At 62.0% G+C, this 54,616-nt stretch carries 59 protein-coding genes (1 of these 59 running past the window's edge); 39 read left to right on the top strand and 20 right to left on the bottom strand.

Features of this window, described 5'->3' with window-relative positions; genetic code table 11:
• Positions 1–4: 4 nt before the first annotated feature.
• The 7 genes from ASC97_RS32075 to rsmI all read right to left on the bottom strand — a co-directional run bounded on the left by ASC97_RS32075 (position 5) and on the right by rsmI (position 6,174).
• On the bottom strand, positions 5–508 hold the full coding sequence (locus ASC97_RS32075; RefSeq protein ID WP_057472371.1) for a cupin domain-containing protein: 504 nt from the start codon (positions 506–508) through the stop codon (positions 5–7).
• Between the two features lie 101 nt (positions 509–609).
• Positions 610–1,713 (bottom strand): sn-glycerol-3-phosphate import ATP-binding protein UgpC, encoded by a 1,104-nt coding sequence (locus tag ASC97_RS32080; RefSeq protein WP_057472372.1) that lies wholly within the window; start codon positions 1,711–1,713, stop codon positions 610–612.
• Positions 1,714–1,724: 11 nt separating this feature from the next.
• Positions 1,725–2,567, bottom strand: coding sequence for a sn-glycerol-3-phosphate ABC transporter permease UgpE (gene ugpE, locus ASC97_RS32085; protein ID WP_057472373.1), 843 nt, complete (start codon positions 2,565–2,567; stop codon positions 1,725–1,727).
• Between the two features lie 10 nt (positions 2,568–2,577).
• Positions 2,578–3,459, bottom strand: a complete 882-nt coding sequence (locus ASC97_RS32090) for an ABC transporter permease subunit (RefSeq protein WP_057472374.1) — start codon at positions 3,457–3,459, stop codon at positions 2,578–2,580.
• 72 nt (positions 3,460–3,531) lie between these two features.
• Positions 3,532–4,830 carry an extracellular solute-binding protein gene (locus tag ASC97_RS32095; RefSeq protein ID WP_057472375.1) on the bottom strand — a complete coding sequence of 433 codons (1,299 nt, stop codon included), beginning with the start codon at positions 4,828–4,830 and terminating at the stop codon, positions 3,532–3,534.
• 125 nt (positions 4,831–4,955) lie between these two features.
• Positions 4,956–5,324, bottom strand: a complete 369-nt coding sequence (locus ASC97_RS32100) for a YraN family protein (RefSeq protein WP_057472376.1) — start codon at positions 5,322–5,324, stop codon at positions 4,956–4,958.
• Positions 5,317–6,174 carry a 16S rRNA (cytidine(1402)-2'-O)-methyltransferase gene (gene rsmI / locus ASC97_RS32105; protein WP_057472441.1) on the bottom strand — a complete coding sequence of 286 codons (858 nt, stop codon included), beginning with the start codon at positions 6,172–6,174 and terminating at the stop codon, positions 5,317–5,319. The genes ASC97_RS32100 and rsmI overlap by 8 nt, the downstream gene beginning before the upstream one ends.
• A gap of 310 nt (positions 6,175–6,484) precedes the next feature.
• On the opposite strand from rsmI, the gene dnaN reads away from it, so the two are divergent.
• From dnaN to ASC97_RS32135, 6 genes are all read left to right on the top strand, one after another.
• Positions 6,485–7,603, top strand: a complete 1,119-nt coding sequence (gene dnaN / locus ASC97_RS32110; protein ID WP_057472377.1) for a DNA polymerase III subunit beta — start codon at positions 6,485–6,487, stop codon at positions 7,601–7,603.
• Positions 7,604–7,713: 110 nt separating this feature from the next.
• Positions 7,714–8,307 carry a phospholipid N-methyltransferase PmtA gene (gene pmtA / locus ASC97_RS32115; RefSeq protein ID WP_057472378.1) on the top strand — a complete coding sequence of 198 codons (594 nt, stop codon included), beginning with the start codon at positions 7,714–7,716 and terminating at the stop codon, positions 8,305–8,307.
• Between the two features lie 2 nt (positions 8,308–8,309).
• A complete protein-coding gene (locus tag ASC97_RS32120) occupies positions 8,310–8,897 on the top strand; it encodes a histidine phosphatase family protein (RefSeq protein WP_057472379.1) in 588 nt (195 codons plus the stop codon).
• Between the two features lies 1 nt (position 8,898).
• Positions 8,899–9,594: an orotidine-5'-phosphate decarboxylase gene (pyrF, locus tag ASC97_RS32125; protein WP_057472380.1), complete on the top strand. Its 696-nt coding sequence runs from the start codon at positions 8,899–8,901 to the stop codon at positions 9,592–9,594.
• 27 nt (positions 9,595–9,621) lie between these two features.
• Positions 9,622–9,909: a DUF1330 domain-containing protein gene (locus tag ASC97_RS32130; RefSeq protein WP_057472381.1), complete on the top strand. Its 288-nt coding sequence runs from the start codon at positions 9,622–9,624 to the stop codon at positions 9,907–9,909.
• Positions 9,910–10,020: 111 nt separating this feature from the next.
• The gene (locus ASC97_RS32135) at positions 10,021–11,001 is read left to right on the top strand and encodes a complex I NDUFA9 subunit family protein (protein WP_057472382.1); all 981 of its coding nucleotides are present in this window, start codon (positions 10,021–10,023) and stop codon (positions 10,999–11,001) included.
• A gap of 491 nt (positions 11,002–11,492) precedes the next feature.
• Here the strand turns inward: ASC97_RS32135 and ASC97_RS32140 are convergent, their stop codons facing one another.
• Entirely contained in the window at positions 11,493–12,290 is a 798-nt protein-coding gene (locus ASC97_RS32140) for an undecaprenyl-diphosphate phosphatase (protein WP_057472383.1), read from the bottom strand.
• A 213-nt stretch (positions 12,291–12,503) separates the two neighbouring features.
• On the opposite strand from ASC97_RS32140, the gene ASC97_RS32145 reads away from it, so the two are divergent.
• From ASC97_RS32145 to ASC97_RS32195, 11 genes are all read left to right on the top strand, one after another.
• Positions 12,504–13,196 carry a glutathione S-transferase family protein gene (locus tag ASC97_RS32145; RefSeq protein WP_057472384.1) on the top strand — a complete coding sequence of 231 codons (693 nt, stop codon included), beginning with the start codon at positions 12,504–12,506 and terminating at the stop codon, positions 13,194–13,196.
• A 12-nt stretch (positions 13,197–13,208) separates the two neighbouring features.
• A complete protein-coding gene (gene queG, locus ASC97_RS32150) occupies positions 13,209–14,366 on the top strand; it encodes a tRNA epoxyqueuosine(34) reductase QueG (protein WP_057472385.1) in 1,158 nt (385 codons plus the stop codon).
• Positions 14,366–15,238 (top strand): SDR family oxidoreductase, encoded by an 873-nt coding sequence (locus ASC97_RS32155; RefSeq protein ID WP_057472386.1) that lies wholly within the window; start codon positions 14,366–14,368, stop codon positions 15,236–15,238. The genes queG and ASC97_RS32155 overlap by 1 nt, the downstream gene beginning before the upstream one ends.
• Before the next feature lie 521 nt (positions 15,239–15,759).
• On the top strand, positions 15,760–16,122 hold the full coding sequence (locus tag ASC97_RS32160; protein ID WP_057472387.1) for a septal ring lytic transglycosylase RlpA family protein: 363 nt from the start codon (positions 15,760–15,762) through the stop codon (positions 16,120–16,122).
• 170 nt (positions 16,123–16,292) lie between these two features.
• Positions 16,293–17,582 carry an RsmB/NOP family class I SAM-dependent RNA methyltransferase gene (locus ASC97_RS32165; protein WP_057472388.1) on the top strand — a complete coding sequence of 430 codons (1,290 nt, stop codon included), beginning with the start codon at positions 16,293–16,295 and terminating at the stop codon, positions 17,580–17,582.
• A gap of 100 nt (positions 17,583–17,682) precedes the next feature.
• Positions 17,683–18,894 (top strand): MFS transporter, encoded by a 1,212-nt coding sequence (locus ASC97_RS32170; RefSeq protein ID WP_057472389.1) that lies wholly within the window; start codon positions 17,683–17,685, stop codon positions 18,892–18,894.
• The gene (locus tag ASC97_RS32175; protein WP_244481630.1) at positions 18,887–19,867 is read left to right on the top strand and encodes a GlxA family transcriptional regulator; all 981 of its coding nucleotides are present in this window, start codon (positions 18,887–18,889) and stop codon (positions 19,865–19,867) included. Before ASC97_RS32170 ends, ASC97_RS32175 begins: the two co-directional genes overlap by 8 nt.
• 162 nt (positions 19,868–20,029) lie before the next feature.
• Positions 20,030–21,310: an imelysin family protein gene (locus ASC97_RS32180; protein WP_057472390.1), complete on the top strand. Its 1,281-nt coding sequence runs from the start codon at positions 20,030–20,032 to the stop codon at positions 21,308–21,310.
• A gap of 214 nt (positions 21,311–21,524) precedes the next feature.
• A complete protein-coding gene (locus ASC97_RS32185; RefSeq protein ID WP_244481633.1) occupies positions 21,525–22,961 on the top strand; it encodes a di-heme oxidoreductase family protein in 1,437 nt (478 codons plus the stop codon).
• Positions 22,961–24,055 carry an imelysin family protein gene (locus ASC97_RS32190; RefSeq protein WP_057472391.1) on the top strand — a complete coding sequence of 365 codons (1,095 nt, stop codon included), beginning with the start codon at positions 22,961–22,963 and terminating at the stop codon, positions 24,053–24,055. Before ASC97_RS32185 ends, ASC97_RS32190 begins: the two co-directional genes overlap by 1 nt.
• A 4-nt stretch (positions 24,056–24,059) precedes the next feature.
• On the top strand, positions 24,060–25,160 hold the full coding sequence (locus tag ASC97_RS32195; protein WP_057472392.1) for a DUF1513 domain-containing protein: 1,101 nt from the start codon (positions 24,060–24,062) through the stop codon (positions 25,158–25,160).
• Here ASC97_RS32195 and ASC97_RS32200 read toward each other — a convergent pair.
• Positions 25,146–26,237, bottom strand: a complete 1,092-nt coding sequence (locus ASC97_RS32200; RefSeq protein WP_057472393.1) for a DUF2252 family protein — start codon at positions 26,235–26,237, stop codon at positions 25,146–25,148. The two genes, ASC97_RS32195 and ASC97_RS32200, sit on opposite strands and share 15 nt — an antisense overlap.
• A 134-nt stretch (positions 26,238–26,371) precedes the next feature.
• On the opposite strand from ASC97_RS32200, the gene ASC97_RS32205 reads away from it, so the two are divergent.
• The gene (locus tag ASC97_RS32205; protein WP_057472394.1) at positions 26,372–26,824 is read left to right on the top strand and encodes a TspO/MBR family protein; all 453 of its coding nucleotides are present in this window, start codon (positions 26,372–26,374) and stop codon (positions 26,822–26,824) included.
• Positions 26,825–26,860: 36 nt separating this feature from the next.
• Here ASC97_RS32205 and ASC97_RS32210 read toward each other — a convergent pair whose 3' ends face one another.
• Positions 26,861–27,946: a glycoside hydrolase family 25 protein gene (locus tag ASC97_RS32210; RefSeq protein ID WP_057472395.1), complete on the bottom strand. Its 1,086-nt coding sequence runs from the start codon at positions 27,944–27,946 to the stop codon at positions 26,861–26,863.
• Between the two features lie 213 nt (positions 27,947–28,159).
• Here ASC97_RS32210 and ASC97_RS32215 point away from each other — a divergent pair, with 213 nt between their 5' ends.
• The 5 genes from ASC97_RS32215 to ASC97_RS32235 all read left to right on the top strand — a co-directional run bounded on the left by ASC97_RS32215 (position 28,160) and on the right by ASC97_RS32235 (position 31,718).
• Entirely contained in the window at positions 28,160–28,609 is a 450-nt protein-coding gene (locus tag ASC97_RS32215; protein ID WP_057472396.1) for a PaaI family thioesterase, read from the top strand.
• Positions 28,606–29,244 (top strand): 5'-methylthioadenosine/S-adenosylhomocysteine nucleosidase, encoded by a 639-nt coding sequence (locus ASC97_RS32220; RefSeq protein ID WP_057472397.1) that lies wholly within the window; start codon positions 28,606–28,608, stop codon positions 29,242–29,244. The genes ASC97_RS32215 and ASC97_RS32220 overlap by 4 nt, the downstream gene beginning before the upstream one ends.
• Positions 29,245–29,337: 93 nt before the next feature.
• On the top strand, positions 29,338–30,900 hold the full coding sequence (guaA, locus tag ASC97_RS32225; protein ID WP_057472398.1) for a glutamine-hydrolyzing GMP synthase: 1,563 nt from the start codon (positions 29,338–29,340) through the stop codon (positions 30,898–30,900).
• A 166-nt stretch (positions 30,901–31,066) separates the two neighbouring features.
• Positions 31,067–31,342, top strand: coding sequence for an AbrB/MazE/SpoVT family DNA-binding domain-containing protein (locus ASC97_RS32230; RefSeq protein ID WP_057472444.1), 276 nt, complete (start codon positions 31,067–31,069; stop codon positions 31,340–31,342).
• Positions 31,329–31,718: a type II toxin-antitoxin system VapC family toxin gene (locus tag ASC97_RS32235; protein ID WP_057472445.1), complete on the top strand. Its 390-nt coding sequence runs from the start codon at positions 31,329–31,331 to the stop codon at positions 31,716–31,718. The genes ASC97_RS32230 and ASC97_RS32235 overlap by 14 nt, the downstream gene beginning before the upstream one ends.
• A gap of 10 nt (positions 31,719–31,728) precedes the next feature.
• Here ASC97_RS32235 and ASC97_RS32240 read toward each other — a convergent pair whose 3' ends face one another.
• Both ASC97_RS32240 and ASC97_RS32245 read right to left on the bottom strand, forming a co-directional pair.
• Complete coding sequence (locus ASC97_RS32240; RefSeq protein ID WP_057472446.1) at positions 31,729–32,292, bottom strand: methylated-DNA--[protein]-cysteine S-methyltransferase; 564 nt, start codon at positions 32,290–32,292, stop codon at positions 31,729–31,731.
• Between the two features lie 92 nt (positions 32,293–32,384).
• Positions 32,385–33,614 carry a glycosyltransferase gene (locus ASC97_RS32245; RefSeq protein ID WP_057472399.1) on the bottom strand — a complete coding sequence of 410 codons (1,230 nt, stop codon included), beginning with the start codon at positions 33,612–33,614 and terminating at the stop codon, positions 32,385–32,387.
• A 132-nt stretch (positions 33,615–33,746) separates the two neighbouring features.
• Here ASC97_RS32245 and ASC97_RS32250 point away from each other — a divergent pair, with 132 nt between their 5' ends.
• The 5 genes from ASC97_RS32250 to ASC97_RS32270 all read left to right on the top strand — a co-directional run bounded on the left by ASC97_RS32250 (position 33,747) and on the right by ASC97_RS32270 (position 37,734).
• Entirely contained in the window at positions 33,747–34,364 is a 618-nt protein-coding gene (locus ASC97_RS32250; RefSeq protein ID WP_057472447.1) for a 2'-5' RNA ligase family protein, read from the top strand.
• Positions 34,365–34,431: 67 nt separating this feature from the next.
• Positions 34,432–35,490 (top strand): M14 family zinc carboxypeptidase, encoded by a 1,059-nt coding sequence (locus ASC97_RS32255; protein WP_057472400.1) that lies wholly within the window; start codon positions 34,432–34,434, stop codon positions 35,488–35,490.
• Positions 35,491–35,841: an ArsC family reductase gene (locus tag ASC97_RS32260; protein WP_057472401.1), complete on the top strand. Its 351-nt coding sequence runs from the start codon at positions 35,491–35,493 to the stop codon at positions 35,839–35,841.
• Between the two features lie 6 nt (positions 35,842–35,847).
• Positions 35,848–36,321: a Cys-tRNA(Pro) deacylase gene (gene ybaK, locus ASC97_RS32265; RefSeq protein ID WP_057472402.1), complete on the top strand. Its 474-nt coding sequence runs from the start codon at positions 35,848–35,850 to the stop codon at positions 36,319–36,321.
• 159 nt (positions 36,322–36,480) lie between these two features.
• Complete coding sequence (locus ASC97_RS32270; RefSeq protein ID WP_057472403.1) at positions 36,481–37,734, top strand: aminopeptidase; 1,254 nt, start codon at positions 36,481–36,483, stop codon at positions 37,732–37,734.
• On the opposite strand, the gene ASC97_RS32275 is transcribed toward ASC97_RS32270, so the two are convergent.
• Positions 37,682–38,593: an EamA family transporter gene (locus ASC97_RS32275; protein WP_057472404.1), complete on the bottom strand. Its 912-nt coding sequence runs from the start codon at positions 38,591–38,593 to the stop codon at positions 37,682–37,684. The two genes, ASC97_RS32270 and ASC97_RS32275, sit on opposite strands and share 53 nt — an antisense overlap.
• A 97-nt stretch (positions 38,594–38,690) precedes the next feature.
• Here ASC97_RS32275 and ASC97_RS32280 point away from each other — a divergent pair, with 97 nt between their 5' ends.
• Positions 38,691–39,173 carry a MarR family winged helix-turn-helix transcriptional regulator gene (locus ASC97_RS32280; RefSeq protein ID WP_057472405.1) on the top strand — a complete coding sequence of 161 codons (483 nt, stop codon included), beginning with the start codon at positions 38,691–38,693 and terminating at the stop codon, positions 39,171–39,173.
• Here ASC97_RS32280 and ASC97_RS32285 read toward each other — a convergent pair whose 3' ends face one another.
• Together ASC97_RS32285 and xseA are read right to left on the bottom strand one after the other, a co-directional pair.
• Positions 39,174–39,764, bottom strand: coding sequence for an NAD(P)H-dependent oxidoreductase (locus tag ASC97_RS32285; RefSeq protein ID WP_057472406.1), 591 nt, complete (start codon positions 39,762–39,764; stop codon positions 39,174–39,176).
• Between the two features lie 11 nt (positions 39,765–39,775).
• Positions 39,776–41,365 carry an exodeoxyribonuclease VII large subunit gene (gene xseA / locus ASC97_RS32290; protein ID WP_057472407.1) on the bottom strand — a complete coding sequence of 530 codons (1,590 nt, stop codon included), beginning with the start codon at positions 41,363–41,365 and terminating at the stop codon, positions 39,776–39,778.
• Positions 41,366–41,540: 175 nt separating this feature from the next.
• Between xseA and ASC97_RS32295 the strand changes: the two genes are divergently transcribed.
• Positions 41,541–41,783, top strand: a complete 243-nt coding sequence (locus ASC97_RS32295; protein ID WP_057472408.1) for a hypothetical protein — start codon at positions 41,541–41,543, stop codon at positions 41,781–41,783.
• A gap of 68 nt (positions 41,784–41,851) precedes the next feature.
• Here ASC97_RS32295 and ASC97_RS32300 read toward each other — a convergent pair whose 3' ends face one another.
• On the bottom strand, positions 41,852–43,696 hold the full coding sequence (locus tag ASC97_RS32300; RefSeq protein WP_057472409.1) for a hypothetical protein: 1,845 nt from the start codon (positions 43,694–43,696) through the stop codon (positions 41,852–41,854).
• Positions 43,697–43,852: 156 nt separating this feature from the next.
• Between ASC97_RS32300 and ASC97_RS32305 the strand changes: the two genes are divergently transcribed.
• The 4 genes from ASC97_RS32305 to ASC97_RS32320 are packed head-to-tail and all read left to right on the top strand — an operon-like array spanning position 43,853 to position 46,343.
• Entirely contained in the window at positions 43,853–44,854 is a 1,002-nt protein-coding gene (locus ASC97_RS32305) for a glycosyltransferase (protein ID WP_057472448.1), read from the top strand.
• Between the two features lie 28 nt (positions 44,855–44,882).
• The gene (locus ASC97_RS32310) at positions 44,883–45,584 is read left to right on the top strand and encodes a class I SAM-dependent methyltransferase (protein ID WP_057472410.1); all 702 of its coding nucleotides are present in this window, start codon (positions 44,883–44,885) and stop codon (positions 45,582–45,584) included.
• Positions 45,581–45,958, top strand: a complete 378-nt coding sequence (locus tag ASC97_RS32315; protein WP_244481631.1) for a transporter — start codon at positions 45,581–45,583, stop codon at positions 45,956–45,958. The genes ASC97_RS32310 and ASC97_RS32315 overlap by 4 nt, the downstream gene beginning before the upstream one ends.
• Positions 45,951–46,343 carry a hypothetical protein gene (locus tag ASC97_RS32320; RefSeq protein ID WP_057472411.1) on the top strand — a complete coding sequence of 131 codons (393 nt, stop codon included), beginning with the start codon at positions 45,951–45,953 and terminating at the stop codon, positions 46,341–46,343. The genes ASC97_RS32315 and ASC97_RS32320 overlap by 8 nt, the downstream gene beginning before the upstream one ends.
• On the opposite strand, the gene ASC97_RS32325 is transcribed toward ASC97_RS32320, so the two are convergent.
• Positions 46,344–47,330, bottom strand: coding sequence for a Gfo/Idh/MocA family protein (locus ASC97_RS32325; protein WP_057472412.1), 987 nt, complete (start codon positions 47,328–47,330; stop codon positions 46,344–46,346).
• A gap of 180 nt (positions 47,331–47,510) precedes the next feature.
• Here ASC97_RS32325 and ASC97_RS32330 point away from each other — a divergent pair, with 180 nt between their 5' ends.
• A complete protein-coding gene (locus ASC97_RS32330; protein WP_057472413.1) occupies positions 47,511–48,458 on the top strand; it encodes an aldo/keto reductase in 948 nt (315 codons plus the stop codon).
• Positions 48,459–48,471: 13 nt separating this feature from the next.
• Complete coding sequence (locus ASC97_RS32335; protein WP_057472414.1) at positions 48,472–48,915, top strand: GNAT family N-acetyltransferase; 444 nt, start codon at positions 48,472–48,474, stop codon at positions 48,913–48,915.
• Here ASC97_RS32335 and ASC97_RS32340 read toward each other — a convergent pair.
• Positions 48,905–49,522 carry a hypothetical protein gene (locus ASC97_RS32340; protein WP_057472415.1) on the bottom strand — a complete coding sequence of 206 codons (618 nt, stop codon included), beginning with the start codon at positions 49,520–49,522 and terminating at the stop codon, positions 48,905–48,907. The genes ASC97_RS32335 and ASC97_RS32340 overlap by 11 nt on opposite strands.
• A 140-nt stretch (positions 49,523–49,662) precedes the next feature.
• Here ASC97_RS32340 and ASC97_RS32345 point away from each other — a divergent pair, with 140 nt between their 5' ends.
• The gene (locus ASC97_RS32345) at positions 49,663–50,157 is read left to right on the top strand and encodes a YciE/YciF ferroxidase family protein (protein ID WP_057472416.1); all 495 of its coding nucleotides are present in this window, start codon (positions 49,663–49,665) and stop codon (positions 50,155–50,157) included.
• A gap of 43 nt (positions 50,158–50,200) precedes the next feature.
• Here the strand turns inward: ASC97_RS32345 and ASC97_RS32350 are convergent, their stop codons facing one another.
• Entirely contained in the window at positions 50,201–51,091 is an 891-nt protein-coding gene (locus ASC97_RS32350; protein ID WP_057472417.1) for a LysR family transcriptional regulator, read from the bottom strand.
• A 111-nt stretch (positions 51,092–51,202) separates the two neighbouring features.
• On the opposite strand from ASC97_RS32350, the gene ASC97_RS32355 reads away from it, so the two are divergent.
• Positions 51,203–52,198 (top strand): aldo/keto reductase, encoded by a 996-nt coding sequence (locus ASC97_RS32355; RefSeq protein WP_057472418.1) that lies wholly within the window; start codon positions 51,203–51,205, stop codon positions 52,196–52,198.
• A 109-nt stretch (positions 52,199–52,307) separates the two neighbouring features.
• Positions 52,308–52,667, top strand: a complete 360-nt coding sequence (locus ASC97_RS32360) for a nuclear transport factor 2 family protein (protein WP_057472419.1) — start codon at positions 52,308–52,310, stop codon at positions 52,665–52,667.
• Positions 52,668–52,860: 193 nt separating this feature from the next.
• Here ASC97_RS32360 and pheT read toward each other — a convergent pair whose 3' ends face one another.
• Positions 52,861–54,616 carry the 3' portion of a phenylalanine--tRNA ligase subunit beta gene (gene pheT / locus ASC97_RS32365; protein ID WP_057472420.1) on the bottom strand. 668 nt of this gene lie beyond the right edge of the window, so only the last 1,756 of its 2,424 coding nucleotides appear in the window; its start codon lies off the right edge, out of view — the gene reads right to left on this strand; the stop codon is at positions 52,861–52,863.

The raw sequence follows: 54,616 nt of genomic DNA on the forward strand, positions 1-54,616 counted from the left end.
TTCTTCAGGCCGCCAGGCCCTGCTGGCCGCCGCTGCGAAGAAGGTTTCGCAGGCGGTAGGCCAATGCGACGGGCTTCGGAAACGGCTTGCGCAAAAAGGCGACCTTGCGGACATAATTGTCCACCCGCCAGCTTGCCCAGGTGCCACCCGCGAAGAAGGCGACATCGCCGGCCCGCAGCATGCGTTCCGTGCCGTCTTCTGCGGTGATGTGGACCTCGCCTTCAAGGATCATCACGGTTTCATCCCACCCGAAAAACCAGCGGAATTCACCGGCGGTGCAATCCCATAGTGCGGTCAACGCCGCATCGTCATGCCCGCGCGAGTGTTCTGCGGTGCGCGCCTGCGGATCGCCGCTGACGATCCAGTCCGGGTTGATCGGCGTCGACTTCATCGGAAGGTGATCACTCGAATGCGCAACGAACGACTTGCCGCGCGGCGGCGCGACCACGTAAGGCGCGGAACGCGCAGCCATCGCTATCGCGCTTGCAAGCATCAGCTTCAAAGCCATGAGAACCCCCTGCTCTCTCTACCCCTATTGCGCCGGAATAGCAGAGAGTCGTAACGGAGCGGTTCAAACGTTTGCTAGAAGTTTAACGACCGGGTCCGCGCTTACCGCACCGTCTCATGCACGAGGGCGGGAGCACTCCGATTTCCCGTGACACCACCGATCCGCTTGCCGGTGTCGTGGGCGAAGAAATGCAGCTTCTCCGGTGCAATGAAGAGGCGCAGCTCCGAGGACAGCGCCGTTTCCGGCGAGACGACGGCGGTCAATGGCTGGTCGCCGAGAAGCCCATGGACAAGGCGCTGCGAACCCAGCTCCTCAATATAATCGACCGTCAGGGGCAGCGCGTATTCAGAAGGCTCGGCAGTGCGAAGATCCTCGGCGCGCATGCCGACCGTCACCGGACCCGAGGTCGGTGCCTGCCGCGCCAGATCGATCAGGCTCGGGCCGAGCGCAAGCTTGTCGCCATGCAGCTCACCCTTCAGGAGATTCATGGCCGGCGAGCCGATAAAGCTAGCGACGAAGGTGGAAGCCGGCGTGTGGTACACCTCGAGCGGCGCGCCGATCTGCTCGATTTCTCCGCCGTTCAGCACGACGAGGCGATCGGCCAGCGTCATGGCTTCCAGCTGGTCATGCGTGACATAGATCGAGGTGGTCGCAAGCCGGCGCTGCAGGCGCTTGATCTCGCCGCGCATCGAGACGCGCAGCTTGGCGTCGAGGTTCGACAGCGGTTCATCGAAGAGGAACGCGGCGGGCTTGCGGACGATGGCGCGCCCCATCGCGACGCGCTGGCGCTGCCCGCCGGAAAGAGCACGCGGCTTGCGGTCGAGGTAGGGCTCGAGCTGCAGCATGCGGGCGGCTTCTGCGACGCGTGCGTCGATCTCTGCCTTCGGCGTCTTCCTGTTGCGCAGGCCGTAGGCGAGATTGTCGTAGACGCTCATATGCGGATAGAGCGCATAGTTCTGGAACACCATGGCGATGTCGCGCTCGGCAGGATCGACCTTGTTGACCACGCGGTTGCCGATCTTGACCTCGCCCCTGGATATCTCCTCCAGGCCGGCGACCATGCGCAAAAGGGTCGATTTCCCGCAGCCGGAGGGACCGACGAGGACGATGAACTCCCCGTCCCTGATGTCTATATCGACGGATTTCACAGCGTGGACGTCCCCGGTGTAGATCTTGGAGACCTGATTGATTTCGATAGCCGCCATCGGACGTTCCTTTACTTGTCGCTTTCGGTGAGGCCTTTGATGAACCAGCGCTGAAACACCACGACGATGATGACAGGCGGCAGCATCGCGAGGATCGCGATGGCGAAGGCTTCGTTGTAGTCGGGAATCTGAGCACCCACCCAGACCAGCAGGATCTGCTTGATGCCGCGAACGAGCGTGTAGAAGCTCTCGTCGTTGGTCATCAGCATCGGCCAGAGATACTGGTTCCAGCCATAGACGAACATGATCATGAAGATCGCCGCCACCATGGTGCGCGAGAGCGGCACGATGACGTCGATGAAGAACTTGACCGGACCGGCCCCGTCGATGCGGGCGGCCTCCAGAAGCTCGTCCGGGATCGATTTGAAGAACTGGCGGAAATAGAAGGTGCCCGTCGCAGACGCCAGCAGCGGCACGATCATGCCGCTGTAGGTGTTGATCAGGTGCAACTGGTGCATGACCTCGTAGGAGGGCAGGATGCGCACTTCCAGCGGCAACAGCAGCGTGGTGAAGATCATCCAGAAGAACAGCGTTGCCATGCGGAAGCGGAAATAGACGATCGCGTAGGCGGCAAGCATCGACAGGACGATCTTGCCGACTGCAAAACCGATGCCGAGGATCAGCGAATTCATCAGCATGCGGGCGCCGGTGACCTGACCGGTGAAACCGCCCTGGCGGCTTAGCACCGCGCCGTAGGTCTCGGTAAAATGGTTGCCCCACGTCAGCGTCAGGCCTTCGCGGTGGATCTCGGCGGCTTCGTGCGTGGACGTCATGAAGGCGACGACCACAGGCGCCACCATGATGAAGACGCCCAGCAACAGAACGACGTGATCGATTATCTTGAGACGGTACATCCCGCGCTCCTCAATTGTAGTGAACGCGCCGCTCAAGAAAGCGGAACTGGAAGACGGTGAGCACGAAGACGACGATCATCAGGATGACGGACTGCGCCGACGACCCGCCGAGGTCGTTGCCGCGGAAGCCATCCATGTAGACCTTGTAGACCAGCGTGATCGGGTTGTTGGCGGCCTTGTCCTTCACCATGACGTCGACGATGCCGAAGGTGTCGAACAGCGAGTAGGTGACGTTGATCACCAGCAGGAAGAAGGCGGTGGGCGCCAGCAAGGGCAGGATGACGGTCCAGAACCGGCGGAAGCCGGAGCGGCAATCGAGCGCGGCGGCCTCGCGCACCGAGACCGGGATGCCCTGGAGACCGGAGAGGAAGAAGATGAAATTGTAGGGGATCTGTTTCCAGACGGAGACGACGACCATCGCAAAGGCCGTGTCGTAGTAGTTGAGGCCGACCTTCATGTCCCATCCGAACAGGGCTGCGAACCGGACAAAGGGGCCGATGTGCTGGTCGAAGAACATCATGCCGATCAGGCCGGCTACCGGCGGGGCGATTGCATAGATCGAGATCAACAGCGTCTTGTAGCTGGAACTGCCGCGGATGACCGCGTCGGCCTTGATCGCAAGCAGAAGGCCGGTGGAGAGCGCGAAGAACGTCACCAATGCCGTGAAGATCGCCGTGAAACCGGCGATGCTGTGGTACTCGGCGCTTTCGAGGACGCTCGTGTAGTTGCTGAGGCCGACGAAGCTCGAGCCGAAGCCGAACGGGTCCTCCAGAAAGAACGAGGACTTCACCGCCTGTACCGACGGCCAGTAGAAGAAAATGAATATCACCGCCATCTGCGGCAGCAGAAAGAGATAGGGCAGCGTTGGCGACGAGAACTGCACGCGCTTCATGGCGAGACCTTTGCAAAACAGTTCCGGAGACGGCGCGCGCCTCCGGAACCGATGTTTTCAGCGTTTGGCCGATCAGCCGGCGGTCTTGGCAAAGCGCTCGAGAAGCTGGTTGCCTTCCTTCTCGATCGTGTCGAAGGCATCCTTGACGGAGGTCTCGCCCGAGAAGATGCGGCCGTATTCGCGTTCCATGATTTCGCGGATCTGCGGGTAGAAGCCAAGGCGATAGCCCTTCGACCATTCGCCGCCCTGCAGCTTCAGCTGCTGGATGCCGACTTCCGCAACCGGCTCCTTCTCGTAGTAGCCTTCCTTCTTGGCGAGCTGGTAAGCCGCTTCGGTGATGGCAACATAGCCGGTGGCCTGGTGATAGAACTTCTGGATCTCAGGCGAGGTCAGGAACTGGAAGAAATCCGCGACGCACTTGTTTTCTTCAGCGGACTTGCCGGACATTGCGAAGAGGGCAGCGCCACCGATGAAGGTGTTGGTGCCGGCGCCCTTGATCGAACCCCAGTAGGGAAGGAAGGTTGCCGAGAACGGCATCGTCGCGGTCTTCTTGAGACCGCCGAACGAACCGGACGAGCCGATCCAGAGAGCGACCTTGTTTTCTTCGAACGGCTTCTGGTTGTCGTTCCAGCCGGCGCCGTAGTACTTGAAGTAGCCCTCGTCGGACCAGGACTTCAGCTTGTCGAACATCATGATGAGATTCGGGTCGGTGACCTTGAGCTTGGTGTCGACGACGCTGTCGTAGCCGTTGTTGTTGGTCGCGAACTGGATGTTGTTGCGCGAGAAGAAGTTCTCGGTGAACTCCCAGGTCAGCTGCGACTGGACGAGCGGAATGAAGCCGGCTTCCTTGAGCTTCGGTGCGATCGCCTCGAACTCTTCCCAGGTCTTCGGCGCTTCGACGCCGGCCTTCTTCAGCGCTTCCGGATTGGTGTACATGATCGGAGCGGAGGAGTTGAACGGCATGCCGACGAACTTGCCGTCGGCGGCAGCGTAGAGGTTGCGAACACCCGGGATGAAGGCTTCGCGGTCAAACTTGTAGCCTGCCTGGTTGATCAGGTCTTCGGCCGGAATGACGGCGCCCTTGGCGTTGATGATGGTCGCCGAGCCTGCATCGAAGACCTGCAGGATGTTCGGCTGTTCGCCCGAGCGGAAAGCGGCGATGCCGGCGGCGAGCGCTTCTTCGTAGGTGCCCTTGCTGACGGGGGTCAGGCTGCAGGCCGACTGCGATGCGTTGAACTTCTGCGAGACTTCATTGATGACTTCGCCGTTGCGCCCGCCCATGCCGTGCCACCAGGTGATATTGGTCGCGGCAAAAGACGACGAGGCCGAAAAGCTTACGGCCAGCGCCGCCATCGAAAACTTCTTGAACATGCCTAATCCCTCTCCACCAGTTATTGGGGTGAGGAGTGCAATAGAGGCCTTCTGTGACGACGCCTTGATGCTTTTATGACATGAGTGTTACAGCGCTACCTTTTTGCACGCGATTGCAAACATGCTCAAAAAGCATCCGGAAAATGACGCGGCAGGCGCCCCGGAACAATGGCCACGATATCGTAACGCTGCGAAAGCAAAGCGTAATCGCGCTGTCGCGCCAGCCACAGGTCACTGGCTGCCCTGATGCGATTCTGTGCTGTATGCGACACGGCGTCGATGGCGCTCATTTGGTCGCGCCGCGCCTTCACCTCGACGAAAACCGCGACGTTGCGCTTGCGTGCAATGATATCGATCTCGCCGAGCCTGGTGCGGTAGCGAAGGGCGACGATGCGGTAGCCTTTCAACATCAGGAAGACGGCAGCCAGATATTCGGAGACGTGGCCCCGACGAAGCGCCCTGCGGCGAGTGCTGGCGCCGCCCCCGTCAGCCATCGCGGCTCTTCATGTCGAGGAGACGCTGGTAGAGTTCCTTTCGCGGCAGTCCGGTCAGGCGGGCCGCCTCCGCCGCGGCCTTGGCCGTCGGCAGCGTCTTTGAAAGATCCCCCAGGATTGCGTCGACGTCCGCCTGCTCGACCGGCCTTTCCGGCGGCGGGCCAATGACGAGGACGATCTCGCCCCTGACGTTTTCGACCTCGGCATAGTGAGCAGCCAACTCCGCCAGTGTGCCGCGCCGGAACTCCTCGTAGGTTTTGGTCAGTTCGCGACAGACGGACGCCAAGCGGTCACCGCCGAGCACATCGGCAGCGGCTTCAAGAGCCGCGCCGATACGATGCGGCGATTCAAAGAACATCAGCGTTGCGGGCGCTGCGGCAAATTCCGCGAGCCTATCGCGGCGCGCCTTGTCCTTGGTCGGCAGAAAGCCGGCAAAAAGAAATGCATCGTTAGGCAGCCCGGAGCCGACGAGGGCGGCGAGTGGCGCGGAAGCGCCGGGGATGGGGACGACACGATACCCTGTCGCGATGGCGCTCTGGGCCAACCGATAGCCGGGATCGGAGACGAGCGGCGTGCCGGCATCGGAAACGAGGGCGACGGATTTTCCAGCCTCCAGCGCCTGCAGCAAGCGCGGGCCGACCTCATCCGCATTGTGCTCGTGATAGGCATAGGGGCGGTTCTGGATGCCGTAGCGGTCGAGCAGAACGCGAGTGACGCGCGTGTCCTCGCAGGCCAGAACATCGGCGCCGGCCAGCGTCTCAAGCGCACGCAGCGTGATATCGCCGAGATTTCCGATCGGCGTGGCGACGAGATACAGGGCCGGCTCCAGCGGGCGCGCGGGAACGGCCATGTTATGCAGGCGAAAGCTGCGCTGCCGGCCGCTCTCGGTTGTCGCTTCATCGTTGCTCAAGATATCTTTGCCCTTTCTGGCTTCCGGCCTTTATGGGCGAGGGCTCGGGCTTCGGCAAGAGCCCTGATTTCTGTGAGCATCCGCGGGGAAAACGGCAATTGCAGCGGCGCACCTGTTCACGCCTCTTGCAATCATCCGCAAAATTCTGCCATTTTGCCCATCCACTCCTCCGGTCCCAAGTTTGGGCAATGGCATTCCTCGGGCGCGCGGTGCGCGCCTGGGCAGTAACGGTCGAAAGCGGTAGCATCCCATGCGTATTACTATTGAGCGGTCAAACCTTTTGAAGTCGCTGAACCACGTCCACCGCGTGGTCGAACGCCGCAACACGATCCCGATCCTGTCCAACATCCTGCTGCGGGCCGAGGGCCAGAACCTCGACATGAAGGCGACCGATCTCGATCTAGAGGTGACGGAGGCAACGCCTGCCAATGTCGAGCAGGCCGGCGCGACGACAGTTCCCGCCCATCTTCTCTACGACATCGTGCGCAAGCTGGCCGACGGTTCGGAAGTCCTCCTCGCGACAAGCACCGACGGCGGTTCGATGACCGTTCAGTCCGGCCGCTCGAAATTCTCGCTGCAATGCCTGCCTGAGTCCGATTTCCCCGATCTGACAGCCGGTACTTTCAGCCATACGTTCAAGCTGAAGGCGACCGATCTGAAGATGCTGATCGATCGCACCCAGTTCGCGATCTCGACAGAAGAGACACGCTACTACCTGAACGGCATCTTCTTCCACACGATCGAAAGCGAAGGCGACCTCAAGCTTCGCGCCGTTGCGACGGACGGCCACCGCCTCGCCCGCGCCGACGTCAAGGCACCGTCCGGTTCTGAAGGCATGCCCGGCATCATCATTCCCCGCAAGACCGTCGGCGAACTGCAGAAGCTCGTCGACAGCCCGGACGCAATGGTCACCGTGGAAGTCTCCGATGCCAAGATCCGCCTGAGCATCGGCTCGATCGTCATGACCTCGAAGCTCATCGACGGCACTTTTCCCGACTACCAGCGCGTCATCCCGACCGGCAACGACAAGGAGATGCGTGTGGACTGCACGACGTTCGCGCAGGCCGTGGACCGCGTTTCGACCATTTCGTCCGAACGTGGCCGTGCCGTGAAGCTGGCGCTCTCCGATGGCCAGCTGCTCCTGACGGTCAACAATCCGGATTCGGGCAGTGCGACGGAAGAAGTCGCCGTCGGCTACGACACCGACGCCATGGAGATCGGCTTCAATGCAAAGTATCTGCTGGACATCACGGCCCAGCTCTCCGGCGACCAGGCGATCTTCCTTCTCGCCGATGCCGGCTCGCCGACGCTCATTCGCGACACAGCCGGTGACGACGCACTCTACGTGCTGATGCCGATGCGCGTCTAGGCACGTCGCATTTGCCTCGCAAACTTTGTCAATTGCGACGTTTGGTCTTGTTTTTCGTTCCACCGCCTGCAATTAGATGCTGGGCTGTTTGTTGCATATAGGAGGACGGCATGGCGTTGCGCCTGAAGGAACGGCTGGGCAAGAAGTTTGACGAGGAGATCCGCTTCTTCAAGGGAATGATGCAGGGTCCGAAGACCGTTGGCTCCATCGTTCCAACCTCCTCCATCACCGCCCGGAAGATGGCGAGCGTCATCAATCCGCACTCAGGGCTACCGGTTCTGGAGCTCGGTCCCGGAACCGGCGCGATCACCAAGGCGATCCTCGGCCGCGGCATCAAGCCGGAAAAGCTGGTCGCCATCGAATATTCGACGGACTTCTACGAACATCTGGTGCGGCTTTACCCCGGCGTCCATTTCGTCAACGGCGACGCGTTCGATCTCGACAAGACGCTGGGCGCGCTGAAGGGCCAGATCTTTGATTCCGTCATTTCGGCCGTTCCCTTGCTGAATTTCCCGATGCAGGCGCGCACGGCTCTGCTGGAAAGCCTGCTTGACCGCCTTCCTCCGGGACGGCCGGTCGTGCAGATTTCCTATGGTGCGGTGTCGCCGATCATCGCGCGGCCGGACCGCTACCATATCCAGCATTTCGACTTCATCGTCCGCAATATTCCCCCCGCACAGCTCTGGATCTACCGGCGCGGCTGAGCGTGTTCGGCCTCTACGTCACCCATCCACAAGTGAAGATCGACCCGGCGGTTCCCGTTCCCAAATGGGGGCTTTCCGACATTGGCTCGGCGCGCGCGCGTATGGCTGCCGACACCGCCTGGGCGCGGCAATTGCGACGGATCGTTTCCAGCGACGAGACCAAGGCGATCGAGACGGCCGACATTCTTGCGGCTGCCGCCGGCGCTGACGTCGAGATCGCCGCAGGCATGCACGAAAACGACCGGTCGGCGACGGGCTTCCTGCCGCCGCCGGAATTCGAGGATGCCGCCAACTGGTTCTTCGCCCACCCTGAAGAAAGCTTCAAAGGCTGGGAACGCGCAATCGATGCGCAAAGGCGGATCGTTTCTGCGGTGGAGCGCATTCTGGCGGGACACGACGATACCCGCCCGATCGCCTTTGTCGGCCACGGCGGCGTCGGCACGTTGCTCAAGTGCCACCTCCAGGGCCGCCCGATCGGACGCGACCGCGACCAGCCGGCGGGCGGCGGCAATCTCTATTGTTTCAGCCTTGCGGATCGGCGCTTATCATGCGACTGGACGCCTATCGAAAAGTGGCAGGGATGGATGTGACATGGACGCACGCGAGCGGCTGATTGTCGGACTGGATGTTCCAACGCTGGGCGACGCCGAAAAGATGGTTGAAACGCTCGGCGACGATGTCGTTTTCTACAAGATCGGCTACCAGCTCGCCTTCGCCGGCGGCCTCGAATTTGCCCGGGATCTCGCCAGAAGCGGCAAGAAGATCTTCCTCGACATGAAGCTGCTCGACATCGACAACACGGTCGCCTCCGGCGTCGAGAACATCGTGAAGATGGGCATGTCGATGCTGACGCTGCACGCCTACCCGAAGGCGATGAAGGCGGCGGTCGAGGCGGCGAAAGGTTCGGACCTCTGCCTGCTCGGCGTCACGGTGCTGACGTCGATGGACGAGCAGGACCTCACCGCAGCCGGCTACGAATACGATCCGCATACGCTGGTGCTGCGCCGTGCCGAGCAGGCGCATCTTGCCGGCATGGGCGGCATCGTCTGTTCCGCGGAAGAGTCCTCGGCCGTTCGCAAGATCATCGGCCCCGACATGGCGCTGGTGACACCGGGCATCCGGCCTGTAGGCAGCGACAAAGGCGACCAGAAGCGCGTGATGACGCCGGCCGCCGCACTGAAGGCGGGGTCCAGCCACCTCGTCGTCGGCCGCCCCATCGTCAAGGCTGGCGACCCCAGGGAAGCGGCGCGGGCAATCCTTGCGGAAATGTCGGCCGCACTTCAATAAGTTCAGTCAAGCAAGGGAGCATTTCAGATGGCAAAGGGATACTGGATCGCGCGCGTCGACGTTCGCGACGCCGAGCGCTACAAGGACTACGTGGCGGCGGCAAAACCCGCCTTCGAGAAGTACGGCGCAAACTTCCTCGCCCGCGGCGGCGCGCTCACCGAACTCGAGGGCAAGGCCCGTGCCCGCAACGTCGTCATCGAATTCCCCTCGATGCAGCATGCCGTCGATTGCTACAATTCGCCGGAATACCAGATCGCCGCGAAAATCCGCCAGGAAGTCGCCGATGCCGAGATGGTCGTCGTCGAAGGCATCTAGGCGATTTTTCAGGCATGAGAACTGCGGCGCGATGACCCTTTTCGTGGCGCCGCGATTGGTCTAAGACGAACATAGATCGACCCTTTCATTGAGCCTTTCGAGGAGCTTGCCATGACCCTTGCCAACCTGCCGCCACTTGTCACCGTGTTCGGAGGGTCCGGCTTCATCGGCAGGCATGTCGTTCGCGCACTGGCAAAGCGCGGCTATCGCATTCGGGTTGCTGTTCGGCGCCCGGATCTCGCAGGCTTCCTGCAGCCGCTTGGCAATGTCGGCCAGATCTCCTTCATCCAGGCGAACCTGCGGTACCGCAATTCCGTCGACCGCGCCGTGGACGGCGCCGATTTCGTCGTGAACTGCGTCGGCATTCTCTTCGAGACCGGCCGCAACTCCTTCGAGGCCGTCCAGGAGTTCGGCGGCCGCGCCGTTGCCGAAGCGGCCCGCGGCGTGGGCGCGAAGCTGATCCACCTGTCGGCCATCGGCGCCCATGCGACTTCCGACTCGGGCTACGGCCGCACCAAGGGCCGCGCCGAAGCGGCCATCCACTCGATCAAGCCAGACGCCGTTATCTACCGGCCGTCGATCGTGTTCGGCCCCGAAGACAGCTTCTTCAACAAGTTTGCCGATATGGCCCGGATCTCCCCCGTCCTGCCGCTCGTCGGCGGCGGCAAAACCAAGTTCCAGCCGGTTTATGTCGTCGACATTGCCGAGGCGGTCGCGAAGGCGGTCGAAGGCAAGGTTGCCGGCGGCAAGATCTACGAACTCGGCGGCCCGGAAGTGCTGACGTTCCGTGAATGTCTTGAGACCATGCTCAAGGTGACGTGCCGCACGAACCGCCTTGTCTCGATTCCTTTCAGCCTTGCTTCGCTGATTGGGAGCGTCGCAACGCTCGTGCCGTTCGTCACGCCGCCGATCACGCCCGACCAGGTCCGCCTGCTGAAGAAGGACAACATCGTCTCCAAGGAAGCGGAAGCGGAAGGCCGCACGCTGAAGGGTCTCGGCATTGCGCCGACGATGGTCTCCTCGGTGCTTCCCTCCTACCTCGTGCAGTATCGTCCACACGGCCAGTACACCGACTCCGGCAAGGCAGCCTGACACCTACGCTTCGACTTACATTTTCAGCGCCGTTCGCGATTCCGCGGGCGGCGTTTTTCGTGGAAGGGTTTTCCAGATTCACGCAAGTTGCGCGTGTTTTTTTGCCGACTCGTAGAGCACGGCCGTTGCATAAAAGCAGCACGTAATATCTAGCAGAATTAACAACAAATTTAGCTGGAACATTTATTGCTATTTGTCATTCCACTGACTACACACCCCGCGCGTCCTCCAACGGACTCAGCGCCTTCGTGCGCAATCAACGATTTTGAAAGGCTTTCTTCAATGGGTAGGTCAATCGCGCTTCTGTTTGCGTGTGCGGCGCTGGTTATTCTGGCAGGCTCCTTCGTTGCTCCCGGTTCGGTTGCAGCGGTCAAGGGCGAATGCTCGCCGGCATATGGTGTCGATCCTTGCGAGACCGGATCCATTAGCCATTAACGAAAATCGTCGGGGTATTCGCGCAGGAATGCGCGAATACAACGCGTTCGGACTCCTCAGGCGATCACGCCAGACGCAGCCAGGCCGAGCAGTATAGCGCCGAGAATGATGCGGTAGACTGCGAACACCGTAAAGCGGTTGCTGCGGATGTAGGACAACAGCCATTTCACGGCGATGAAGGCGACTATCGTCGATACGACGAAGGCGATGCCGAGGCCGGTCCAGTCTTCGTTGGCCGCTCCGCCGTCCTTGAATGTCTTCAGTAATTCGTAGCCGCTTGCCGCATACATGGTGGGAATGCCGACCAGGAAGGCGAATTCAGTCGCCGCGGCGCGATTGCCGGTACCGGCCAGCATAGCGACGAAAATCGTGGCGCCCGAGCGCGATGTTCCGGGGAAGACACCGGCAACCACCTGGGCGATGCCGACCAGGATGGCAACGAGCCAGGTAATTTCCTTGTGGGGAGGCCGGCGCGCAGCCGCCCACTCGGCAAATATCATCCAAATACCGCCAATGATGAGCGCCCAGGCAATCGGCGTCGCGTTCTCGGGCAACTCGAAGCCGAGTTTCTTGACGATAAGCCCCAAGACGGCGGTGATGAGAAAGGCGACGATCAGCTTGGCGGCGTAGGAGCGGTTCTCAGGATCCCGCCAGCCGAGCACCAGATCCACAAGACGACGCCAGTAGATGATGGTGACGGCGAGGATAGCGCCCGCCTGAATAACGATGTTGAACATGTCCGAGCGGTGGCCGAGCCATTGCTCCGCAATGATGAGGTGGCCGGTGCTCGATATCGGCAGAAACTCGGTAATCCCTTCAATTATGCCTAGAACTATAGAGCTCATGTAGTCCATAAATTGTCTCCCGTTTAGAGTCCGGTCGGACCTGGATTGCGCTGATGCCGCTGGGGGACGGCATCCATTTCCTTTGTCGGCTGTCGGATGGCCCGACTCGCTTGTGTTGGAGGGGCCAAACTCCTATAGCTTCAACTAATGAGTCATGAATAGGGCGCGATAACAGGCGCGCTCCTTCGACATGCGACCACCCATCAAAAAACCCGAGTATCGATGCCCACGCTCTATCACCACCCCATGTCATCCGCATCACGCTTCGTCCGGCTGATCCTGACGGAATACGGCTATCAGGCAGACCTGATCGAAGAGCAGACCTGGGAGAAGCGCCGCGACTTTCTGGCGCTCAACCCGGCCGGCACCCTGCCTGTCTACGTCGATGACAGCATGCGCGCGCTCTGCGGGGCCAGCGTCATTTCGGAATATCTGGATGAGACGCACGGCGTGCTGAAGCGCGACCGCCGGCTGCTTGCCGAAGACCCTTTCCAGCGCGCTGAAATCCGTCGACTGACGGAGTGGTTCATGCAGAAGATGGAAACGGATGTTACGAAGCCGCTTGCGCGCGAGCGTGTCTACAAGCTGCAGATGACGGCGGATCAGGGCGGCGGGGCACCCGATTCGAAGATCCTGCGCACCGCACGTGCCAACATCCGCCAGCACATGAAGTATCTGACCTGGCTTGCCGGCTCGCGCCAATGGCTGGCCGGCGAGCGGATGAGCTACGCCGACCTGGCCGCAGCGTCTTCCATTTCGATCCTCGACTATCTCGGCGAGATCGACTGGTCGGAATCGCCGATGGTCAAGGACTGGTATCAGCGCCTGAAGTCGCGCCCATCATTCCGGCCGCTACTGACGGAGCGCGTGCGCGGTCTCACGCCGGTTTCGCATTACGCCGACCTGGATTTCTGATGAGGGCCTTCCATGCCCGAACGAACTGCAGCTAAGGAACAAAAGCGCCGCGACACGCTGACCGGCTTCGTGCGGGCGGAAGCGCAGGCCCTGGGTTTCGATCTTTGTCGGATCACCGGCGCGGATGCCATACCGGAGGCCAAGGACCGGCTGGGCGAGTTCATCGATGCCGGGCGGCACGGCACGATGGAATGGATGGCCGAAACGCGCGACCGGCGCGGCGATCCGCGCACACTCTGGAGCGATGTAAAATCCATCGTCGTTTTCGGACTGAATTACGGACCGGACGAGGATCCGCGCGGCATCCTCGCAAAGCCCGAAATGGGCGCGATTTCGGTCTATGCACGAAACCGCGATTATCACGACGTGATCAAGGGCCGCCTGAAGGAGATCGCGACGCGCTTTGCGGCGCGGGCCGGTGCCGACGTCAAGGTCTTCGTCGACACTGCACCGGTTATGGAAAAGCCGCTGGCGGCGGCGGCCGGCCTCGGCTGGCAGGGCAAGCACACCAACCTCGTCAGCCGCATCCACGGTTCGTGGCTGTTCCTCGGCTCGATGTTCACGACTGCCGAACTCAATATAGACGAGCCCGAGGCCGACCACTGCGGCTCGTGCCGCGCCTGTCTCGATGCCTGTCCGACGGACGCGTTTCCGGCGCCCTACCAAATCGATGCGCGGCGCTGCATTTCCTATCTCACCATCGAGCACAAGGGCTCGATCGACCCACACCTGCGTCCGCTGATCGGCAACCGCATCTATGGCTGCGACGATTGTCTTGCCGCCTGCCCCTGGAACAAGTTCGCCCGGGAAGCGTCCGAAATGAAGCTGCAGGCGCGCGAGGACTTGAAGGAGCCTTCGATCGAGTATCTGCTGTCGCTGGACGATGCCGCCTTTCGTACGTTCTTCAGCGGTTCGCCGGTCAAGCGGATCGGCCGCGACCGCTTTGTCCGCAACGTGCTGATCGCGGCCGGCAATTCCGGCGAACGGCGATTTGCCGGACGGTGCAGGGAACTTACGCTGGACCCCTCGCCTGCGGTGCGCGGAATGGCCGTGTGGGCGCTTTCGCGCCTTTTGGAGACTAGCGAATTTGCGACCTTTGCGGCACAAAGGCCATCGGATGAGTCGGACAGCGACGTGCTGGACGAATGGCGACTGGCGGGAGTGGCGTGATGCATGTTGTGATTTTCGGCTGCGGCTATTCGGGAACGGCCATCGCCAGGGCGTTTCTTGCTCAAGGCTTCCGGGTTTCGGGTACGACGCGCTCGCCTGACAAGGCGGCGGCACTGCGCGCACAGGGCGTCGATGCGTTCTTGTTCGACGGGGACGTTCTCGAGGCGGATGTGCTCACCGCATTGACAACGGCAACCCATCTTGTGCAATCGATCGCTCCGCGCGAAGCCGGCGATCCGCTGATCAGACTGGCTGGCGAGAACGTCCGGGAAATGGCGCCGCAGCTCGGATGGATCGGCTACCTCTCCACCGTCGGCGTCTATGGCGACCACCGCGGCAATTGGGTCACCGAGGAAACACCGTGCGTTCCTGTCTCCGGCCGCTCGAAGGAGAGGCTCGAGGCCGAAGAGGCGTGGATAGAGATCGGCCAGCACCTCGGCGTACCGGCAGCGGTTCTGCGGCTTTCCGGCATTTACGGCCCTGGACGCAATGCTTTCTGCAATCTGCAACGCGGCACGGCACGCCGGCTGATCAAGAAGGATCAGGTCTTCAACCGGATCCGGGTCGAGGACATCGGCGCAGCAACGCGGTTTCTCGCCGATCGCCAGCTCGGCGGCATCTACAATGTGACTGACGATCTCCCCGGCCCGCCGCAGGATGTCATCGTCGAGGCTGCGCGCCTCATGGGCGTCGAGCCCCCGGCGGAACAGCCGTTCGAGACCGCCGAACTGACGCCGATGGCGCGATCCTTCTATGGCGAAAACAAACGCGTCTCCAACGCCAAGCTGAAAGCCGAAGGCTTTGCATTCTCGTTTCCGACCTACCCCGCCTCCCTCGCTCAGCTGATCGAGAACGATCGGTGGCAGGGTTAGACTGAGAAAAGTCCGGGACGGCCAACCCGGCCACGGCAAATGTCTGACAGCTGCCTCCCCACACTACCCGCGGTCTGCCCAAATGCCGCCGGCAGTTGCAATGTTATGTCGGCAAAAATCACTTCGACGTTATCGGCGCCGCACCCCCTCGGAACGGTAGGAAATTCCTACTTATCCCTGTCACGCAACTAAATTTAGCTCCGGTTTATGGTTAACGGCCTTTGAATTTGCGCAAATGCGGCAACAATTATGGCGATTACGAAAAATTATTTTCATTAATTTTGTGATCCTCGGTTGCGGCAAGTCGCTTGCGCAAGAAACGTTCCATTTTTATTTGATTTCGTTATCTTTTTTCCACCCTTCCCTCTCTTGACAGCAATTCGAATCATTCGCCGGCTCATCACGAATATTACGCTTCGTAACATTCCGTGATCAATAAAGGCACTTTTTCGCCACTTTTCGGCGGATTTAAGCCCCGCCGCCCGTATGGCGTAAGTTCAACAGTTGAGGGACAATCCGTTTTGAAGAAAATCTGCCGTTCTATTTTCGCCGTAGCAACTATTGCAGCCTGTTCTACCATCCTTCCAATGGAAGGTTTTGCTGCAAATGGTTGTGGTGGCGCTTCATGGTACGCACTTCACTCCAAAACTGCCTCTGGGGAACGTATGAACCCGACTATTAATACTGCAGCCCATCGTTCACTGGCATTTGGTACGAAGCTGAAAGTTACCAACCGCAACAACGGCCGTAGTGTCGTCGTTCGCGTCAACGATCGTGGTCCGTTCATTCGCGGACGCGTGCTCGACCTCTCCCGCGCTGCCGCCCAGAACATCGGGATGGTCAGCAGCGGTACTGCAAAGGTCTGCTACGAAATCATAGGCTAAGCCGTCGCCCGCATCCGAATGGGCCGCTTGCTCTTGCCGCCAATCGCGTTTACCACGCGGTTCTCGACTTGTGTACAATCCGCTGCGTCAGTCGCGCTTCCTGCGGATTGTACACAAGCCCGGTGGTGTGCCCCCGGTATTTTGACCTCAGGCGATTGGGAGCTGTGTGAATGCGGTTGGGCGGACGGCTCGAAGGGGCAATTTCGGTACTTGCAGATATCGACGCCCGCAGACGGCCGGTGGCCGACGCCCTCAAGGATTGGGGCCTTGCGCACCGTTTTGCGGGCTCCGGTGATCGCGCTGCGATCGGCAACATCGTCTACGACGCGTTGCGCATGCGTCTCTCCCATGCCTGGCTCATGGACGACGACAGCGCGTCCGCCGTCGCTCACGCCGTCATGTTCCGCCAATGGGGCTTCACGCCGGACGCGCTCGCAAGCGAACTCGCAGACGACAAGTTTGCGCCCGAGCCTCTTTCGGCCACGTCACTGTCCGCATTCCAGAGCCGAGACCTCGCCGATGCTCCCGCTCACATCCAGGGCGACATCCCCGCGTGGGTCCAACCCTCCTTCGAACTGAGCTTCGGCGCGGCGTGGCTTGCCGAGGCCCAGGCGCTCGCCGGTCGTCCCACACTCGATTTGCGCGCCAACATTCTGAAGGCCACCCGCGAAAAGGCCGTCAAAGCGCTCGAAAGAGCCGGTGCGCAAGAGGCAAGCATCGCGCGTTACGGTATCCGGATTCCCGCCGGCGAAGGTGCCTCTCGTCTTCCAAACGTCACGGCCGAGCTTTCGTTCCAAAAAGGCTGGTTCGAAGTTCAGGACGAGGGATCGCAGATCGTCGCCGATCTGGTTCTGCCTGGCGAAGGCGACCAGGTTCTCGACTATTGTGCCGGCGGCGGCGGCAAGACGCTCGCCATGTCGGCCGCGATGCACAACAAGGGCCAGGTCCACGCCTACGATGCCGATCGCAAGCGGCTGGCGCCGATCATAGAGAGGCTGAAGCGCGCCGGCACCCGCAATGTCCAGGTTCACGACGACGCGAAGGCCCTGAACAGCCTCAGCGCGCGATGCGACAAAGTCCTGGTAGACGCCCCATGCACCGGTACCGGCACATGGCGCCGGCGTCCCGATACGAAATGGCGTCTGACTGAGAAGAACCTCGACGAGCGCACCGCCCAGCAGCAAGACGCGCTGACGCAGGCGAGCGCCTATGTTCGCCCCGGCGGCGAACTCATCTATGTCACCTGTTCGGTGCTGCCGCAGGAGAATGAAGAACAGGTGCGGCGCTTCACAGCGGAACATCGGGATTTTGAGATTGCCAGTGCTCTCCCGGCCTGGGACAGCCTCTTCGGCAAGGACAGCCCGCGCCCCCGCACTTCCGACGCCAAGACGATCACGCTGACGCCGGCCTCGACCGACACCGACGGCTTCTTCTTCTGCCGGATGCTGCGGACGTCATAGCGACCCCGTTTGGCAGAATTTGACGGGCATTTGTCATTGCTGCCAAAAATGCCGTCACCGATAGTCTCGACGAGCCACTTCAGGCGATCGGGAGACTTTGATGAACGACATGGATAAGGGAAGGCGCAACGCCAGGATCCTGGCCCTCTGCCAGGCGCTTTACGTTTGCGCAATTTCCGTCGACCTGACCTTGACGAGCATTACCGGCTATCAGCTGGCGCCGGACAAGTTTCTCGCCACTCTGCCCTTTGCGCTGATAACGGTCGGCGCCGCCGTGGTGACGGTGTTTGCCGCCTTCATCATCGAGCGGCTGGGCCGGCGCATCGGTTTCGCTCTCGGTGCACTGTGCGGCGCGGCGGGTGGGCTGGTCTCGGTGTGGTCGATCGTCCACGGCAATTTCTGGCTCTTCTGCCTCGGCACCGCAGGCGTCGGCGCCTTCCAGGGATTTGCCCAGTTCTTCGCCATCGCGGCGGCAGACTCGGTCCCGAAAGACTACAAGAGTCGAGCCATCTCGACCGTTCTGGCAGGCGGCGTCATCGCCGCCATCGTCGGTCCGGTGCTCGCCAGCAAGGCCAAGGATATCGCATTCGACACCGTCTTCGCCGGCTCCTACCTCCTGGTCGCCGCGCTCGCCGTCATGTCGGCACTCATCTTTCTCCTGTTTTATCGGGATGTCGACATGGTCGACGCTCAATCGAAGGGCGAGGACCGGGCCGCCCGCCCGCTCCGGGCGATTGCCGGTCAGCCGATCTTCGTCGCCGGCGTCGCGACGACCATGGCAGCCTCCGCAACCATGCTGATCGTCATGACGGCGTCGCCGCTGGCAGCCGTGGCCTGCGGCTTCAGCATCGACGACGGCGCCAGCATCATCCAGTGGCATCTCTTCGGCATGTTCGCGCCGTCCTTGTTCGCCGGCCGGCTCGTCGCCCGCTTCGGTGTCATGCGCATGCTCTGCGTCGGTACCGTCTTGATGGCTTGTTGTGTCGCGATCGCGACCAGCTCGGAGACGCTGCTGGCATTCCACCTCGCACTGCTGGCGCTCGGGGTCGGCTGGAACATCATGATCGTCTGCGGGACGACCCTTCTGGCGCAATCCTATCGGGCAAACGAGCGCGGCAAGGCACAGGCGCTGTCCGGCCTGCTCGGCAATATCGCGGCGACCTTCGCAACCCTGACGTCGGGCGCCGTGCTTGAGGGTTTCGGTTGGTCGATCCTCAACCTCCTCGTCCTTCCGCCACTTGCAGTCTGCCTCCTGCTTGTGCTGAGATGGCGCGGCACGAGCCGTGCAACGTTCGGAGAAGGAATTGCCTGATCGCCTCGTCGTCATGATAGCCTATGGCGGCGTCAACCTGATCGACGTCGCCGGGCCGTTGCAAGCCTTCGAAACCGCGGGGCGCCTGCGGGACAGCGCGGCAACGTCGGGGTATCGGCTGGTGATCGCCTCCGAGGATGGCGGGCCGATCAGGACTGCCCCGGGGGTCGTCATCGAAACCTCGGCACTGAAGGACGTACGGCCCGGCGAGATCGACACGCTGATCGTGCCCGGCGGTCTTCCGAGTACGAGCGCCCACACCTTCGGGCTGGATCGGCTCGTCGCCTGGCTTGCCGAAAACGCCCGGGCCGCGCGTCGGCTGTGCTCCGTCTGCACAGGCGCCTTCCTGCTCGGGGACGCCGGACTGCTCGACGGCCGGCGCGCGACCACCCATTGGTCGCGATCGGAAGAGTTGTCTCGGCGGCATCCGGCGATCAATCTGGAGCCCGACTGCATATTCGTCAACGACGGGCAACTGTGGACGTCGGGCGGGGTTACCGCAGGCATCGATCTGGCGCTGGCGCTTGTCGAGGCTGACCTCGGCCATCGCGTGGCGGTCGATACCGCGCGCCAGCTCGTCGTGTTCGTCACCCGGCCCGGCGGCCAGAACCAGTTCCGCACGGTCTTTTCGCTGAAGGAGGCGAAGTCCTTCGGCTTCTCAAGGCTGCATACGTGGATGGCCGAAAATCTCCACGCAGATCTCCGGGTAGAAAAGCTCGCCGAAAAGGCAGGGCAAAGCCCGCGCACCTTCGCGAGGCTGTATGTTTCGCAAGTGGGGCGGACTCCCGCCAAGGCAGTCGAGATGATGCGCCTGGAGGCCGCCTGCCGGGCGCTGGAGGAAACGAGCCTGCCGTTCAAGACCATCGCGGCAGCGGTCGGCCTCGGCAACGAACAGAACCTGCGCCGGGTCATGCAACGGCAATTCGGCATCGGCCCCCTGGACTATCGGGAGCGCTTCGGCAGACCCGGCTGATTTCGAGGGTCGAGCACCGGCGAACCTGCCCGCAACAGCTCATTTTGCCGCGGATTCCCCTCCTTAAAACAATTCCAAACTAGAGTGTTTGACACCAGTTTGGTTTTACGCGATGAGATTTCGCCGGACTTCAGACGGAACGTCCGTCACAGGAGAGGACCTATGAAACTCAACAGGAATTTTTGCGCAGCCCTGGCGCTGGCGGTGGCCCCAACCGCATTGCTCGCCATTCCCGCCTACGCGGCAACGGACGCTGCCGCGGTGGTCAAGCATTACACCGACGTCGCCCATGCAAAGTACGAGGACTCGCTGACGACGGCGAAGGCACTCGATGCGGCAATCGACGCTCTCTTGAAGGAGCCGACGGATGCGACGTTGAAGGCTGCCCGCGCTGCCTGGATCAAGGCGCGCGTTCCCTACCAGCAGACTGAAGTGTACCGCTTCGGCAACCCGATCGTCGATGACTGGGAAGGCAAGGTCAACGCCTGGCCGCTCGACGAAGGCCTGATCGACTATGTCGACGCCTCCTACGGCACCGAAAGCGATGAAAATGCCCTCTTCGTCGCGAACGTCATCGCCAACAAGACCATCAAGATCGATGGGAAGGATGTCGACGCCTCCAAGCTCACGCCTGAATTCCTGTCCGGAACGCTGGCCGAAGCCGGTGGAGTCGAAGCCAACGTGGCAACGGGCTATCATGCCATCGAATTCCTGCTCTGGGGCCAGGACCTGAACGGCACCGGCCCAGGCGCCGGCAATCGTCCAGCCACCGACTACGACCTGAAAAACTGCACGCACGGCAATTGCGATCGCCGTGGCGAGTACCTGAAGTCAGCCTCGACGCTGCTCGTTTCCGATCTTCAGGAAATGACCGACAACTGGGCACCGGGCGGTGAGGCGACCAAGCATGTCGAAGCCGATCCGAAGGCCGGCCTCGTGGCGATCCTGACCGGCATGGGCTCCCTGTCTTACGGCGAACTTGCCGGCGAGCGCATGAAGCTTGGTCTCATCCTGCACGATCCGGAAGAAGAGCATGATTGCTTCTCCGACAACACCTACAACTCGCACCTCAACGATGCGATCGGCATCGCTGCCGCCTATACGGGCGACTACACCCGTGTCGACGGAACCAAGCTGAAGGGTCCGTCTCTGCACGACCTCGTCCAAGCCAAGGACAAGAAGCTCGACAAGGAAATGCAGGCGAAGCTGAAGAAGACGCTCGATGCGATGCAGGTCATGGCCAAGCGCGGCCAGAACGTCGAGAAGTACGACCAGATGATCGGCGAAGGCAACAAGAAGGGCAACGCCGTCGTTCAAGCTGCCATCGACGGCCTGGTCGACCAGACAAAGTCCGTGCAGCGCGTTATTGCCGCACTCGATCTCGGCACGGTCAAGCTTGAAGGTTCCGACAGCTTGGATAATCCTGGCGCGGTCTTCCAATAAGTGAAAAGGCGGGCCGCTTCGGAAGCGAGGCGGCCCGAGCCCTGAAATGTCAAAGACTGCCGTCGCATCTACGCCGATCCAGGGCGTTGCACAGGGATGCGCTACACATGGATCAGGACGCCGGCAGCAAGTTTTCCGCCTTCTGGTGGCCGCGATCGGCGCCACAGCCGCGGGCTTTCCTCTCGCTTCGGCGTCCGACTTCGGTCTGCCGACAATGCGAACGGACCTCTCCGACGCCGACACGAAGCGCGTCGCCGACGTGACGCGACCGACCACCGATTTTTCCAAGGCGGAGCAATACGAGGCAATGCAGGCCGGCGGTGCGACCTCCATCGATCCGGTCACTCAGGATTCGTTCTCGCATATCTCCGCCACCATCCCCTTCGACGAAGAGCAGCCTTTCAGGCTCGGGAACGCGCTCTTCAAGAAACTCTGGGTTTCAGCCCCCTCCTCGACGCAGGCGTCCGATGGGCTGGGCCCGCTCTTCAACGCCCGCTCCTGCATGAGCTGCCACGTCAACGACGGCCGCGGAAAACCGCCGGAAGGCGGAGCCAGCGCGACGTCGATGTTCCTGCGCCTGTCGCGTGCGGCGACGACGTCCGACGAGAAGCGCGCGGTCGCCGCTGCCGAGATCGTCAACTTTCCCGATCCGGTCTATGGCCACCAGCTACAGGATCTCGCCATCCCCGGCCTTGCCTCGGAGGGGAAGATGGCCATTCGCTACACCGAACAGCCGGTGGCGCTTGGCGACGGCGAGACGATCTCGCTGCGCCGGCCGACCTACGCCGTCACCAACCTCGGCTACGGGCCACTCGATGCGACAACGACGATTTCGGCCCGCGTTGCGCCGGCGATGATCGGGCTCGGTCTGATCGAGGCCATTCCGGAGGCGGATATCCTCGCACACGCCGATCCGGCCGATGCAAACGGCGACGGGATATCCGGCAAAGCAGCGATCGTGCGCGATCATCGCACCGGCAAGATCGCCCTCGGCAGATTCGGCTGGAAGGCGCAGAATGCCACGGTTCGGGACCAGAGCGCCGATGCCTTTTCCAACGACATCGGCATCTCCACGCCGGACCGGCCCGATGCGCATGGAGACTGCACGACGGCAGAAGCCAGGTGCCTGAAGCTACCGACGGGCGTCCAGAAGCGTCTGGGAAACGAGGAGGCGCCGGACCCGATCCTCGACCTCGTGACATTCTATTCGGCCAATCTTGCGGTCCCGGCCCGGCGCAAGGCGAGCTTTCCCGAAACGTTGAAAGGCAAGCAGGTTTTCTATGAAACCGGCTGCGTCTCCTGCCACATGCCCAAGTTCGTGACGCGCCGCGACAGTCTAGACAAGGCGCAATCCTTCCAGCTGATCTGGCCGTATTCCGACTTCCTGCTGCACGATATGGGCGACGGGCTTGCCGACGGACAACAAGTCGGACTTGCAAGCGGACGTGAATGGCGTACGCCGCCGCTATGGGGTATAGGTCTGACCCAGACTGTCAGCGGGCACAGCTTTTTCCTTCATGACGGCCGTGCCAGAAACCTCACGGAAGCCATTCTCTGGCATGGCGGCGAGGCACAAACGACACGTGACGCTTTCGCAGCCCTGCCAAGGAATGATAGGCAGGCACTGATTACATTCCTGGAGTCCCTTTGATGCGCCTTTGGCAACCTCTTGTCCTATCGCTTGCCCTTGCCTCTTCCGCCGCCGCCCAAACCGCCGCACCGCAGGCGGGCCTCAACGAGGATGCCGTCCCAGCCGTCATGCAGCGCGCCGTCGACGAGGTAATCCGCCCCGGATATCGCAACGCCCAGCAATCGGCCGCCCGCCTGACGACCGCGATGAAGGATCTTTGCGAGGACGGCACGCAGCAGACGCTGGACAAGGCAAAGCAGGCTTTCGACGACACGATCCGCTATTGGTCGGTGATCGAAATCGTTCAGACCGGGCCAGTCATCCAGGACAATCTCTTCGAACACATCCTGTTCTATCCCGACCGCAAGGGTGTCGGCCTGAGACAGGTGCAGGCGCTGCTCGCCAAGGCCGATCCAAAGGATACGACGGTCGATGCAATCGCCGGCAAGAGCGTCGCCCTGCAGGGCCTGACGGCGCTGGAATACGTGCTCTACGGCAGCGGTTCCGAAGACTTGATCCAGCAGAAGAACAGCTTTCGCTGCCTTTATGGCGCCGCCGTCGCCGGCAACATACAGCGCGAGGCCGGCGAGGTGGTCGCCGCCTGGGAAAAACCCGACGGCATTCAAGGAAGCTGGAAGCATCCCGGCCCGCAAAGCGAAGAGTTCGCGGACAACAAGGAAGCGGTCACCGCGCTGCTCGGCATTCTCGTTCATGGCGCGGAAACGGTTCGCGACCAGCGGCTCGAGCAGTTCTACAAGGGCAAGGAAACCACGCCCCGGCCGCGCATGGCGATCTACTGGCGCTCGAAGAACACCTGGAAATCGATGACGGCCAATCTGGAAGGGTTGCGCACCCTCTGGCAGAAGGCCGGCATGGCCGAACTGCTGCCGGCCGACAGGAAACCGATCGCCGAGGCGATCGATGCGAACTTCAAGTCCCTGCTCGAGACCGTGCCCAAGCTCAATCCCGATATCGAGGTCGCCACCAGCGATCCGGAAAAGGCGAAACTGGATGCCCTGCTTGTCAGCACCCGCGAATTGATCACCAAGATCAGCGACGACTATGGCGCAGCGATCGGTCTTTCCGCCGGTTTCTCCTTCTCGGACGGCGATTGATCCGATGTGGAATAGTCCGGCGATCGACCGGCGCAGTTTCGTCAAGGCAGCCGGGCTGACCTTCCTCGCCTCCCTGCGACCGGGAGCACTGATGGCGCTGGAACGCGCCGACGCGGTCTATGCGTCGGGAATGCGGACTGCCAACGGCTCCTACGCGGTCGCGACCGTCACCGAGCGCGGCGAGATTGTCGACCAGCTTGCGCTGCCGGCGCGTGCACATGGCATGGCGTTCAGCGCCCCAACGGGCAAGACCGTTGCATTTGCCCGCCGTCCCGGCACCTATGCGATGATCTTCGATATCAGCGGCAGCAAGGGCGAGCCCATCGTCATCGCAGCCGCTGAAGGACGCCACTTCTATGGCCACGGGTCCTTCTCGCCGGATGGCCGCATCCTCTATGCCAGCGAAAACGACTTCGACGCCAATCGCGGCATGATCGGTCTCTATGACGCGACCGACCGCTTTGCCCGCATCGGCGAATTCGAGACCTACGGCGTCGGCCCACACGACATGACGGTTTCAGATGACGGCCGCATGCTTGTTGTCGCCAATGGCGGGATCGAGACCCACCCGGATTTCGGCCGGACCAAACTCAATCTGCAAAGCATGCAGCCTTCCCTGACCCTGATCGACGCCGCGACCGGTGCTCTCATCGAGAAGCATTCGCTGCCGCCGCATTGGGCGAAGGTCTCGACCCGCCATGTCGACATCGACGACAGCGGCCGCATCTGGTTCGCCTGCCAATACGAGGGGAACCGAAACGACCTGCCGCCGCTCGTCGGCTCCTTCACCAGGGGAGAGGAGCTACGCTTCGTCGACCTGCCGGAGGAGACGACCCGCCGACTGTCCAACTACGTTGGCGCAATCGCCGTCAACCGCAAGGACGGCCTTGTCGGCGTTACCTCGCCGAAGGGCGGCGTCTCCGTCACCATCGATGCGAGAAGCGGCCGGGTGCTGCGTGAGGACGTCGTTCCCGACGCGGCCGGGATCGCTCCGGCGGCAGGCGGTTTTGCGGTTTCGAGCTACGACGGCGACTTTCTGGCGGCGCGCAGCAACGTTGCCTGGGACCAGCACATCGTCCGCATCGCGCCGTCACGACGCCTGTGACCAAGCCCTCTGCTCCGAGGCAACCGCGGCGGCGGCGGCTTTCGCCGTATCGGAGAGCCAGGTTCCGCTGCGCGACTTGATATCCCGTTCGATGGCCGATCCTGTCACCGGATCGCTGGAATGGCAGTTGCCGATCTCGAAACCCATTGCCTCGAGCATGTCGGGCGACAGCAACATCTCGGGATTCCGGTCGATTTCTATCTTGATGCTGTTCGGCGAAAGGCGGCGTACAAGAATGGTCCCCGAAAGCTTGTAGTGCGGATCCGGGCAGCGCATTCGCCCGGCGGCGATATCGACCGCGTGGATTGCACGATCCATGCCGGAGCTGCCCTGGGGCGGGTGCGCAAGCGCCCAGGCCGATGGCAGCATCGCCTTTGCTTCGCGCAGCACCGGCCCGCCCTGCCACTCCGCATAGGCAACGAAGCGAGGCCGGCCGAGGCTGCCGGTTCCGGCTGCCCGCGGCTTCGGGACATAGGCACCGCAACCTTTTGGCAAAGCGGCCTCAAGCGCCCCTGCATAAGCAGGCGGAACTGGCTTGCTGCCCGGCTGCAAGGCAGCGAACCTCTCCCAGAACGCGCGCCGCGCGGCGTCGGGCAACAGCAAGGCCTTTCGCAGCCATTTGTGATCCCGCTCGAGAATGATCGGCGCCGGTGCCCGCATGGCGCGCAGATAGCCGGTGAGGATCGACGCCGCGATCGTACGCGTCGGCGGCCCGTCGTCGCTTCGTGCCAGAAGCGCGCTTGCGGACAGGCGAATGAGGTCGAGCGCGTAGGGCATGACGGCGGCATCGTCGAAGTCGTTGGCACCCCAGACGAGGCGCCCTTCGGCGTCGCGCCAGGTCCCGAAGTTCTCCAGATGCGTATCGCCGATCGCAAGAACCTGCGGAGCCGTGGCGAAACCGGGACAGATATCGAGGATCGTCTCGGCCCAGCGCCAGTAGGTTGCACGCAGGAAGACGAAGCCGTTGCTGCTCATCTTCGCGTGTTTCCTGACGATATCGGCTTCGACCAAATCGGTACCGAGCTGACTGCGAAGCCACGTCTCATAATCGCGTACGGACTGCGAGATCGTTGCCATGCCGGACTGTCCTAAATTCGCACGTGTCGAGAATAGGCCCGGCAGCGGCGGAGGCAATCGCAATCATCTGCCTGCGCCGTTAAATCGCACGGCCTCGATCTGGCCCGTTTTCGTCGTCGCCCTATGTGCGCCGCATGAGCAAAGCCCTGACCTACATCATTTTCGTCGCCATCGTCCTCGGCGGCGGCCTGGTCGTCGGCATCAACAATCTTCCCGGCGAATGGTACCAATCTCTCGCCAAGCCACCTTTCAATCCGCCCAACTGGGTGTTCGGACCGGCTTGGTCAATTCTCTACGTCCTGATCGGGATCGCCGGTGCGCGCACATGGATGCGGGGACATCTGTCCGTCGGCATGCTGATCTGGGCCGGGCAGATGGTTCTCAATTTTCTCTGGTCGCCGTTCTTCTTCGGCCTGCAGATGCCGCCCGTCGCGATGACCATCATCGCCCTGCTGTTTGTGCTGATCCTTGCTTTCATCAGGAACCGCTGGAATGCCGACCGGATCGCGGCCCTGCTCTTCGTTCCCTATGCCTGCTGGGTCGCCTTCGCGACCATACTCAACGCGTCGATCGTCTATCTGAACTGAGCAACAGGGCTCAGCTCACGTGTAGACCTATAGTTCTTAGCCGGCTTGCCCCAGCCAGTCGTGCCAGTCGCGTTCGCTGCCGTGGAACACATTGAGATCGATCCGCCCCTCGACACCATGCGAAAGGCCGGAGCCGGAATATTGCCAGAAGATCCATTTCCGTCCCGGATAGCGCTTGGAGGGATGCGCCGCGACCGAGCGCAGCCAGAAGGGATAATCAAGAAACGCGCCCTGCAGATTGTCGCGATAGAAGTCGGGAGCCGTATAGATCACCGGACGCTGGCCGTAGTGCCGCTCCAGCTTGTCCATGAAGACCTTCATCTTTTCGAGCACATGCTCACGCGACGGCTGCCTCTTGCAGCTGGACTCGCCGTTCCATTCGACATCGATGACAGGCGGAAGCGCGTTGGCGTCACGCGGGACGTTGCGGATGAACCAGTCGGCCTGCTCGCCTGCCGTGCGGCACCAGTAGAAAAAGTGGTAGGCGCCCCGCTTCAGGCCGGCTTCCTTGGCATTGCGCCAGTTTTTCCGGAACATGGGATCGAGGTGATCGCCGCCGTCTGTCGCCTTGATGTAGACGAAGTTCGCACCCTGCGTCTGCAGCGTCTGCCAGTCGATATCGCCCTGCCAGCGCGAGACGTCGACACCGTGGACGGCCAGCTTTCTTGGCGAGGACGAGCCGAAATTGATTGGCTTGGCGTCGCGAAAGCGGTGGCTGTAAATCCTCGTGCGGGACTGCGGCGATCGCTCCATCGCCGGTTTCGTCGGAACCGTGAATGCGACCTGTTGCTCGGCTACGGCCGGCCTTTCCGCCGGAAGCGGCGTGCCCCCCGGTAGCGGGACGGCGCCCGGAATCGGCATGGCCACCGTGTTCGTCTGAGGCAGGAATGCCTGCGGCTCCGGCACGGGACCGGTCCAGGTCAGTTGCTGCTGTTGCGGGGCTGGTTCCGGTGCAGCGTCTGCGACATCCATGGCGGGCACAGGTGCGCTTGGCCTGGCCACCGAGCCGGTCGTTTCCCGCGATGGCACCGAAGCCAGGATGCTCGCCGGACCGGAACTCGACGTGCAACCCGAAGCAGTCACACAGACAAGGAAGATTGCTGGCAAGGCTGACAGACGCATAAGAACTCGCACGCAAACAACTTTCAACAGCGGATTCCCCTTCGCGGGGACCCGGGAATACCGATGGCTAATGGAAAATTACCAAAAAAAGCTGAATCCAATCTTTACGAGACAGGAAACGGTTCGGTCGGCAGCCATCAATTGATTTCCCGGGAACGCTTGTCTGATGCATCGCACCATGCCACTTTCACGCTCGCAAAAGGGCAAATCACAATGAACGACAACGACAGCGGCGATTTCCGCGAGCGAATTCGCCAGAACTTTGCGCGTCAGGCGGCGCTGCATACGATTGGCGCCGAACTGACGCGCGTCGAGCGCGCCACGGTGGAAATCGAGCTGCCGTTCGATGTGAAACTCACGCAACAGCACGGCATCCTGCATGCCGGCGTGATTTCCGCAGCGCTCGATTCCGCCTGCGGTTTTGCCGCCTACAGCGTCATCGATTCCGAGGCTTCGATCCTGACCATCGAGTTCAAGGTCAATCTGCTGTCACCGGGGCGCGGCGACCGCTTCCTGTTCCGTGGCGAGATCACCAAGCCCGGATCGACCATCATCGTCGCCGATGGCCGCGGCTATGCGATCAGCGACGGGCCGGCAAAACTCATCGCATCGATGACGAGCACCATGATGGTCATCCGCGGCAGAGAGGGAATTACCGGATGAAGTTCGAACTGAAGTCGGTCGCCGGGAAATCCATCCTGTTCGTGATGGCAGCCGAGGCCGAATACGGCCCCTTCCTGCGCTCGCGCTTCGAGCCGCTGATGACAGGCGTCGGTCCGGTCGAGGCCGCCGTGGTCCTGACCAGGGCACTGACGCAGCTCGACCAAGCAGGCGATCTGCCGCAACTCGTCGTCTCGCTCGGCTCGGCGGGCTCGTCGCGCCTCGAACAGACCGAAGTCTATCAGGTGACCGCGGTCTCCTACCGGGACATGGATGCGTCGGCGCTTGGGTTCGAGAAAGGGCGCACGCCATTCCTCGATCTTCCGGCGACCATCGAGCTGCCGTTGCGCATCCCCGGCATTGCGGAGGCCAGCCTTTCGACCGGCGGCAACGTCGTTTCAGGCGCCGCGTATGCGGGCATTGCAGCCGACATGGTCGATATGGAGACCTTTGCGGTCCTGCGCGCCTGCCAGGCCTACCAGCTGCCGCTGATCGGACTTCGCGGCATTTCCGATGGCGTCGAGGAACTTCAGCATATTTCCGGCTGGACGGAATACCTGCATGTGGTCGACCGCAAGCTCTCCTATGCCGTCGACAGCCTGTTTACGGCGCTCGAAGACGGCGTATTCTGGTTCTAGAACCCTGCGGAAGCGGACAATCGGTACAATAAAATCCAGCTGCGGCGGATTTCCCGCATTGCAAGAACGGGTGCTTTTCATTAAAGGCTCGCCATGACCCAGACAGCACATCCCGACAGCGTCCTCATCGTCGATTTCGGCAGCCAGGTAACCCAGCTGATCGCGCGCCGCGTGCGCGAAGCGGGCGTCTATTGCGAGATCGTTCCTTTCCAGTCTGCCGAAGAAGGCTTCAAACGCCTCCAGCCGAAAGCCGTGATCCTGTCCGGCAGCCCGGCCTCGACGGTCGACGAAGGGTCGCCGCGCGCGCCGCAGATCATCTTCGAAAGCGGCCTGCCCGTCTTCGGCATCTGCTACGGGCAGCAGACGATGTGCATGCAGCTCGGCGGCAAGGTGGAAAGCGGCCATCATCGCGAATTCGGCCGGGCCTTCCTCGACGTGGACGAGGATTGCCCGCTGTTCGAAGGGCTTTGGTCCAAGGGCTCCCGCCATCAGGTCTGGATGAGCCATGGTGACCGCGTCACCGCGCTCCCCGAGGGCTTCGAGGTCGTCGCGACCTCCTCCAACGCCCCTTACGCGTTCATCGCCGACGAGAAGCGCAAGTATTACGGCGTGCAGTTCCATCCCGAGGTCGTGCACACGCCCGACGGCGCCAAGCTGATCGGCAACTTCATTCACAACATCGCCGGCATCAAGGGCGACTGGTCGATGTCGGCCTATCGACAGAAGGCGGTCGACACCATCCGCAAGCAGGTTGGCGACAAGCGTGTGATCTGCGCGCTGTCCGGCGGTGTCGACAGCTCGGTTGCGGCGCTTCTGATCCATGAAGCCGTCGGCGACCAATTGACCTGCGTGCTCGTCGATCACGGCCTGATGCGCAAGGACGAAGCGGCCAATGTCGTCGCGATGTTCCGCGAGCACTACAATCTGCACCTGATTCACGTCGATGCCGCCGACCGGTTCATCGGCGAACTCGAGGGCGTCAGCGATCCCGAGACCAAGCGCAAGATCATCGGCCGCCTCTTCATCGAAACCTTCGAGGAAGAAGCCAAGAAGCTCGGCGGCGCCGATTTCCTCGGCCAGGGGACGCTCTATCCCGATGTCATCGAAAGCGTTTCCTTCACCGGCGGCCCATCCGTGACGATCAAGTCGCATCACAATGTCGGCGGCCTGCCGGAGCGCATGAACATGCAGCTCGTCGAGCCGTTGCGCGAACTCTTCAAGGACGAAGTGCGCGTGCTCGGCAAGGAACTCGGCCTGCCAGACTCGTTTATCGGCCGCCACCCCTTCCCGGGTCCCGGTCTGGCGATCCGTTGCCCAGGCGGCATTACCCGCGAAAAGCTGGAGATCCTGCGCGAAGCCGACGCCATCTACCTCGACGAAATCCGCAAGGCCGGCCTCTACGACGCGATCTGGCAGGCTTTCGCCGTGCTGCTGCCCGTCCAGACAGTCGGTGTCATGGGTGACGGCCGCACCTACGAGTTCGTCTGCGCGCTGCGCGCGGTCACGTCGGTCGACGGCATGACGGCGGATTTCTATCACTACGACATGGAATTCCTCGGCCGCGCCGCAACCCGCATCATCAACGAGGTCCGCGGCATCAACCGCGTGGTCTACGACGTGACGTCGAAGCCGCCCGGCACGATCGAGTGGGAGTAGGGGCCTTACAGCGACGCTGAGTCCAACGGGATCGGGGTCGTTGCGGCGAGCTTGGTCTGTTCCAAAGGCGCCATGAGACTAGACCTTGATGTGCCTTGAACAGCAGGGGCGATTGAGTTATCTTACCTTTGTCTTACCTGCATTGTGCATTCAGGACGCCAGACTGATGACTCGCTCTGATAGCCTTACCACGACCGTCTCGACCAAGGGCCAGGTCATCCTACCAAAAACCATCCGCCAGCGGCGAGATTGGGAGGCAGGGACCCGGCTGATTGTCGAAGACACCCCGGAAGGCGTGCTGTTGAAGCAGGCGCCTGCCTTCGCGCCCACACAGCCCGCTGACGTGTTTGGGATGCTGCCCTTCGGCGGCGCGCCGAAAACTTTGGAAGAGATGGACGCTGGTGTCCTCGCCGAAGCCCGCCGCCGCCATGATCGCGATTGATACCAATCTTGTCGTCCGGTATCTGACCGGCGACCACCCGGAACAGTCTTCCCGCGCTCGCGAGATCATCGATGGACGTACGGTTTTCATCGCGATCACAGTCGTACTGGAAGTCGAATGGGTGTTGCGTAGCGCCTACGGATATGCCCGAGCCGATGTCGTCCGCGCTCTTCGCGCCTTTGGCGGCCTGCCGACAGTCACGTTCGAGGACGCGACGAGCGTGGCGGCAGCGTTCGATCTTACAGAGCAGGGAATGGATTTCGCCGATGCCCTGCACTTGGGCAGATCGGTCCATTGCGAAGAGTTCGTGACTTTCGACCGCAAATTGATGAAGGCCGCCCAAGCTGCAGGCTACGATACCGTGCGTGAGGCCTGAGCCCATCCGCTCAAAAATCGAGCGACTGCTGCACCGGCTTCGGCGGATCGAGGTTGACGCCCTCGAGTTCCAGCATCCTCATCTTGGACGATGAGCCGCCCGGCGCCGAAAAGCCGCCGATCTTGCCGCCGGCGGCAAGGACGCGGTGGCAGGGGATGATCAAGGCGACCGGGTTCCTGGCCATCGCCTGGCCGACATCGCGCGCTGCCTCGGGACCGACGCCGAGCTGCTTTGCCAGCGCGCCGTAGGTCGTGGTGCGGCCCCAGCCGATCTGCCGCGCGGCATCGTAGATCTGCCTGAAAAAGGCGTCCTGGCCGCCGAGATCGAGCTTGATGTCGGAGAAATCCGTCTGTTCGCCTTCGAAGTAGCGTTTCACGGCCGCAACGGCGTCAGACACCTCGGGCGTCGGTGTCGCCGGTTCCGCGCCGGGAATGCGCCGCAACAGAAGGCGTTCCGTAGCCTCGGCGCTCTTGGTCGGCAATTGGAAACGCGTAATGCCGACATCGTTCCAGGCGATGCCGCAGAAGCCTCCGGCAGTCTCGAAGATGAGGTAGCGGTGCGCTGCCTGTCCCATGATCATAGCCTCCGTATTGCATGCCATGAAAATCGTGCAGCGGAGCTTCGAATTCAACCCGTTTCTTGCACTTTGGGCGGTTCTTCCCTGCCCTAGCCCCGCGCCTCCAGCGACGGTATTTCCTCGATCGAGGTCTCCGCCAATTCGGGCTTCAACACGGCAAAGACCGCGTTGAAGCCAGCGGCTATCTTTTGCGGCTCATAGCGCCTCGCCGCGTCAAGTGCCGCACGCGACAGCGCAGGGATCGCCTCGGGCGATGAGGCCATCTCGGCAATCTGCTTTGCCAGCGCGACCTCGTCGCCGGCATCGAACAGAAAGCCGTCGACGCCCGGATCGATCGATTCGGGAATGCCGCCGGAGCGGGCGCCGATGACGGGCACGCCCTGCGCGAAGGCTTCGATCACTACCCGCCCGAATGGCTCGCGGAAGAGCGAGGGCACGACGAGGACATCGACCTGCGGGAAGAAATCCTCCGGCTTCGTCCAACCGAGAAACCGGGTGTTTTCCTTTGGAAACTTCTGCGGGAGCGACTTCGAGTAATCACTCTTGGCGTTGCCGGCGATCACGAAGCCGACATTCGGATTGTTGACCAGGCGATGGGCGGCGAGCGCCAGCGTATCGAGACCCTTGACCGGATCATGAACGCCGATGAAGCCAAACCGCATCTGCCCCGAAGGCGGCGACCGGGGCTCACGGCGCACGACTGTCGGAATGGCGCCCGGCACCTTGTGGCTGCTGGCATTTCGGAAGTAGCCGTGCTCGAGGTGGCGACCGATGATGAAATCCGTCTCGCCGATCACCGCATCGACGTAGCGCGAGAAGAACTTCTTGCCATAGGAAGACACCTGACACGACGAACAGGCGCGCACGCAATTGTCGTTGCCGCGACGCATGCTGGCCTTCCAGCAGATGAGGAAAGCACTCCGCAGGATATGGCAGACCGGCACGCCGCAGCTTCTGGCCGCGGCCCAGGTGGCAACATTGATGTTCTCGATGCTGTCGGTGAGGACAATGTCGGGTTTGAACCGGCGTATCTCGCGCCGCATGACGACGAATGCCCTTGGATTGAAATTCTCCAACGCGTGCCAGAGGAGCTTTTTCCACGGCGGTCGCGGCAGACGGTAGTTCCAATCGATATTCAGGGTCGGCAGGCGGCGCACGGGAACGCCATCGTAAATCTCGCGCTTGTCCTCGCCCGACACGTTGACGACTTCCAGGTCGTGGCCGTCCGCCAGCAACAGCTTGGCCACCATCATCGCCGAAATCGGACCACCGCCATCGATAAAGGGCGGAAACGCGGCGCACGCCATCAGGATACGCATGACAAAACTCCATTGACGGAGGCCGAACTGACTGTTTGTTCTCTTTTTGTTCTTGATTTCCGATCATCGGATGCTACCATCCGCTCATCCCCTGGAGAACGAGAGGCGGGGCAGATGCTCCGGTAGATGGTCATGCACGAACAGAACACGCAATCGTCCTTCGACTTCGCTTTGCCCACAATGACTCCGCAATCGTCAAGATTTGGCAAAGATAACCTGTTTTTTGCCGTTTTGCCGGATCGGCAGGCGCTCGACCAATGCCTCGATCTGCAGGCCTGGCTGCTGCGGGAGCATCTGCCCTTCGGGTCGCCTCGTCCCCCCGAACTCCTTTGCGTGTCGCTCTACAGTGTCGATCACAGGACAAGAATCTCGGACGCGGTCGTTTCGGCGGCTTGCCGGGCAGCGAGCGCCATCGACGCCTGCCAGTTCGAACTGTCGTTCGATCATGTCGCGGCGTTCAGGACGCCGCAGCGCAATGCCATCGCGCTCGGCGGGAATGGAGGTCGCGAATTGCTGCGGCAACTTCATGTCCGAATCGGTATCGAGATGCAGGATCTTGGCGGCGACTCCAGGATCACCAGAGATTTCCAGCCGCATGTCGCCCTCCTCGACGACAATGAGACGATGCCTCGGGTCACATTGCCGGCGCCGGTGACGATTGCCGCAAGGGAGTTCGTTCTGATCCGCGATCGCGCGGGCGATGGCGTCTGTGACTATATCGACCGCTGGCCGCTGCAAGCTAGCGCATAACGACTTGCCTCGGTCGACGTAAGTCGCTTAAAGCTCCTGCAGCAGTGACATGACGGCAGGGAGCGCTATGAACATTTCAGAGATCATCATTGCGGGTGACACCCATGGCATCGAATGGCGGCTCCCCGTTCTTCGCTTCAAGGGCAGCGATCCGAAGGCACCGAAGATCTATATCCAGGCGGCCCTGCACGCGAATGAACTTCCCGGCACCGCGCTCGTGCACTTCCTCTGCGAGATGTTGCGCCGGGCAGAGAGCGCAGGCCAGATCAGAAGCGACATCATCGTCGTGCCGCATGCCAACCCGATCGGTGCCGCACAATCGCATTTCGGCGAACTCCAGGGCCGGTTCGACCTCGCGTCGCGTACAAATTTCAATCGGGAGTTTCCGCTGATTTCGGTCCGGGAACGCGATGGGCTCGTCGAGAACCTGGATCGCTTCGCCGCCGTCGAAAAGCTGAAGCGGCAGCTTCTGCACATGGCGCTCGGCTGCGACCTTGTCATCGATCTGCACTGCGACGATGAATCGCTGCAGTATGCCTACATCGACGACGCGTTCTGGCCAGAGGCATCCGATCTGGCCGCCGCCATGGAGATGGAGGCAGTCCTCCTCTCCGACGGCGAAAGCTCGGCCTTCGAAGAGGCGGTCGCCTTCGCCTGGAAGCATGAGAAGGCAGGCGAAAAGGCATCGAAGCTGCCGGGCAAGCTGTCTGTGACTGTCGAACTTCGCGGTCGCCGCGACGTCTACCCCGATCTGGCGAAGAAGGATGCCGAAGGACTGCTGCGGTTCCTCGCAAGCCGCGGTGCGATCGACACACCCGTCGCCCTGGCCCCGTTCACCGGCCCGGCCGTGGCGCTCGACAATGTCGAGATGATCCGTGCGCCGGCGGCCGGCACCGTGCTCTTCCACCGCAATATCGGCGAGCACGTCGCGGAGGGCGATCTTCTGGCGACGCTCATCACGCGTCCCGGCATGGCAGACGGCACCGCCGAGGTTCGCGCACCGCAGGCGGGCCTGATCGTCACCCGCAGCACCGAACGCATCGTTCGAGGCCGCGCGGACCTGATGAAGATCGCCTGCAAGACCGCTAGCAAGGCAGCACGCAAGGCCGGAACGCTGGAGGATTAGGTGACCATCACGATCTATGGCATCAAGAATTGCGACACGATGAAGAAGGCGCGCGGCTGGCTCGAAGAGCACGACATCGCCTACGCGTTTCACGACTACAAGGCCGTCGGCATCGACCGCGCGCACCTGCAGGCCTGGACGAAGGAAGCCGGGTGGGAAACCGTTCTCAACCGCGCCGGGACCACGTTCCGCAAGCTGCCGGAGGCAGACCGCAACGATCTCGACGAGGGAAAGGCCATCGCCCTGATGCTGGAACAGCCCTCGATGATCAAGCGTCCGGTTCTCGAGGCGAACGGAAAGTTGCTGATCGGCTTCAAGCCGGATGACTACGACAGCTTCTTCAAGGGATGACCACCGATGTCGAAGACCACCCGGGCCACGCAGGTCCTCGCCAAGGCGGGCGTCAACTTTACCCTTCACACCTATGACTACGACCCGAATGCCGAGCGCGTCGGTCTACAGGCGGCCGAAGCGCTGGGCGAAGTGCCGCATCGCGTCCTCAAGACGCTGATGGCAGAGGTCGACGGCAAGCCGGTCTGCGTCGTCGTGCCGTCGGACCGCGAAGTCAGCATGAAAAAGCTCGCGGGCGCGTTTGGCGGCAAATCGGCCAATATGATGAAACCGGCGGACGCCGAGCGCCTGACCGGCTACCATGTCGGCGGCATCAGCCCGTTCGGTCAGAGGAAGCTCGTGCCGACGGCCATCGAGGAGACGGCGCTGGCGGAGGCACTTGTCTACATGAACGGCGGTCAGCGCGGCCTGCAGGTCAGGCTCGATCCGAAGACGGCGCTGACGGTCCTGAAGGCCGCAGCCGCCGCCCTGCTTGCCTGACATCAGGATAACCGCGACACCATCCTGACCGCGCGCCAACTCCCTCACAAGTCGTACCAGCCGAGCGGCGCGGTTGCGCCGCCGATTGCCGACTTCAATTTCGCCGCAAAGGCGTCTAAGTCTACGACGCTGTCCGTTTGTTTCAGAAGGTGATCGATCATGAACTACATGTCCCAGAGCCAGAATTCCGTGGATCCCGTCAAGCTCGAGAAGCTTGCCGAGGTGGCCGTGAAGGTCGGGCTGCAGTTGAAGAGCGGGCAGGATCTCGTCGTCACCGCTCCGGTCGTTGCGCTGCCCCTCGTCCGGCTGATCACCAAGCATGCGTACATCGCCGGGGCCGGGCTGGTGACCGCCTTCTATTCCGACGAGGAGTCGACCCTCGCACGCTATCAATACGGCAACGACCAGAGCTTTGACCGCGCCACGAACTGGCTCTACGAGGGGATGGCAAAAGCCTACGAGGGCGGTGCCGCGCGCCTCGCCGTTGCCGGTGACAATCCAATGCTGCTGTCCGAGCAGGATCCGGCGAAAGTCGGCCGTGCCAACCGCGCAAACTCTGCTGCCTATAAGCCCGCGCTCGAGAAGATTTCCAATTTCGACGTCAACTGGAACATCGTTTCCTATCCCAATCCGTCGTGGGCGAAGCTGGTTTTCCCGAACGACCCGGAACCGATCGCGGTTGCCAAGCTCGCCAAGGCGATTTTTGCCGCCTCGCGTGTCGATCTCGACGATCCGATTGCTGCCTGGACCGAGCACAACGCCAACCTTGCAAAGCGCTCCGGCTGGCTGAACGGCCAGCGCTTTGCCTCGCTGCACTTCCAGGGACCGGGCACCGACCTCAAGATCGGACTGGCCGACGGCCACGAATGGCACGGCGGCGCCTCGACGGCCAAGAACGGGATCACCTGCAATCCGAACATTCCGACCGAAGAGGTCTTCACCACCCCGCATGCCTTGCGCGTCGAGGGTCATGTCTCGAGCACCAAGCCCCTGTCGCACCAGGGCACGCTGATCGACAATATCCAGGTGCGCTTCGAGGGTGGCCGGATCGTCGACGCGAAGGCGTCGCGTGGCGAGGAGGTGCTGAACAAGGTGCTCGACACCGACGAGGGCGCGCGCCGGCTTGGCGAAGTGGCGCTGGTGCCGCATTCCTCGCCGATATCGGCGAGCGGCATCCTCTTCTACAACACTCTGTTCGACGAGAACGCCTCCTGCCATATCGCGCTGGGCCAGTGCTATTCGAAATGCTTCCTGCACGGGGCAAGCCTCAGTCAGGAGCAGATCAAGGCGCAGGGCGGCAATTCGAGCCTGATCCACATCGACTGGATGATCGGTTCCGACAAGGTCGACATCGACGGCATCAAGCCGGACGGTTCGCGGGTTCCGGTGATGCGTCAGGGCGAGTGGGCCTGACAGGCATCATCGTCCGCTGGCTGAGCCAGACGCTCGCCAGCACCATGGCGAAACCACAAAGCTGGGCGGGCGCCAGGCTTTGGCCGAGCGCCAGCCACCCGAGCAGGGTGGCGACCAGCGGGCTGAGGAAGCCGAGCGACGCTGCCGCCGAAGGTTCGATGCGGGCGAGCCCCCTGAACCAGAGCAAATAGGTTGCGGCCGCCCCGATCAGCCCGAGATAGGCCATGCCCAGAAGATTTGCGATCGTCGGGACCGGCAGGGAAGGCTCGGCAACAAGGGCGACCGGCACAAGCAGCAGTCCGCCAGCCGTCAGTTGCCACGCCGTAAAAGTGAGGCTGGAGACCGGCGGTGTCCATCGGCGGGTGAGCACGGTTCCGAATGCCATGGAGACGGCACCGGCCAGCCCCGCCGCGACGCCAACCGGATCCAGTGCGGCCGTGGGTGTCAGCACAAGCAAGGCGACGCCCGCCATTCCGACACATCCCGCAGCAACCGCCAGGGCACGGATCGGCCTCCCGAGGACAACTCGCGAGAGCACGATGACGATCAGTGGCTGGACGGCGCCGACCGTCGCCGCCACGCCGCCCGGCAGCCGGTAGGCAGAAACGAACAGCATCGCCCAGAAGAACGAGAAGTTCAGCGCGCCGAGAACGAAGGCGCGACACCACCAGATGCCGAAGGGCAGCTTTCGCACGATCGCCAGCAGCAGCAGGCCGGCAGGCAGGGCGCGCAGCAGGGCGACCGTCAGCGGATAACCGTGCGGCAGGAACGACGTCGTCACGAAATAGGTGCTTCCCCAGATCGCCGGCGCAAGCGCGGTCGCCAGGACGTCGGCGACATAGGTCGGGTTTTTCTTCATATCAACAATCTCTACATCAAGATAAATTCAGCCTACCTGTATTTATCTTGACGTCAAGATAGCTGCTGATATCAGTAGCACTGCAGGAGGCATGCATATGGATCGCGTCGACAAGATACTATCGCAATGGCGGCGCGAGCGTCCGGACCTCGATACCGAAGCCATGGGCATCCTGGGGCGGCTGAAGCGGCTGACGACGCATCTGGCGCGCGAGGTGGAACAGGTGCTCCAGCAACATGGCCTTTCCTCGTCCTCATTCGATGTGCTTGCGACGCTCCGACGCTCCGGCGCACCCTATCGCCTGTCGCCCGGAGACCTTCTCGGCATGACCATGGTGAGTTCCGGAACGATGACAAACCGCATCGATCAGTTGGAGAAATCCGGATTCGTCAAACGCGTCGTCAACCCGGACGACCGGCGCAGCGTGCTGATTGCGCTGACGGACAAAGGACTTGATATCGTCGAGGCGGCGGTCGGCGCCCATGTCGCCAATCAGCAGCGGTTGACGCAGGCCCTCACCGGCGAAGAAAAGGCCGAACTCGACGCGCTGCTCCGCAGGTTTCTCTCCACATTCGAATAGTCAGAGCGCACTCAGGGCCTTGCGCACCCGCTCCAGAAGCGCCGCCCGCTTTTCGGGCGTTGCCCTGTCCATGTCGTGCAGGCTCAGCATGCGGAAATTCACGCCCTTGGCGCAGAAATTGGAAATGCCGCGCTTCAGCAGGCGACGGACCGGATTGCCCATGTAGAGATGAACGAGCCACCACGGGGAACCCGTCGTGGTCAGGGCCCACAGCAGCTTGACGTTCGTCAGCCTGGGCACGATGCGGCCACCCGCAAGGTCATGCGTGAAGGCCACGCCGGGCGCCAGGACACGGTCGAAGAAACCTTTCAGGATGGCCGGAAAATTGAACCACCACTGCGGGAAGACGAAGATTAGCCCATCGGCGGCCTGCAGCCGCCCGACGATGTCGGAGACGCCGGAGAGGTCGTAGGCAACGTCGAAATAGCCGCTCCGCTCGGCCCTCGACAGACGTGGATCGAAATCCTCGCGATAGAGATCGAGCAGATCGACGCTATGGCCTTTTGCCTCCAGTGCCAACCGGGCAGTGGTTGCCACGGCCGCCGCGAAGCTGTCCTCGAGCGGATGGGCAAGAACGATCAGGATGCGCATCCTCGGCCCCTCTAGAATAAGCTGCCCTGCTTCGGCGGCGTCCCGGGCTCGGAGGGCTTGGCGGCTCGCTTCCTGGCAACGGGGGATGCCTCGCCGCCCTCCGTCGTAATGGCGCCGACGCGACCATCGGCGAATTCGATCGAGATGCCCGCGCCAGATGACAGCATGGCTGCCTGCGATACCGGACGGTTGTCGTCGTCGCGAATAACGGCATAGCCGCGCTTCAGCACGTTCTTGTACGACAGCGATTGCAGCACGCGGTCCTGGGCCGCGAGCTCGCCACGGGCGCGCGTCAGTTGATGCCGGACCGCGGTATCGGTGTGGCGCGAGAGATTGGCCAAATGATCGCGCATGCGGGCCGTTTGCGTCATCAGCCGCGCGGGCAGGGACAAGAAGACCGCATCGGCGCGACCGACGCGCGACCTCGACCGGTCGAGCAGCCGCTCGACCGTGCGCTCGACCCTGGTCATACGCTCGATCAGCATCCGCCGCCGCTCGGCAAAGCGATTGGACAGAACGTCCGGCCGCAGATGCGCTGCCGTTTTCTCGAAGCTTCGCCGCTTGTTGAGGGTGTTGAGCTCGAGGCCGCGGCCAAGGCCGGCGGCGGCTTCATCGAAGCGGCGCCGCGGCAGCGCCAGCAGCTGATCGAGCGATGGCAGGGCGCGCATCAGAGCGCGCACCGACTGCCTGCGATGATCCATCTGACGGTTCACGCAGCCCTGCAGGCGAGCCGTCAGCCCGGCGATCTGGGCTTCCAGTTCCGCCTTGACCGGAACAGCCATTTCAGCGGCGCCGGTCGGCGTCGGCGCACGCACGTCGGCGGCGTAGTCGATCAGCGTCCAGTCCGTCTCGTGCCCGACGGCCGAGATCAGCGGAATTCGGCTTTCAGCCGCAGCGCGAACCACAATCTCGTCGTTGAAGCTCCAGAGGTCTTCCAGGCTGCCGCCGCCCCGCGCTACGATCAGCACGTCGGGACGTGGCAATTGGCCGGCCGGATCGAAGCCGTTGAAACCGCGAATGGCGTTGGCCACCTCCTCGCCCGAGCCCTCGCCCTGAACCTTGACCGGCCAGACGATGACGCGAACAGGGAAGCGATCCGAGATGCGGTGCAGAATGTCGCGGATGACAGCGCCGGTCGGCGAGGTGATAACGCCGATCACGTCGGGCATGAACGGCAGGCGCCGCTTGCGGGCAGGATCGAACAAGCCTTCGGCACCGAGCCTGCGCTTGCGCTCTTCGATCAGCGCCATCAGCGCGCCTGCGCCGGCGGGTTCGAGCGTCTCGATGACGATCTGATACTTCGACGACCCAGGGAATGTCGTCACCTTGCCGGTGGCGATCACCTCCATCCCCTCCTCCGGGCGAAATTTCAGTTTGGAAAACGTGCCCTTCCAGATGACGGCATCGATGCGCGAACGATCGTCCTTCAAGGCGAAATAGGCGTGACCGGAGGAATGCGGCCCGCGATAGCCGGAGATCTCGCCGCGCACTCGCACCTGATCGAAGGCGGTCTCGACGGTCCGCTTGATGGAGCCGGAGAGCTCGGAAACCGAGTATTCGGTGAGATTGCTCGGCGAATCATTCTCGAAGATGCTGCTCATACCGTTCTTTTATCCGAAGAGGTGCGAAAGTGCAGCCCGTGCGGCGGAACGGAATCCGCCGAAAATCGTTTTCCTGTATTCGCTGGCGCCTGCAGGAAACTGGGGATTGCCAGGCGCGTTAATTGTTCGTCAAAGCAGCCGCACCTATAATAGGGGTGATTCGGGAGATGCTTGGATGATTGCACTGACAGCCGCTGCACTTGGCTTTACCACCGCGCCGATGCGCTCGTTGTTCTCCATGGTTGTCGTCGGCTTCCTTGTCTGCCTGGCCTACGCGTGTGCGGCATTGACCGCATCCGGAGCGACGTCGTTGCTCGATCTGATCACGGCCATCGGCTGCTATAATCTCAGCCTGCTGCTATGCCTGTTGGGCATTCACGCCATCGAGCGCGCCCGCGAAAGGGCACGATTCGTCTAGAGCAGACGCCTGCACACCACGCCTATCTGTTGTTCATCCGCAATTTTCCTGAGAGTCGACCCTACCGCTTACAAGCCGGTCGGCACGTAGCGGAAGAACTGAACCGGCGAACCCTCCGATCTTGGCAGTGCCTGCAGATATGCAGGGACGTTTCCCTTATCCAGTTGCGCGTAGAGGCCATCCGGCTTGATCTTGGCGATCTGCCTGGTCTGCGGATTATCCGCGCAGAACGCCAGCACGCTTACGCCCGTACCTCGCAGGAACGCTTCAGCCTCCTGCGGCGGCGCGAGGCCGATATGCATCTCGGTCAGCATGCCACCCTGGTTCCGGTGATAGGGGGCCGAGAGAATCCTGTTGCCGGTGAAGCGCAGGATGGAGACCCCGACATCCGAGGGTGCGACCACGAGACCGGGAGGAAGGTCGGCCAATGGCGAGATGACATCCCGCGACGAGCATGAGGGCTTGTCTTTCGCAGCGGTCGTTTCGGCGGCCGTATTATTGTCCATCCGGGTGCTGAGAAACCCGCCGGCCAGGCCCCAGACGGCTGCAACGCTCAGCAGAACGGTTGATATATAGCAGAAAGCGGCCGCAACATTCTCGCTGTCGCCATTCGATATCCGGCGCATGTCGATCATCAGCAGCGTCAGAGGGAAGACGGCCAGCAGGTTGGAGAACATCGAGCCGCGAATCTGAACCACGGCGATGCCCCAGCTGACCGCAAGCAGGAAGAGAAGGATGAGATGCACGCGGACGCGGTCGCGGTAGACAAGGCGGAAGACGCATACCGCGATCGCAAACAGGCCGGTCGCATAGAAGAAACCGATCGTATACGGATCCTGGTGGTTGGCCCCGAAGATCGACTGCGCCTCAGTGACATAGTCGAGCCATAGTTCGATCAGCATCGGATCGAGATCGGCCAGCGGGTTATGCAGGCACTGCGGCGCGATGACGATCACCGACCCCAGAACGGCCGCCCCGACCCCGGCGAGAACGACAAATCGAACGACGCGGCTCGCGCGGCTGGTGAAAGCGGCGGCAAACAGGAGAAGCCCGCCGCCGATCGCCGAGAGGCTGTAGTACCCGAGCGAGAGGTTGTCGCAGGTGACCGCTGCATAAAGCCGCGGCGGAACGGTGCCGAAGAAGAAGACGCTGATCGACAGCGCCAGAGTGAGACCGAAGGCTTTTGCGGCAGGCGCAAACGGCTCGCCGTCCCAGGCCCACGCCAGGGCAACCACCAGGCAGACGGCGGCGACGAAGGGCATGGTCTCCGCGCCGATAGCAATCGCCAGTGCCGCTGCAAACGCGGCCGTCGCGTAGCTCAGCGGCCTGTTGTCCTCGTCAAGCAGCATCGCCGTCATGATCGCCGCCAGGGCGAACTGGACATTGTGATGATCGATCGATCCGGGCAGGAAGCGATTGCTTGTGACCAGCAGGAAAGCCCCCAGTCCCAGAGACAGGTGCATTCCGAGCACGCCGCCGATGCGCCGGCCGGCAAGCCCCATGCCCCAGAAGCTCGGAACAATCAAGGCAAGCGGCCAGACGGCAAGCGCGAAGGCCTCGGCACGTTCGTGCGGCAGGAACACACCGAAAAGCCTGATCAGCGTCGCGATCGGAAGGTCGATCAGCCGCGACCAATGCATCAGCGTGCCCGTGCCAAGGCCCATGCGGTACTGCATGAGATCGAACCAGCCTTGGCCGTTCAGGAAATCACGGACTTCCACGAGTCGCATGCCGTCGTCGTTGTCGGCACCGACATAGTCCTTCGCATTCGGGATCTTGAGCGACACGATCGCGACCATCAGGAGTACGCTGTACACGACGACGGAGGGCCACAGCCTTGTCATGACAGTTCGCAGCTTCTCGCGCGAAGACATGGATGCTGAATCGCCGATCGTCGGGGCAATGGTCGCCATGAACCGTTCTCGTCATTGGATGCGGCAAGACCTTACGACCAGCATATCAAGAAAGCGTAAAGCAGCGACGGGCGATCTTTTGCTTGAGGGCTTCATAGCGACTTGTTAACGGCCGGCGTTTAGACTTGCCGGAATTTCTTCGTGACAGGTGTGATCATGACCGGATCGCGTATCGACAATCTCAATATTGCCGTGTTGCTTCCCTGCTACAACGAAGCGGCGACAATCGCCGGCGTCGTTCGCGGTTTCAGTGCGGCGCTCCCCGGCGCGCAGATCCATGTCTACGACAACAATTCTACCGATGGAACGGCCTTGCATGCGATGCTTGCCGGGGCCCACGTGGTCCGCGAGCGGCGCCAGGGCAAAGGTCATGTCGTGCGCCGGATGTTCGCCGACATCGACGCCGACATCTACATCATGGCCGACGGGGACGGGACGTACTCGCCCGAGGATGCCGAAGAACTGATCCGCACACTTCTGACCGAGCGCGCCGACATGGTCGTCGGAACCCGCCGCGGCGTCCACGACGATGCCGGACGACAGGGCCATGCCTTCGGCAACAGGCTCTTCAACCTGCTCTACCGCACGATCTTCGGTACGGATTTCACGGATATATTTTCTGGCTACCGGGTGTTCTCACGTCGTTTCGTCAAGAGTTTCCCTGCCGTCTCCGCCGGCTTCGAGATCGAAACGGAAATGTCCGTTCATGCATCGAGACTGAAACTGCCGGTCAGCGAACTGGAACTCGACTACGGCCGCCGGCCGGAAGGCTCGCATTCCAAACTGTCGACCTTCAAGGACGGCGCCAAGATCCTGTGGATGTTTGCGATGTTGATGAAGGAGACACGGCCCTTTGCATTCTTCGGCATCATCAGCGCGTTCTTCGCGATGACCGGTGTCGGCTTCATGGCTCCTGTTCTGACGGAGTATTTCGAAACCGGCCTTGTGACCCGGTTGCCGACCTGGGTGCTCTCGATGGCATTGATGATGATCTCCTTCATGGGCTTCACTGCCGGCCTGATCCTCGATTCCGTTGCGCGCGCCCGGGCTGAACAGCTGCGCATCCACTACCTGAACGTCGCCGCCCGGCACCACGGTGCAGCGCTCGTAAAAGACGTGGACGCTGCGCGAAGCGCCCCCGCCGCGCGTATCGCATGATTGTTTCCGCTCGAGGTTACGTCCTTTCATGAATAGAGAAACCACCAATCGAATTCGTTTCGTGCTGGAGGATATCCTGCCGCCATTCGTTCGTGATTCCGGCGCTTTCCGCTGGGCTGCACAGCGTGTCTGGGGCGACCACATCGCCCATCTGGCGACGTTCCGCGAACGCGCTCCCTTTCTTTCGCCGGAGGAGTATGCCGAACTTTATCGCAATCATCCCCGCGTCCACGAAGGCACGGACAACTCGGCGGCGTGCATCAGTCGCATCATCGGGTCGATCAAGGGGCACAGCGTCTGCGATATCGGCTGCGGAACGGGAGCGCTGCTCAGTCGAATCCAGTCTGCGCGCCCGAAGCTCAGCCGGCTCACAGGCGTCGATTTTGTCATCGACGACGCGTCGCGGCTCTCCGGCATCGAATATGTCGCGGCCAAAGTCGAGGCTCTTCCCTTCGCCGACGGCGAATTCGATACGGTCATCTGTACCCACGTGATCGAGCATATCCTCGACTATCAGCAGGCAATCGCTGAACTGCGCCGAATTGCAAAACGACGCCTGATCATCGTCGTGCCGCGGGAACGCGAATACCGCTATACGTTCAACCCGCATTTCAACTTCTTCCCGTACACGCATTCCTTCCTGAGGGCGGTCAATCCCGTGCCGCCGGTCTACGTCTGCGAAGATATCGGCCGAGACATATTCTATTCGGAAGACAGGGGCACTGCGTGAAAGACGCTTCGATGCTTTCCACATTTTCGGTCGGCACCTGGATCGGGCTCATCGGCACGCCGCTGCTGATTGCGTCCGGGCAGGTCCTGTTCAAGCTGACGAGCGCAACTGCGGGGGAACTCAGTCTGCGCAACGTCTTTGCGTTGCTCCTCAACCCCGTGCTGCTCGCCGCTCTGGTCCTTTACGGACTCGGCACAATTATCTGGATCTATGTTCTGAAGGCCGTCCCCCTGACGATCGCCTATTCCTTCATGGGATTGACCTTCTGCTTCGTTCCCCTGTTGGCGCAGGTTTTCCTCGGCGAGGCGCTCACCATCCGCTACGTCATAGGCGCCGTCTTCATCGTGGCCGGTATGCTGGCCATCAATGGCTGAGGCACGCCCGACCTGCGGCGGATCGATTGCGCGCTTTGCCTTCTTGTCGCTGGTCGGCCTGGCGGCGGATGGCGTTTTTCTCCGCCTGCTGCTGAACGTTGCACCAGACCCGTTCTCGGCCCGGGTGCTTAGTCTCCTTGCTGCTCTTGGAATCACGATCCCGCTGTTGCGCTACGCCGACCTGGCGGCGCACGGAACACGGTCGGTCGGACGCGCCGGCATCATCGCCATCCTGGTGATTGCCATGCTCGTGAACTATGGACTCTATGCCGCGCTGATCGCGACATTGCCGTCACTGCAGCCGCTGGCGGCGATGGTTCTCGCCTCCGCCGCCTCGCTGTGCTTTGCAGTGTTCGGCTATGTGCGCTTCGCCTGCCGCAGGTGATCACACCGCTTCCCAGCCGTCCTTCTCGCTGGCGCGATAGATGGCGTCGATGAAGGCCTGGTTGAGCTTCGAGCTTTCCAGCGTGACGACTTCCTCGTTTTCCCCCATCGCCGCGCGCGCGATCGCTTCGGCTTCGCGCTTGTACTGGCGGCTGTCCGGGAACCGGAAGATGGTCGATTCGTTGTGGCCGCGATTGGTGAGCTCGATCTCTTCGGCACCCCAACGGTCGGCATTGAACGGCGACTTCACCTCGATGAAGCCATCCGTGCCGTGAAAGACCATGGCCTGGCGGTTGGCAAGCTGTGTCGCGATATAGAAGCTCAGCTCGAAGTCGCCGAAATCCGCCTTCACGCTCGAATAGATGTCCGTGCCGAACTCGGGATCCCGGCGCGTCACGGCCTGGACCCGCTGCGGCTCCTTGCCGGTCGCAAAGCGGGTGGCAATCGTCGGGTAGACGCCGATATCGGGAAGTGCGCCGCCGCCGAGCTCGGGAATGTTGCGCATGTTGCCCGGATCGCGGTTGAAATAGGTGAAAACGCCCTGGACGTGCTGAAGCCTGCCAATCGCGCCGTCCGATATCAGCGAGCGCACCTTCAGCCAGACCGGCGCATAGGTGACCATATAGGCTTCGGTGATCAGCACCTTGTTGCGATCGCGGGCGGCAATCAGCCCGTCGATCTCAGCGGCTTTCAGCGCAATCGGCTTTTCGCACAGCACATGCTTGCCGGCATCGGCCGCCTTGATCGTCCATTCGACGTGCTGCGACGTCGGCAGCGGAATGTAGACGGCATCGATCTTGTCGGAGGCCAGCATCTCCTCATAGGAGCCGAAGGCGTGCGGCACGGAAAAGCGGTCGGCCATCTCCCGTGCCTTGGCAAGATCGCGGCTGGCGATGGCCGTCACGACACAGTTTTCCGCGTCCTGGATGGCCGGAACGACAAGTTCACGACCGATTTTCGCGGTCGAAATGATACCGAAACGCAACATGGCTTAAGTCTCTCCTCGCTGGATTTTCATGGGACCTTAGTCAGGCACCGGCTGCGGCGCAATGGCGCGATCACAATTCGCGGAGCTGGTTTCCATCGTGGCTGCCGCGCGCTAGGTTAGCATCGACGGCGTTCTGCCGTGGCATCAACTTCAATCACGTCAGCATGCTGGGAGAGCGTCATGGATATGCGCCGTCTGGGGAAAACAGGTCTTTCGATCGCGCCGATCGTCTTCGGGGGCAATGTCCTCGGCTGGACCGCCGATGAAAAGACCTCGATCGAGATTCTCGACGCCTTCTTCGACGCGGGCCTCAACACCATCGATACCGCCGACGTCTATTCCTCCTGGGTGCCGGGCAACAAGGGCGGCGATTCCGAGGAGATCATCGGCAAGTGGCTGAAGCGTGGGAGGGTCTCGCGCGACAAGGCTATCATCATCACCAAGGTCGGCTCCGACATGGGCCAGGGCAAGACGCTCAAGGAGACATACATCCTGAGGGCCGTCGAGGATTCGCTTCGGCGGCTGCAGACGGACTACATCGACCTTTATCTTTCGCACTGGCCCGACGAGGATACGCCCTACGAAGAAACGCTCGGCGCCTTCGCCAAGCTGAAGCAGCAGGGCAAGATTCGCGCTGTCGGCTGCTCCAACCTCGACGCCATCCAGCTCAAGGCATCCTTCGATGCTGCCGAAGAGGCCGGGTTGCCACGCTATGACGTGATCCAGCCGGAGTACAATCTCTACGCACGCGACAGTTTCGAAGGCCCGCTTGCCGATCTCTGCGCCAAAGAGGATATCGGCGTCATCACCTATTTCAGCCTCGCCGCGGGCTTCCTCTCGGGCAAGTATCGCACGAAGGCCGATACGGCGGGACGGGCGCGCGAGGGCCGGGTTTCGGAATATCTCAACGACAAGGGCTTCCGCATTCTGGCAGCCCTCGACAAAGTCGCGGCCGAGACCGGCGCAAAGCCGGCCGAAATCGCCTTGGCCTGGCTGCTCGCGAAGAGGGGCGTGACGGCGCCGATCGCCAGTGCCACCAGCCTTTCGCAGCTTCAGAGCCTTGTCAGATCGGCGACGCTCAAGCTATCGGACGATGCCGTGGCACTGCTCGACAAGGCAGGCGCCTGACCTGGAGCCAAGCATGACCGTGACGATCCGCGACGCAAGGCCTGACGACGAAACCAGATGGCGTGAACTCTGGGACGCCTATCTCGCGTTCTACGGCGTAACTGTCGATGCCGGCATTACCGATTTCACCTGGCACCGGGTTTTCGATCCGGCGTCGACCATCGCGATGCGCATTGCGGAAGTCGACGGCGACCCAATGGGCTTCGCACTCTACATCACCCATGAGGGAACGTGGATCAGCGGCAAGGACTGCTATCTCGAAGATCTCTTCGTCGATCCCGAAGCCCGCGGAAAGGGTGTCGGACGAGCCTTGATGGACGACCTCGTCACGCTCTGCAAGAACAATGGCTGGTCGCGCCTCTACTGGCACACCAGCGAAGACAACAGGACGGCGCGGTCCCTCTACGACACCTACGTCGAAAGCGACGGCCACATCCGATATCGGATCAATTTTTGAACTGCGGGAAACCTTCGTAGAACGAGGCGTGATCGCCTTCCCAGTTCGCCATGCCGGCCCTGGTGAGAATACCACGTGGCCTCACATAGCTCTGGATCACGCGCCGCGGCCGCTCGTGCCATTGGATATTGAAGGCCCAGAGCTTGGGGAAAAAGCAGAGCGCGGCATAAGGCAGGTGATCGTGGATCCACCACGCCAGCTTCTGCCAATCCTGCTCGTCGCTGTAGGTATCGATCATCCACGGTACGACGACGCAGGCGGTCGCCCCCATCCAGCCGTCGATATCGCGGCGGTCCCATATGTGATCGGCGGCCGTTGCGGCGTTCGAGGAACAATTGAGATTGTTTCTGTTGCCGAATTGATTGACCTCCGCAGAGCGAAATCCGGAGCGGATGTGCAGGCGGCCGAACGTCGCCTGAAGCGGCTCCAGCAGTTCCTCGCAGAGCCGTTTGCCTGCTTCGATCGCAAGTTCCGGATCGTCGGGAATGTTCGGGATGCGATAGAAATCGGCGATCTCCGAATGCAGGAAATCGCGCAGGAAAAAATTCTTCGACAGGCGCGCCCGGCCCAGATCCTCCAGCCCTTTCATCGATCCCGGTTTTTTCATCTACGCCCTCCTCTCCGATCGCGTTCAACTTTGCCCGTTTTCAAGCGGGACGCCACCCGAAATGATCGGAACAATTCGCGCCGAGTTCTCTTCTCATGGGGGAGCCGCGTTCTGCGGCTTCGAAACAAGGAGAAAACAAAATGTCCAAAGAGAAGAGACTGGACGATCTGTTCTACGACACGCTCAAAGACATCTACTTTGCCGAGAAGCAGATTCTGCGTGCCCTGCCGAAAATGGCCAGAGCCGCGCAATCTCCCGAACTGAAGGCCGGCTTCGAAAAACACCGGGAGCAGACCGAGGAACATGTGGACCGTCTGCAGCAGGTCTTCGAGCTGATCGGCAAGCGCGCCCAGGGCAAGACCTGCGAAGCGATCCAGGGCATCATCGCGGAAGGCGAGGAAATTATCGAGGAATTCAAGGGTTCGGCGGCCATCGACGCAGGCCTCATTTCATCGGCGCAGGCCGTCGAGCATTACGAAATGGCCCGCTACGGCACGCTGAAGACATGGGCAATGACGCTCGGCAAGAAGGACGTGGCCAGCCTGCTCGACAAGACGCTGCAGGAAGAAGGCGCGACCGACAAGGCACTGTCGCAGCTTGCCACCTCCACCGCAAACCAGAAGGCCGCCGCCTGACCGGTCGGCATCGCGGGAGCAGGCCGTCCCGGCCGCTCCCGCGTCAGCCGCTGTATTTGAAAAAATCGACGAAGGCACGCAGCGCCGGCCGCATCTGGCGCCTGCTGGGGTAGTAGATGAACGGGCCAGGATAGGGCGCGCACCAATCCTCCAGCACCCGGACGAGCTTTCCGCCGGCCAGTTCGGTCTCGACGCGCAGATCGAAAAGATAGGCGAGCCCCGCACCGTTCAGCGCCGCGACAAGCGCGAGCCTGTCCTCGCTGACGATCAACGGCCCATCGACCGCCACCACAAGTTCCTGGCCGTCCTTTTCGAACTCCCAGCGGTAGATCGTGCCATTGGTGAAACGGCGCTTGATGCAGCGGTGGTGGACGAGGTCGCGGGGATGCTGCGGCTTGGGGTACTTCTCGAAATATTCGGGAGAGGCGGCTATCACAGTCGTCAGATTGGGCGAAGCCCTGACCGCGATCATATCTGCCTCCAGGCTCTCCTCCAGCCTTATGCCGGCGTCGAAGCCTTCCTTCACGATGTCCATGAATCCGTCTTCGTTGGCGATTTCGAGCGTAATGTCGGGGTAGCGGCCGAGGAATTCGCCGAGCCGCGGCGCAAGCAGGATATCGGAGGCAAAGCGAGGCGCGGTGATGCGCAGATTTCCGGCCGGTGTCCCTCGGGCGTCCCTGGCGGCTTCCAGCGCCACGCCGATTTCCTCCAGCGCGGGTTTCAGGCGCTGCAGCAGCAACCTGCCCTCTTCCGTCGGCGCGACGCTGCGGGTGGTGCGCGCCAGCAGCCGGACACCCAGGCTGTCCTCCAGGCTGGATACGGCGTGGCTGACGGCGGAAGGCGCAATCAGCAGCTCCTTGGCGGCGGCGCGGAAGCTTCGATGCTCCGAGACCGCGGCAAGAACGGCAAGTTGGGCGAGCTGTGTCCGATTCATTGATCTAATAGATAGAACAAGTCGTTATAAATTACACGTCTTTTGTGACGAGTGAAGGAGCGCTACGTTTTCCCTGCATCAGCTCATCCAGCTCAGCAAGGAGCACTTCACATGAAAACCCGCAAACTCGGAAACGATCTGACCGTCTCTGCCGTCGGCCTCGGCTGCATGGGAATGAGCTTCGCCTACGGAGCAAGCGACGAAAACGAGTCGATCAGGACACTCCACCGCGCCGTCGATCTCGGGATCACCTTCTTCGATACCGCGGAGATCTATGGGCCCTACACGAACGAGGTGCTTCTCGGCAAAGCCTTGAAGGAGGTGCGCGGCCGCGTGGTGATCGCCACCAAGTTTGGTTTCAGGCTGGATCCGGCGAAGCAGGGCGTCGCCGCTCTCACCGGCGTCGACAGCAGGCCCGAGCATGTCAGGACGGTGGCGGAAGCCTCGCTGAAACGCCTCGGCATCGAGACCATCGACCTGTTCTACCAGCACCGTGTCGATCCTGACGTTCCGATCGAGGATACAGTCGGCGCGATGGCCGAGCTGGTGAAGGAAGGCAAGGTGCGTGCACTCGGACTTTCGGAGGCGGGCAGCGCGACGATCCGCCGGGCTCACGCCGTTTATCCGATCGCCGCGTTGCAGAGCGAATACTCGCTCTGGTCGCGCGACCCTGAAGGCGACATTCTCGACACCTGCCGCGAGCTGGGAATAGGCTTCGTGCCTTACAGCCCGCTTGGCCGCGGATTTCTGACAGGCTCCATCCGCAAGGCAGACGATCTAGAGGCAGACGACTTCCGCCGCCAGGTTCCCCGCTTTCAGGCGGAGAATTTCGATGCCAATGCGGTCCTCGTGGCAAAGCTCGAAGCGCTCGCCAGGGAAAAGGGCGTGACGGCGGCGCAGCTCGCTCTCGCCTGGGTGCTGCATCAGGGAGACAGCATCGTCCCCATCCCCGGCGCAAGAAAGATCAACCATCTGGAACAGAACGCCGCAGCAGCCAGCATCACACTCAGCGCCGCCGAACTGGAGCAGCTCGGCGCGGCGATTGCGCCAGATCTGATTGCAGGCAAGCGCTATTCCGACGCCTCGCTGGCGATGACCAACCTTTGACCGATCGGCGGCCCGGTCATGCACGTCCGGGCTGCCGAAACCGAAGCGCCGATCTTGCCGCGCGGTCTCATCGCACTATGCTTTGGGGTAAGAGCCCGGGAGGCAGGACATGTCGGATCAGCAGGCAGTCGAAGCGGTCGTTCATCTCTACATCGAGGGCATGACCTTCGCCAACGAAGCCGCATTGCGAAAAGCGTTTCATCCGCAATGCGCAGTGATCGGACACTATGAGAATGCGGTGGAGTGGCTGACGCGCGACGAATTCATTGCCGCGATCGTCGCCGAGGGTGCAGCGCCGCCCGGCACGCAGCCGCACATGGACATCCAGATGCTCGACATCGTCGGCGATGCGGCAAGCGTCAAGGTCAGCGATAACTTTGCCGGGATGCTCTTCACCGACTACCTGTCGATGCTGAAGATCGAGGGCCGCTGGACGATCGTCAACAAGCTCTACTATCTGCACACATAGAGAGGCTGGCGATGGGGCTCTCGACCGCGCCCTCATACCTGCGCTCGTCACAGGCCTCCAGCCACCGCGCGTCTGCGCCGTGAGGAGAGTCTTCTGCATTCAAGGACATGAATGCGCTGGATCCCCGCCACATGGGCGAGGATGAGGGGAGATTGGAGGCTCGGCGCCAGCTATCTTACGACCTCAGCGGCCCTCAGCCTCTCAGGACGCCGCCGGTGAACTTCGTCACGCTGGCGACGATCTTCTGGGTCAGCGCCTCGAAATCCTCGTCCGTCAGCGTGCGGTCGACCGGCTGGATCTGCACTTCGATGGCGACCGACTTCTTGCCCTCGCCGACGGAAGCGCCTTCGAAGACGTCGAAGACGTTAACGCCGGACACCAGCTTGCGGTCGGCACCGGAGGCTGCCTTGATGATCGCACCTGCTTCAACGGACTTGTCGACGACGAAAGCGAAGTCGCGCTTGACGGCCTGGAACTGTGAAAGCTCCAGCGCCGGCTTGGTGCGAGTGGCCTTCTTCTTCGGCTCCGGCATGGCATCGACATAGACTTCGAAGCCGCAGAGCGCGCCCGACACGTCGAGCGCTTCCAGCGTCGAGGGATGGAATTCGCCGAAATAGCCGAGGACGACCTTCGGACCCATCTTGATCGTACCCGAGCGGCCGGGATGGTACCATTCTGGACCGCCCTGATCGATCTGGATGTTGCCCATCGGCAGACCGCAGGCTTCGATCACCGCCAGCGCATCGGCCTTGGCGTCGAAGACATCGACGGGCTTGCCGCCGCCCTTGGCAGCGTTGGACCACATGCGGCCGGCGCCCGACATCGAGGCGGTGCCACGGCGGATGCCGCCGGCGACGCGGCGCTGGCCTTCCGGCCTGTCGTTTTCATAGGTGCCTGAGACTTCGAAGATCGCGACGTCGCCGTAACCCTTGTCTGCATTGCGCTGAGCGGCCGTCAAGAGACCCGGCAGCAGCGAGGGGCGCATGTCGGACATTTCGGCGGCGATGGGATTGGCAAGCTTGAGCGCGGCGGAGCCGCCGCCGAAGAGCTTTGCCTGATCTTCCGAGATGAAGGACCATGTGACGGCTTCCAGCATGCCGCGCGAGGCAAGCGCACGCTTGGCCGTGCGGGTACGGATCTGCAGCGTCGTCAGGATTTTGCCGTTGATAGCCACATGACTTTCCAGCGGCGCCGGCTCGATGTTGTCGACGCCGTGGATGCGCATGACCTCCTCGACGAGATCGGCCTTGCCGTCGACGTCAGGTCGCCAGGAGGGGACGGCGACCGAAACGCGCTCGCCGGAACCTGAGACCTTGAAGCCGAGGCGCGTCAGGATCTGCACGCTTTCTTCCGTCGAGACTTCGAGACCGGTCAGGCGCTTCACTTCCGAGAACGGAAAATCGACGATCTTCGGCTCATATCCCTTGTAGCCGACGACATCGGCCCTGGCGGCCACGCCGCCACAGAGTTCGAGAACCAGTTCCGTCGTGCGCTCGATACCCGGAACCATGTATTCCGGGTCGACGCCGCGCTCGAAACGGTAGCGTGCGTCGGTGATGATGCCGAGACCGCGGCCGGACTTGGCGATGTTCATCGGATCCCAGAGAGCGGATTCGATGAGCACGTCCGTGGTATTCTCATCGCAGCCGGAATGCTCGCCGCCCATGATGCCGCCGATCGACTCGATACCGTTCTCATCCGAGATAACCACGTTGTTCGGGCTGAGCGTGTATTCACGCTGGTCGAGCGCCAGGACGGTTTCGCCGTCTTTCGCCCGGCGAACAGTCAGATTGCCCGTGACCTTGGCGGCGTCGAAGACGTGCATCGGCCGACCCTGATCGAAGGTCATGTAGTTGGTGATATCGACGAGCGCGTTGATCGGGCGCAGGCCGATCGCCAGCAGCCGCTGCTGCATCCACTTCGGGCTCGGGCCATTCCTCACGCCGCGC

Source organism: Rhizobium sp. Root1203 (genome assembly GCF_001424945.1).
GTDB lineage: Bacteria > Pseudomonadota > Alphaproteobacteria > Rhizobiales > Rhizobiaceae > Rhizobium.

Excerpts from the sequence above, each read along its gene's own strand:
- pyrF (WP_057472380.1), top strand. The coding sequence starts at position 8,899 with ATGGACGCACGCGAGCGGCTGATTGTCGGACTGGATGTTCCAACGCTG.
- ASC97_RS32270 (WP_057472403.1), top strand. The coding sequence starts at position 36,481 with ATGAACTACATGTCCCAGAGCCAGAATTCCGTGGATCCCGTCAAGCTC.
- ASC97_RS32320 (WP_057472411.1), top strand. The coding sequence starts at position 45,951 with ATGGCTGAGGCACGCCCGACCTGCGGCGGATCGATTGCGCGCTTTGCC.
- ASC97_RS32360 (WP_057472419.1), top strand. The coding sequence starts at position 52,308 with ATGTCGGATCAGCAGGCAGTCGAAGCGGTCGTTCATCTCTACATCGAG.
- ASC97_RS32220 (WP_057472397.1), top strand. The coding sequence starts at position 28,606 with ATGAAGTTCGAACTGAAGTCGGTCGCCGGGAAATCCATCCTGTTCGTG.
- ybaK (WP_057472402.1), top strand. The coding sequence starts at position 35,848 with ATGTCGAAGACCACCCGGGCCACGCAGGTCCTCGCCAAGGCGGGCGTC.
- ASC97_RS32135 (WP_057472382.1), top strand. The coding sequence starts at position 10,021 with ATGACCCTTGCCAACCTGCCGCCACTTGTCACCGTGTTCGGAGGGTCC.
- ASC97_RS32310 (WP_057472410.1), top strand. The coding sequence starts at position 44,883 with ATGAATAGAGAAACCACCAATCGAATTCGTTTCGTGCTGGAGGATATC.
- ASC97_RS32075 (WP_057472371.1), bottom strand. The coding sequence starts at position 508 with ATGGCTTTGAAGCTGATGCTTGCAAGCGCGATAGCGATGGCTGCGCGT.
- queG (WP_057472385.1), top strand. The coding sequence starts at position 13,209 with ATGCCCGAACGAACTGCAGCTAAGGAACAAAAGCGCCGCGACACGCTG.
- ASC97_RS32280 (WP_057472405.1), top strand. The coding sequence starts at position 38,691 with ATGGATCGCGTCGACAAGATACTATCGCAATGGCGGCGCGAGCGTCCG.
- ASC97_RS32250 (WP_057472447.1), top strand. The coding sequence starts at position 33,747 with ATGCACGAACAGAACACGCAATCGTCCTTCGACTTCGCTTTGCCCACA.
- rsmI (WP_057472441.1), bottom strand. The coding sequence starts at position 6,174 with ATGGCCGTTCCCGCGCGCCCGCTGGAGCCGGCCCTGTATCTCGTCGCC.
- ASC97_RS32215 (WP_057472396.1), top strand. The coding sequence starts at position 28,160 with ATGAACGACAACGACAGCGGCGATTTCCGCGAGCGAATTCGCCAGAAC.
- ASC97_RS32170 (WP_057472389.1), top strand. The coding sequence starts at position 17,683 with ATGAACGACATGGATAAGGGAAGGCGCAACGCCAGGATCCTGGCCCTC.
- ASC97_RS32330 (WP_057472413.1), top strand. The coding sequence starts at position 47,511 with ATGGATATGCGCCGTCTGGGGAAAACAGGTCTTTCGATCGCGCCGATC.
- pmtA (WP_057472378.1), top strand. The coding sequence starts at position 7,714 with ATGGCGTTGCGCCTGAAGGAACGGCTGGGCAAGAAGTTTGACGAGGAG.
- ASC97_RS32305 (WP_057472448.1), top strand. The coding sequence starts at position 43,853 with ATGACCGGATCGCGTATCGACAATCTCAATATTGCCGTGTTGCTTCCC.
- ASC97_RS32195 (WP_057472392.1), top strand. The coding sequence starts at position 24,060 with ATGTGGAATAGTCCGGCGATCGACCGGCGCAGTTTCGTCAAGGCAGCC.
- ASC97_RS32245 (WP_057472399.1), bottom strand. The coding sequence starts at position 33,614 with ATGCGTATCCTGATGGCGTGCGCCGCGTTTCCGCCCTTTATCGATGGC.
- ASC97_RS32350 (WP_057472417.1), bottom strand. The coding sequence starts at position 51,091 with ATGAATCGGACACAGCTCGCCCAACTTGCCGTTCTTGCCGCGGTCTCG.
- ASC97_RS32165 (WP_057472388.1), top strand. The coding sequence starts at position 16,293 with ATGCGGTTGGGCGGACGGCTCGAAGGGGCAATTTCGGTACTTGCAGAT.
- ugpE (WP_057472373.1), bottom strand. The coding sequence starts at position 2,567 with ATGTACCGTCTCAAGATAATCGATCACGTCGTTCTGTTGCTGGGCGTC.
- ASC97_RS32230 (WP_057472444.1), top strand. The coding sequence starts at position 31,067 with ATGACTCGCTCTGATAGCCTTACCACGACCGTCTCGACCAAGGGCCAG.
- ASC97_RS32355 (WP_057472418.1), top strand. The coding sequence starts at position 51,203 with ATGAAAACCCGCAAACTCGGAAACGATCTGACCGTCTCTGCCGTCGGC.
- ASC97_RS32335 (WP_057472414.1), top strand. The coding sequence starts at position 48,472 with ATGACCGTGACGATCCGCGACGCAAGGCCTGACGACGAAACCAGATGG.
- ASC97_RS32255 (WP_057472400.1), top strand. The coding sequence starts at position 34,432 with ATGAACATTTCAGAGATCATCATTGCGGGTGACACCCATGGCATCGAA.
- ASC97_RS32345 (WP_057472416.1), top strand. The coding sequence starts at position 49,663 with ATGTCCAAAGAGAAGAGACTGGACGATCTGTTCTACGACACGCTCAAA.
- ASC97_RS32130 (WP_057472381.1), top strand. The coding sequence starts at position 9,622 with ATGGCAAAGGGATACTGGATCGCGCGCGTCGACGTTCGCGACGCCGAG.
- dnaN (WP_057472377.1), top strand. The coding sequence starts at position 6,485 with ATGCGTATTACTATTGAGCGGTCAAACCTTTTGAAGTCGCTGAACCAC.
- ASC97_RS32200 (WP_057472393.1), bottom strand. The coding sequence starts at position 26,237 with ATGGCAACGATCTCGCAGTCCGTACGCGATTATGAGACGTGGCTTCGC.
- ASC97_RS32140 (WP_057472383.1), bottom strand. The coding sequence starts at position 12,290 with ATGGACTACATGAGCTCTATAGTTCTAGGCATAATTGAAGGGATTACC.
- ASC97_RS32185 (WP_244481633.1), top strand. The coding sequence starts at position 21,525 with ATGCGAACGGACCTCTCCGACGCCGACACGAAGCGCGTCGCCGACGTG.
- ASC97_RS32300 (WP_057472409.1), bottom strand. The coding sequence starts at position 43,696 with ATGGCGACCATTGCCCCGACGATCGGCGATTCAGCATCCATGTCTTCG.
- ASC97_RS32240 (WP_057472446.1), bottom strand. The coding sequence starts at position 32,292 with ATGGGACAGGCAGCGCACCGCTACCTCATCTTCGAGACTGCCGGAGGC.
- ASC97_RS32190 (WP_057472391.1), top strand. The coding sequence starts at position 22,961 with ATGCGCCTTTGGCAACCTCTTGTCCTATCGCTTGCCCTTGCCTCTTCC.
- ASC97_RS32275 (WP_057472404.1), bottom strand. The coding sequence starts at position 38,593 with ATGAAGAAAAACCCGACCTATGTCGCCGACGTCCTGGCGACCGCGCTT.
- ASC97_RS32285 (WP_057472406.1), bottom strand. The coding sequence starts at position 39,764 with ATGCGCATCCTGATCGTTCTTGCCCATCCGCTCGAGGACAGCTTCGCG.
- ASC97_RS32090 (WP_057472374.1), bottom strand. The coding sequence starts at position 3,459 with ATGAAGCGCGTGCAGTTCTCGTCGCCAACGCTGCCCTATCTCTTTCTG.
- ASC97_RS32080 (WP_057472372.1), bottom strand. The coding sequence starts at position 1,713 with ATGGCGGCTATCGAAATCAATCAGGTCTCCAAGATCTACACCGGGGAC.
- xseA (WP_057472407.1), bottom strand. The coding sequence starts at position 41,365 with ATGAGCAGCATCTTCGAGAATGATTCGCCGAGCAATCTCACCGAATAC.
- ASC97_RS32205 (WP_057472394.1), top strand. The coding sequence starts at position 26,372 with ATGAGCAAAGCCCTGACCTACATCATTTTCGTCGCCATCGTCCTCGGC.
- ASC97_RS32325 (WP_057472412.1), bottom strand. The coding sequence starts at position 47,330 with ATGTTGCGTTTCGGTATCATTTCGACCGCGAAAATCGGTCGTGAACTT.
- guaA (WP_057472398.1), top strand. The coding sequence starts at position 29,338 with ATGACCCAGACAGCACATCCCGACAGCGTCCTCATCGTCGATTTCGGC.
- ASC97_RS32155 (WP_057472386.1), top strand. The coding sequence starts at position 14,366 with ATGCATGTTGTGATTTTCGGCTGCGGCTATTCGGGAACGGCCATCGCC.
- ASC97_RS32180 (WP_057472390.1), top strand. The coding sequence starts at position 20,030 with ATGAAACTCAACAGGAATTTTTGCGCAGCCCTGGCGCTGGCGGTGGCC.
- ASC97_RS32295 (WP_057472408.1), top strand. The coding sequence starts at position 41,541 with ATGATTGCACTGACAGCCGCTGCACTTGGCTTTACCACCGCGCCGATG.
- ASC97_RS32095 (WP_057472375.1), bottom strand. The coding sequence starts at position 4,830 with ATGTTCAAGAAGTTTTCGATGGCGGCGCTGGCCGTAAGCTTTTCGGCC.
- ASC97_RS32340 (WP_057472415.1), bottom strand. The coding sequence starts at position 49,522 with ATGAAAAAACCGGGATCGATGAAAGGGCTGGAGGATCTGGGCCGGGCG.
- ASC97_RS32210 (WP_057472395.1), bottom strand. The coding sequence starts at position 27,946 with ATGCGTCTGTCAGCCTTGCCAGCAATCTTCCTTGTCTGTGTGACTGCT.
- ASC97_RS32100 (WP_057472376.1), bottom strand. The coding sequence starts at position 5,324 with ATGGCTGACGGGGGCGGCGCCAGCACTCGCCGCAGGGCGCTTCGTCGG.
- ASC97_RS32145 (WP_057472384.1), top strand. The coding sequence starts at position 12,504 with ATGCCCACGCTCTATCACCACCCCATGTCATCCGCATCACGCTTCGTC.
- ASC97_RS32235 (WP_057472445.1), top strand. The coding sequence starts at position 31,329 with ATGATCGCGATTGATACCAATCTTGTCGTCCGGTATCTGACCGGCGAC.